Source organism: Nonomuraea sp. NPDC003754 (assembly GCF_053605785.1).
Map to the genome: position 1 here is coordinate 1 of NZ_JBSGJX010000035.1, position 55222 is coordinate 55222.

General features: G+C 69.3%; 55 protein-coding genes, 1 tRNA gene and 2 pseudogenes (1 of these 58 cut by a window edge). 24 read left to right on the top strand and 34 right to left on the bottom strand.

Annotated features, from left to right (window positions below; genetic code table 11):
- Positions 1-92 precede the first annotated feature (92 nt).
- The 4 genes from ACWEVS_RS33470 to ACWEVS_RS33485 form a co-directional block, all read right to left on the bottom strand.
- Complete coding sequence (locus ACWEVS_RS33470) at positions 93-1022, bottom strand: alpha/beta fold hydrolase (RefSeq protein WP_449914307.1); 930 nt, start codon at positions 1020-1022, stop codon at positions 93-95.
- A gap of 187 nt (positions 1023-1209) precedes the next feature.
- Positions 1210-3198, bottom strand: coding sequence for a protein kinase domain-containing protein (locus ACWEVS_RS33475; RefSeq protein WP_452554691.1), 1989 nt, complete (start codon positions 3196-3198; stop codon positions 1210-1212).
- A 248-nt stretch (positions 3199-3446) separates the two neighbouring features.
- Positions 3447-4406 carry a hypothetical protein gene (locus ACWEVS_RS33480; protein WP_452554693.1) on the bottom strand — a complete coding sequence of 320 codons (960 nt, stop codon included), beginning with the start codon at positions 4404-4406 and terminating at the stop codon, positions 3447-3449.
- A complete protein-coding gene (locus ACWEVS_RS33485) occupies positions 4399-4890 on the bottom strand; it encodes a SigE family RNA polymerase sigma factor (RefSeq protein WP_354913955.1) in 492 nt (163 codons plus the stop codon). The genes ACWEVS_RS33480 and ACWEVS_RS33485 overlap by 8 nt, the downstream gene beginning before the upstream one ends.
- 151 nt (positions 4891-5041) lie before the next feature.
- On the opposite strand from ACWEVS_RS33485, the gene ACWEVS_RS33490 reads away from it, so the two are divergent.
- Together ACWEVS_RS33490 and ACWEVS_RS33495 are read left to right on the top strand one after the other, a co-directional pair.
- Entirely contained in the window at positions 5042-5938 is an 897-nt protein-coding gene (locus tag ACWEVS_RS33490) for a Gfo/Idh/MocA family protein (protein WP_452417998.1), read from the top strand.
- 36 nt (positions 5939-5974) lie between these two features.
- On the top strand, positions 5975-7114 hold the full coding sequence (locus ACWEVS_RS33495; RefSeq protein ID WP_452554695.1) for a baeRF10 domain-containing protein: 1140 nt from the start codon (positions 5975-5977) through the stop codon (positions 7112-7114).
- A 34-nt stretch (positions 7115-7148) separates the two neighbouring features.
- Here ACWEVS_RS33495 and ACWEVS_RS33500 read toward each other — a convergent pair whose 3' ends face one another.
- Complete coding sequence (locus ACWEVS_RS33500; RefSeq protein WP_452554697.1) at positions 7149-7802, bottom strand: winged helix-turn-helix transcriptional regulator; 654 nt, start codon at positions 7800-7802, stop codon at positions 7149-7151.
- A gap of 99 nt (positions 7803-7901) precedes the next feature.
- Between ACWEVS_RS33500 and ACWEVS_RS33505 the strand changes: the two genes are divergently transcribed.
- The gene (locus tag ACWEVS_RS33505; protein WP_452554699.1) at positions 7902-8795 is read left to right on the top strand and encodes an alpha/beta fold hydrolase; all 894 of its coding nucleotides are present in this window, start codon (positions 7902-7904) and stop codon (positions 8793-8795) included.
- A 216-nt stretch (positions 8796-9011) separates the two neighbouring features.
- Here the strand turns inward: ACWEVS_RS33505 and ACWEVS_RS33510 are convergent, their stop codons facing one another.
- Positions 9012-9359: a DoxX family protein gene (locus ACWEVS_RS33510; RefSeq protein WP_452418004.1), complete on the bottom strand. Its 348-nt coding sequence runs from the start codon at positions 9357-9359 to the stop codon at positions 9012-9014.
- Positions 9360-9688: 329 nt separating this feature from the next.
- On the opposite strand from ACWEVS_RS33510, the gene ACWEVS_RS33515 reads away from it, so the two are divergent.
- From ACWEVS_RS33515 to ACWEVS_RS33530, 4 genes are all read left to right on the top strand, one after another.
- Positions 9689-10228: a DinB family protein gene (locus ACWEVS_RS33515; protein WP_452554701.1), complete on the top strand. Its 540-nt coding sequence runs from the start codon at positions 9689-9691 to the stop codon at positions 10226-10228.
- A 44-nt stretch (positions 10229-10272) separates the two neighbouring features.
- Positions 10273-10806 (top strand): hypothetical protein, encoded by a 534-nt coding sequence (locus ACWEVS_RS33520; RefSeq protein WP_449914332.1) that lies wholly within the window; start codon positions 10273-10275, stop codon positions 10804-10806.
- A gap of 166 nt (positions 10807-10972) precedes the next feature.
- The gene (locus tag ACWEVS_RS33525) at positions 10973-11443 is read left to right on the top strand and encodes a pyridoxamine 5'-phosphate oxidase family protein (RefSeq protein ID WP_354913969.1); all 471 of its coding nucleotides are present in this window, start codon (positions 10973-10975) and stop codon (positions 11441-11443) included.
- Complete coding sequence (locus ACWEVS_RS33530; protein WP_452554703.1) at positions 11440-12429, top strand: NADPH:quinone reductase; 990 nt, start codon at positions 11440-11442, stop codon at positions 12427-12429. The genes ACWEVS_RS33525 and ACWEVS_RS33530 overlap by 4 nt, the downstream gene beginning before the upstream one ends.
- A gap of 52 nt (positions 12430-12481) precedes the next feature.
- Here the strand turns inward: ACWEVS_RS33530 and ACWEVS_RS33535 are convergent, their stop codons facing one another.
- Positions 12482-13417 (bottom strand): DUF1838 family protein, encoded by a 936-nt coding sequence (locus ACWEVS_RS33535; protein ID WP_452554793.1) that lies wholly within the window; start codon positions 13415-13417, stop codon positions 12482-12484.
- 235 nt (positions 13418-13652) lie between these two features.
- Here ACWEVS_RS33535 and ACWEVS_RS33540 point away from each other — a divergent pair, with 235 nt between their 5' ends.
- A complete protein-coding gene (locus ACWEVS_RS33540; protein ID WP_449914339.1) occupies positions 13653-14102 on the top strand; it encodes an SRPBCC family protein in 450 nt (149 codons plus the stop codon).
- Between the two features lie 42 nt (positions 14103-14144).
- Here ACWEVS_RS33540 and ACWEVS_RS33545 read toward each other — a convergent pair whose 3' ends face one another.
- The 6 genes from ACWEVS_RS33545 to ACWEVS_RS33570 form a co-directional block, all read right to left on the bottom strand.
- Positions 14145-14327: a hypothetical protein gene (locus ACWEVS_RS33545; protein WP_449914340.1), complete on the bottom strand. Its 183-nt coding sequence runs from the start codon at positions 14325-14327 to the stop codon at positions 14145-14147.
- 414 nt (positions 14328-14741) lie between these two features.
- The gene (locus tag ACWEVS_RS33550) at positions 14742-15710 is read right to left on the bottom strand and encodes a TIGR04500 family putative peptide maturation system protein (protein WP_449914342.1); all 969 of its coding nucleotides are present in this window, start codon (positions 15708-15710) and stop codon (positions 14742-14744) included.
- The gene (locus ACWEVS_RS33555) at positions 15707-16681 is read right to left on the bottom strand and encodes an MvdC/MvdD family ATP grasp protein (protein WP_452554705.1); all 975 of its coding nucleotides are present in this window, start codon (positions 16679-16681) and stop codon (positions 15707-15709) included. Before ACWEVS_RS33555 ends, ACWEVS_RS33550 begins: the two co-directional genes overlap by 4 nt.
- 73 nt (positions 16682-16754) lie before the next feature.
- Positions 16755-16916, bottom strand: coding sequence for a hypothetical protein (locus tag ACWEVS_RS33560; protein ID WP_449914347.1), 162 nt, complete (start codon positions 16914-16916; stop codon positions 16755-16757).
- 243 nt (positions 16917-17159) lie between these two features.
- Positions 17160-19295, bottom strand: a complete 2136-nt coding sequence (locus ACWEVS_RS33565; RefSeq protein WP_452554707.1) for a peptidase domain-containing ABC transporter — start codon at positions 19293-19295, stop codon at positions 17160-17162.
- A gap of 13 nt (positions 19296-19308) precedes the next feature.
- A complete protein-coding gene (locus ACWEVS_RS33570; RefSeq protein ID WP_452554709.1) occupies positions 19309-19719 on the bottom strand; it encodes a hypothetical protein in 411 nt (136 codons plus the stop codon).
- A 262-nt stretch (positions 19720-19981) separates the two neighbouring features.
- Here ACWEVS_RS33570 and ACWEVS_RS33575 point away from each other — a divergent pair, with 262 nt between their 5' ends.
- Positions 19982-23476, top strand: a complete 3495-nt coding sequence (locus ACWEVS_RS33575; protein WP_452554711.1) for a protein kinase domain-containing protein — start codon at positions 19982-19984, stop codon at positions 23474-23476.
- Between the two features lie 81 nt (positions 23477-23557).
- Here the strand turns inward: ACWEVS_RS33575 and ACWEVS_RS33580 are convergent, their stop codons facing one another.
- Entirely contained in the window at positions 23558-24172 is a 615-nt protein-coding gene (locus ACWEVS_RS33580; protein WP_452554713.1) for a DUF6461 domain-containing protein, read from the bottom strand.
- A 306-nt stretch (positions 24173-24478) separates the two neighbouring features.
- Between ACWEVS_RS33580 and ACWEVS_RS33585 the strand changes: the two genes are divergently transcribed.
- Positions 24479-26449 carry a hypothetical protein gene (locus ACWEVS_RS33585; protein ID WP_452554715.1) on the top strand — a complete coding sequence of 657 codons (1971 nt, stop codon included), beginning with the start codon at positions 24479-24481 and terminating at the stop codon, positions 26447-26449.
- 94 nt (positions 26450-26543) lie between these two features.
- Positions 26544-26756, top strand: a complete 213-nt coding sequence (locus ACWEVS_RS33590) for a hypothetical protein (RefSeq protein WP_452554717.1) — start codon at positions 26544-26546, stop codon at positions 26754-26756.
- A gap of 359 nt (positions 26757-27115) precedes the next feature.
- Here the strand turns inward: ACWEVS_RS33590 and ACWEVS_RS33595 are convergent, their stop codons facing one another.
- Positions 27116-28006: a hypothetical protein gene (locus tag ACWEVS_RS33595; RefSeq protein WP_452554719.1), complete on the bottom strand. Its 891-nt coding sequence runs from the start codon at positions 28004-28006 to the stop codon at positions 27116-27118.
- Between the two features lie 313 nt (positions 28007-28319).
- Here ACWEVS_RS33595 and ACWEVS_RS33600 point away from each other — a divergent pair, with 313 nt between their 5' ends.
- From ACWEVS_RS33600 to ACWEVS_RS33620, 5 genes and pseudogenes are all read left to right on the top strand, one after another.
- Positions 28320-28973, top strand: a complete 654-nt coding sequence (locus ACWEVS_RS33600) for a hypothetical protein (protein ID WP_452554720.1) — start codon at positions 28320-28322, stop codon at positions 28971-28973.
- 25 nt (positions 28974-28998) lie between these two features.
- Positions 28999-30528, top strand: coding sequence for a hypothetical protein (locus ACWEVS_RS33605; protein ID WP_452554722.1), 1530 nt, complete (start codon positions 28999-29001; stop codon positions 30526-30528).
- A 4-nt stretch (positions 30529-30532) separates the two neighbouring features.
- Positions 30533-30802, top strand: a complete 270-nt coding sequence (locus tag ACWEVS_RS33610; RefSeq protein WP_452554724.1) for a hypothetical protein — start codon at positions 30533-30535, stop codon at positions 30800-30802.
- Positions 30803-31539: 737 nt separating this feature from the next.
- Positions 31540-32112: pseudogene (locus ACWEVS_RS33615) on the top strand (helicase HerA domain-containing protein); the annotation flags it as partial.
- Between the two features lie 313 nt (positions 32113-32425).
- Entirely contained in the window at positions 32426-33274 is an 849-nt protein-coding gene (locus ACWEVS_RS33620) for a hypothetical protein (protein WP_452554797.1), read from the top strand.
- 244 nt (positions 33275-33518) lie between these two features.
- Here the strand turns inward: ACWEVS_RS33620 and ACWEVS_RS33625 are convergent.
- Positions 33519-33969 (bottom strand): annotated as a pseudogene (locus ACWEVS_RS33625) (transposase); the annotation flags it as partial.
- Positions 33970-34466: 497 nt separating this feature from the next.
- Positions 34467-34736, bottom strand: a complete 270-nt coding sequence (locus ACWEVS_RS33630) for a hypothetical protein (RefSeq protein WP_452554726.1) — start codon at positions 34734-34736, stop codon at positions 34467-34469.
- A 215-nt stretch (positions 34737-34951) separates the two neighbouring features.
- Between ACWEVS_RS33630 and ACWEVS_RS33635 the strand changes: the two genes are divergently transcribed.
- Entirely contained in the window at positions 34952-35419 is a 468-nt protein-coding gene (locus ACWEVS_RS33635) for a peroxiredoxin family protein (RefSeq protein WP_452554728.1), read from the top strand.
- A gap of 378 nt (positions 35420-35797) precedes the next feature.
- Here the strand turns inward: ACWEVS_RS33635 and ACWEVS_RS33640 are convergent, their stop codons facing one another.
- Positions 35798-36475 (bottom strand): hypothetical protein, encoded by a 678-nt coding sequence (locus ACWEVS_RS33640; RefSeq protein ID WP_452554730.1) that lies wholly within the window; start codon positions 36473-36475, stop codon positions 35798-35800.
- 16 nt (positions 36476-36491) lie between these two features.
- Positions 36492-36689 (bottom strand): DUF2283 domain-containing protein, encoded by a 198-nt coding sequence (locus ACWEVS_RS33645; protein ID WP_452554732.1) that lies wholly within the window; start codon positions 36687-36689, stop codon positions 36492-36494.
- Between the two features lie 377 nt (positions 36690-37066).
- Between ACWEVS_RS33645 and ACWEVS_RS33650 the strand changes: the two genes are divergently transcribed.
- Complete coding sequence (locus ACWEVS_RS33650) at positions 37067-37396, top strand: hypothetical protein (protein WP_452554734.1); 330 nt, start codon at positions 37067-37069, stop codon at positions 37394-37396.
- A 280-nt stretch (positions 37397-37676) separates the two neighbouring features.
- Positions 37677-38045: a hypothetical protein gene (locus ACWEVS_RS33655; RefSeq protein WP_452554736.1), complete on the top strand. Its 369-nt coding sequence runs from the start codon at positions 37677-37679 to the stop codon at positions 38043-38045.
- 713 nt (positions 38046-38758) lie between these two features.
- Here ACWEVS_RS33655 and ACWEVS_RS33660 read toward each other — a convergent pair.
- The 3 genes from ACWEVS_RS33660 to ACWEVS_RS33670 are packed head-to-tail and all read right to left on the bottom strand — an operon-like array spanning position 38759 to position 40282.
- Positions 38759-39802, bottom strand: coding sequence for an NADP-dependent oxidoreductase (locus ACWEVS_RS33660; protein ID WP_452418033.1), 1044 nt, complete (start codon positions 39800-39802; stop codon positions 38759-38761).
- A gap of 9 nt (positions 39803-39811) precedes the next feature.
- Positions 39812-40057 (bottom strand): hypothetical protein, encoded by a 246-nt coding sequence (locus tag ACWEVS_RS33665; protein WP_452554738.1) that lies wholly within the window; start codon positions 40055-40057, stop codon positions 39812-39814.
- 45 nt (positions 40058-40102) lie between these two features.
- A complete protein-coding gene (locus ACWEVS_RS33670) occupies positions 40103-40282 on the bottom strand; it encodes a hypothetical protein (protein WP_452554740.1) in 180 nt (59 codons plus the stop codon).
- Between the two features lie 206 nt (positions 40283-40488).
- Here ACWEVS_RS33670 and ACWEVS_RS33675 point away from each other — a divergent pair, with 206 nt between their 5' ends.
- Positions 40489-41265, top strand: coding sequence for a class I SAM-dependent methyltransferase (locus ACWEVS_RS33675; RefSeq protein ID WP_452554742.1), 777 nt, complete (start codon positions 40489-40491; stop codon positions 41263-41265).
- 116 nt (positions 41266-41381) lie between these two features.
- On the opposite strand, the gene ACWEVS_RS33680 is transcribed toward ACWEVS_RS33675, so the two are convergent.
- The 4 genes from ACWEVS_RS33680 to ACWEVS_RS33695 form a co-directional block, all read right to left on the bottom strand.
- Positions 41382-41454: transfer RNA gene (locus ACWEVS_RS33680), tRNA-Thr, on the bottom strand.
- A gap of 20 nt (positions 41455-41474) precedes the next feature.
- Positions 41475-42437, bottom strand: coding sequence for a 23S rRNA (guanosine(2251)-2'-O)-methyltransferase RlmB (gene rlmB, locus ACWEVS_RS33685; protein WP_449914384.1), 963 nt, complete (start codon positions 42435-42437; stop codon positions 41475-41477).
- Between the two features lie 12 nt (positions 42438-42449).
- Positions 42450-43841, bottom strand: a complete 1392-nt coding sequence (gene cysS, locus ACWEVS_RS33690; RefSeq protein WP_452554744.1) for a cysteine--tRNA ligase — start codon at positions 43839-43841, stop codon at positions 42450-42452.
- A gap of 82 nt (positions 43842-43923) precedes the next feature.
- Complete coding sequence (locus ACWEVS_RS33695; protein ID WP_449914387.1) at positions 43924-44301, bottom strand: PPOX class F420-dependent oxidoreductase; 378 nt, start codon at positions 44299-44301, stop codon at positions 43924-43926.
- A 32-nt stretch (positions 44302-44333) separates the two neighbouring features.
- On the opposite strand from ACWEVS_RS33695, the gene ACWEVS_RS33700 reads away from it, so the two are divergent.
- Both ACWEVS_RS33700 and ACWEVS_RS33705 read left to right on the top strand, forming a co-directional pair.
- The gene (locus ACWEVS_RS33700; RefSeq protein ID WP_452554746.1) at positions 44334-46001 is read left to right on the top strand and encodes a DUF2637 domain-containing protein; all 1668 of its coding nucleotides are present in this window, start codon (positions 44334-44336) and stop codon (positions 45999-46001) included.
- 269 nt (positions 46002-46270) lie between these two features.
- Positions 46271-47401 (top strand): fumarylacetoacetate hydrolase family protein, encoded by a 1131-nt coding sequence (locus tag ACWEVS_RS33705; RefSeq protein ID WP_452554748.1) that lies wholly within the window; start codon positions 46271-46273, stop codon positions 47399-47401.
- On the opposite strand, the gene ACWEVS_RS33710 is transcribed toward ACWEVS_RS33705, so the two are convergent.
- The 4 genes from ACWEVS_RS33710 to ACWEVS_RS33725 all read right to left on the bottom strand — a co-directional run bounded on the left by ACWEVS_RS33710 (position 47398) and on the right by ACWEVS_RS33725 (position 49178).
- Positions 47398-47667 carry a GlsB/YeaQ/YmgE family stress response membrane protein gene (locus ACWEVS_RS33710; RefSeq protein ID WP_354914018.1) on the bottom strand — a complete coding sequence of 90 codons (270 nt, stop codon included), beginning with the start codon at positions 47665-47667 and terminating at the stop codon, positions 47398-47400. The genes ACWEVS_RS33705 and ACWEVS_RS33710 overlap by 4 nt on opposite strands.
- A gap of 93 nt (positions 47668-47760) precedes the next feature.
- Complete coding sequence (locus tag ACWEVS_RS33715; RefSeq protein WP_354914020.1) at positions 47761-48030, bottom strand: GlsB/YeaQ/YmgE family stress response membrane protein; 270 nt, start codon at positions 48028-48030, stop codon at positions 47761-47763.
- A 171-nt stretch (positions 48031-48201) separates the two neighbouring features.
- The gene (ispF, locus tag ACWEVS_RS33720) at positions 48202-48678 is read right to left on the bottom strand and encodes a 2-C-methyl-D-erythritol 2,4-cyclodiphosphate synthase (protein ID WP_452418038.1); all 477 of its coding nucleotides are present in this window, start codon (positions 48676-48678) and stop codon (positions 48202-48204) included.
- A 17-nt stretch (positions 48679-48695) separates the two neighbouring features.
- Positions 48696-49178, bottom strand: coding sequence for a CarD family transcriptional regulator (locus tag ACWEVS_RS33725; protein ID WP_181615762.1), 483 nt, complete (start codon positions 49176-49178; stop codon positions 48696-48698).
- Positions 49179-49418: 240 nt separating this feature from the next.
- On the opposite strand from ACWEVS_RS33725, the gene ACWEVS_RS33730 reads away from it, so the two are divergent.
- Positions 49419-49997 carry a copper chaperone PCu(A)C gene (locus ACWEVS_RS33730; RefSeq protein WP_354914024.1) on the top strand — a complete coding sequence of 193 codons (579 nt, stop codon included), beginning with the start codon at positions 49419-49421 and terminating at the stop codon, positions 49995-49997.
- A gap of 783 nt (positions 49998-50780) precedes the next feature.
- Here ACWEVS_RS33730 and ACWEVS_RS33735 read toward each other — a convergent pair.
- Both ACWEVS_RS33735 and ACWEVS_RS33740 read right to left on the bottom strand, forming a co-directional pair.
- Entirely contained in the window at positions 50781-51473 is a 693-nt protein-coding gene (locus ACWEVS_RS33735) for a response regulator transcription factor (protein WP_354914026.1), read from the bottom strand.
- 66 nt (positions 51474-51539) lie between these two features.
- A complete protein-coding gene (locus tag ACWEVS_RS33740) occupies positions 51540-52712 on the bottom strand; it encodes a sensor histidine kinase (protein ID WP_449916154.1) in 1173 nt (390 codons plus the stop codon).
- Positions 52713-52869: 157 nt separating this feature from the next.
- Here ACWEVS_RS33740 and phoU point away from each other — a divergent pair, with 157 nt between their 5' ends.
- Positions 52870-53514: a phosphate signaling complex protein PhoU gene (gene phoU, locus ACWEVS_RS33745; RefSeq protein ID WP_449914405.1), complete on the top strand. Its 645-nt coding sequence runs from the start codon at positions 52870-52872 to the stop codon at positions 53512-53514.
- A 136-nt stretch (positions 53515-53650) separates the two neighbouring features.
- On the opposite strand, the gene ACWEVS_RS33750 is transcribed toward phoU, so the two are convergent.
- Positions 53651-54442, bottom strand: coding sequence for an N-acyl homoserine lactonase family protein (locus ACWEVS_RS33750; RefSeq protein WP_452554750.1), 792 nt, complete (start codon positions 54440-54442; stop codon positions 53651-53653).
- Positions 54443-54516: 74 nt separating this feature from the next.
- Positions 54517-55222, bottom strand: the 3' portion of a protein-coding gene (locus ACWEVS_RS33755; RefSeq protein WP_449914408.1) for a phosphoglyceromutase. It continues 38 nt past the right edge of the window; the window shows 706 of its 744 coding nt (coding positions 39-744); its start codon lies off the right edge, out of view — the gene reads right to left on this strand; its stop codon occupies positions 54517-54519.

The window sequence follows — 55222 nt, forward strand, 5'->3', positions numbered from 1 at the left end:
GCACCGGAGTCCCCGGTGCCGCCGCCACCCGGGTTCAGGGGATACGGGGCGCCAGGCCACCGCCGGCTGAGGCCGTCTTCAAGCCGACGAGATCATGGACACCGGGGAGCGTCTCCCGCGCCGCCTGCGCGACCCGCTGAGCTGACGAAGGCCGCCACCTCCTCCAGCAGCTCCGGATCCACCGGGCGGGCGTACTGCTCGCGGTAGGTGCTGCGGGAGGCCGGGCCGGGATCGCGGCGCAGGAGATGCGTGAGGTCGGGGAAGCGGCGCGTCTCCACCGGCCCCGGGACCAGGTCGTCGATCACGTCGAGGTCGTCCACGTCGACGTGGAGGTCCTTGTCCCCGATGATCGCCAGCACCGGCACGTGGATCGCCGCGAGATCCTTCTTCGGGTCGTGGACGAGCCACTCGCGGAAGGCCCGCGACACGGGGACGCCGTAGATCCGCGGCGCGCCCGACTTGACCCTGGCGAACAGCCGCCGCGCCTGGTCCTCCGGCGTACGGCCGAACAGCCGCAGGGCCAGCCTGATCGGCCGCGGCAGGTCGTCCTTGCCCCAGCGCGCCGCGCCCCACAGGTAGACCTCCTCCCCTGTCTGGGCGGTGCAGCCGAGCAGGACGGCGGAAGCGGCCCCCGCGTGGGCCGCCAGCCAGGCGGCCTGCTGCGCGCCCTCGCTGTAGCCGATCGCGCCCACCGTGCTCACCCCCGGCAGGTCCGCCACCGCCCGCAGGACCGTGGCGGCGTCCTGGCGGTAGCGGGCGAGCGGGACCGTACGCCCCCCGCCCGGGGTCCGGCCGGTGCCGCGCGGGTCGAACCGGTAGGAGATGACCCCTTTCGCGGCCAGCGCCTCGGCCATGGGCCGGCCGAGGCCGAGCCGGTTGCCGCCCCTGTCGGCCTCCCTGTCCAGCCCCATGGGCCAGGTGAGCACCATGGCGGGATGCGGCCCGTCGCCATCCGGAACGGCCAGCGTGCCTGAGATGGCCACCCCGTCGTCGGCCGTCACCGCCATCTCGATCTCGCGCACGTGGTCCTCCCGTGGTGCCGCTGACCTGCCCTTCCATTGTTTCACCGAAGAACTGATGGGTGATTTCGCCTGGCTTCAGCCGGTGACGGCCGCCCGAACCCGGCCTCGCCGCCGGCCCTCTACCCGACCAGCCGCGCCGCCGAGCATCAGGCCGAGCCGCGCGAGGCACGGCAGCCCGCCCAGGCGGCTACCAGGTGATCTGGGGACTCTCGCGGCCGCCGCTCCAGACACCTGTTCCCGCGGGCCGCCACCGCTCCCGGACGTTGATCGTGGCCCCGGTCCGCGGCACTCCGCTCATGGTCGTGACACATGCCACGACGCCGCCGCCCGCGGGCACGGAACGGCTCGGGCAGACGAAATGCCGCGAGACGACGCGCTCGGCGACGCTGTCGTACAGCTGGACGTGGATGTCGGAGACGACCGAGGCGGAACCCCGGATCCGGCCCTTGAGCCGAATGCTGTCGCCCGCCACGGCGATGCACGGTGACATCTCCACGTTCGTGCCCGGCCCGGCCGAGATCCAGGGGCGGCACTGCCAGTCGTACTGCTTCGACGGAGCCGACGGGCCGTCCCCCGGGTCACCGCTCACGAGCGTCGTGTCCTTGGGATCCGGCTTGGGATCCGGCTCAGGCTCGGGATCCGGCTCCGGCTCCTTGGCGGGCTGCTTCTTCTCCGCGGTCACCCGCTGCTCGCGTTCCGCCGTCTGCTCGGTACGCTCACGCGGCTGCCGGTCGTGCTGTTCGTCCTGTTCCTGCTCCTGTTGCGACTTCCCCGGCTTCGCCTCCGGCGGGGTCACTCCCGGCGAGGGCGGGGTGGTGACCGGGGCGGCCACCTCGGGGGTGACGACCGGCTTCTTCGCGGTGTCCCCGGCCTGGGCCGCCGCCGTCGCGCCCGGCGATCGCCACGGCGCCACGAAGGTGAGCGCCGTCCCGCTCACCACCAGGGCAGCGGCGACGGCCGCGACCACCGCCAGCCGCCGCCGGGGCGGCCTGCGCCGGGCGGAGGCCAGAGTTCCGTCCTCGACGGCGCCGGGCCGCGACCCCGCACCCCCCGAACCCGGCCCTCCCGGCAAGCCACCCGGAACCGGAGAGCCCGGGGATGCGGGGACACCCGGCACACCCGGGGAACCCGGGGATGCGGGAAAGCCCGGCGCCCCCGGAGTGCCCGGGGATGCTGGGAAGCCCGGCATCCCCGGAGAACCGAGCGCTCCTGGAGAGCCCGGCACTTCCGGTGTCACCGGCAGTCCGGGGTGGAGGTTCGGGGCGGGGAGGGGTTCGGAGGTGACGGACGGCGGCTCCTGCCTGGCGACGGCGGGCAGGGCGGGCAGTCCCGCCAGGGCGGGCACCGCCGACCGCAGCGCCCTGGCCACCTCCGCCGCCGGCGGCCGTACGGCGGGGTCCTTCGCCACGCAGGCCGAGACGATGGCCCACACGGCGTCCGACATCCCCGGCAACCGCCGCGGGGTCGCGCTCGCATGCTGCTTGAGCAGCGCCATCGGATGCTCGCCGACGAACGGCGGGCGTCCGGCGACCAGCTCGTAGAGGATCAGCCCGACGGCGTAGACGTCCACCGCGGGCGTGGGGGTGCCGCCGTCGGCCACCTCCGGCGCGAGGTAGGTGGGCGTGCCGATGACCGACGTCGTCTGGGTCAGCCCGGGGCCGTGGACGATGCGCGCCACGCCGAAGTCCGTCAGCCGCGCCTGCCCGGTGGCGCCGTCGATCAGCACGTTCCCCGGCTTGACGTCACGGTGCACGACGTCGAGGGCGTGGGCGGCCGCCAGAGCGTCGGCGACCTGCGCCATCAGCTCGGCCGCCGCCGACTGGGGCAGCGTGCCCGACCGTTGGAGCACGGAGCGCAGGTCCCCGCCCTCGACGAGGTCCATGACGAGCGCCAGCCGTTCACCCTCGATGACGAAGTCACGCACCGGGACGATGTGGGGGTGGCGCAGCGCCCGCATCACGTTGCGCTCCTGGACGAAGCGCAGGACCAGGTCCTGGTCGGCGGCGTGACCGTCGCGCAGCAGCTTGACCGCCACGATCTGCCCGGTGTCGCGGCTGCGCGCCCGCCAGACCGTCCCCATCCCGCCGGCGCCGATCTCGTCCAGCAGGACGTACTGGCTCCCCAGAGACTCCTCGGACCCGCCCGTCGCCATGTGCTCGCCTTTCCCCTCCAACAAATCCAGATCACCATAGTCACGTACATCCGGGTCAGAAAGATCACCGCATGGCGGGCGATCTCGACCGGAACGGCTACGGCGCCCCGGACCTGCGGGGAGTCCAGGCGGACCGAGCGGAGCGAGCGAGCCGGGCGGGCCGAGCGGGCCGGGCGGGCGCGCACAGGGCAGGCCGAGCGGGCCGGAGCCGAGCGGGCCGAGCAGATCGGGCGGGCGGGGCAGATCGGGCGGGCGGGGGCGGTTTGCCGGTGTCAGGGCCGGGCCATGCCGGGGACCACGATCAGCGAGTCCGGCGGCAGCTCGAAGAGCTCCTTTCCGCCAGCCGACACCTTGCCGGCGGTGGAGACGACGTAGCCGTCCTCGCTCGGGCCGAGCGGTTGGCCGGCGAGCCGGTACCGCGTCAGCTCCTTGCCGTCCAGCCCGAACTCGATCATCGTGTTGGTCGCGAACGCGAGGGCGTAGATCCGGTCCCCGTACACCTCGATCGTGGGCCCGCCGTCCTCGGTGACCAGCTCGGCGTCGCCGGCGTCCAGCGTGACCGGCCGGCCGCCCACCGTGAGCTCCACGCGCGTGGCGCGCTTGCCGTACTGGCTCTCGGCGAAGAGCACCAGCTCGCCCCGAGCCAGCCCGACGGGCTCGAAGCCGCTGGGCACCTCGGGCCGGGTGACCCGGCCGGTGGTCAGGTCGAACAGGAAGTAGGCGCCGACCTTGCCGCTGGCGTGGCCGGCCAGCAGGAGCGTGCGGGAGTCGGCCGACCACGCCCACGGGGTGACGGCCTCCCCCTGACCCGCCTGAGGGCCGTGGTAGACCGTGCTTCCGCTCAGGTCCTTGAGCTGGAAGCCGCTCGGGGTGGGCATGCCCAGCCAGCGGCCGTCGGGCGACAGGGTGAGGTTGCCCGGAGGTGGCGCGGTCTGCTCGCCCAGCAGGACCTGCCGTCCGTCGGTGAGCGTCAGGTACGTCGGGCACCCGTACATGCACGCGGTGTGGATGCTCCGCCCCACGCCGGACGGCTGCGCGGCCACGGACACCTCCGGGGAGGCCGGCCGGACGAACCACAGGCCGCCCACAACGGCGAGGACGGCCGCCACCGCCGCCACCGCGACGGCCGCCCGCCGCCGCCTCATGACGGCCAGGGCCCTGGCCGAGTCGGCGTAGTCACCCGCCTCCTGCTCCAGCGTGCGGTAGGCGGCCCGCAAGGCCTCGTCACTCATGTCCGACCTCCAGCAGTTCGGGCGCGAGTTGCCGCAGCCGCTTGAGCGCGTCGTGGGTGTGGCGCTTGACCGTTCCCACGGAGCAGCCGAGCTGCCTGGCGATCTCCGCCTCCGACAGGTCCTCGTAGAAGCGCAGGTAGAGAACCGCACGTTGCTTCGCTCCCAGCCTGGCCAGCGCGCGCGCCAGCATGACCTTGCTGTCGGTGCCGCCCGACGGGTCGGGCTGGACGGTCTCCGGCACCTCGGAGGTGGAGAAGAAGGCGAGCCTGCGCGGTCGCCGCCAGCTCCTGAGCTGGTTCAGCATGATCGTGCGGATGTAGGCCTCGGGATTGCCGCTCTCGGCGATCCTGCGCCAGCGGGCCGCCGCCTTCACCAGGGTGTCCTGGAGCAGGTCGGCCGCGGCGTGATGGTCGCCGGTGAGCAGAAAGGCGGTCCGCGACAACGACGGGCCGCGGGCGGCCACGAACTCCTGAAAGCCTCTCACATCAGCTACAACCCATCGGGGACGGTTCACGGTTGAGTCATCAGCGGAATCAGTCCGGCTCTGGATCAGCTTCGCGCCTCGGCCACATCTTGTGGGGTACGTTGTCCGGCTTCGCCATGCCTGTTACTCGACGGAACCTAGATTGGCTTCCATGCGCATACGGATAGGCCTGGTCGGGGCAGGCCAACGCGCTGCGGAAGTGCACGCGCCCGCGCTCGCCGCGTGCGCAGGGGTGGAGTTCGCCGGGGTCTGGTCGCCGTCCCCGCTCCCCCGGATCGAACTGGCCGACCGGCACCGGGTGCGGGCGTTCGACAGCTTCCACGACCTGCTGGACAGCTGCGACGCCGTCGCGCTCGCGGTGCCGCCCGCCGTCCAGGTCGAGTTCGCCGCCCACGCCGCGGAGGCGGGCAAGGCGCTGCTCCTGGAGAAGCCGGTCGCCGCGGACATCGCCGGCGCGGAGGACCTGGTCATGGCGGTCGATCGGGCCGGGGTCGTCTCGCAGCTCGCGCTGCCCTGGCGCCACGCGCCCGCGATCCAGCGCTTCCTGGCGGCGGCCGGGCGGACCCGGCCGGTGGGCGGCAGCGGCCGTGCCGTCTCGAGGACGCAGGCCGGCGGGTCACCGGCGAGCCCGTGGCGGCTCGGACGCAGCGTCCTGCGCGAACTCGGCCCTGACCTCGTCGATCTGCTCGACGCCGCGCTGGGGAAGGTGGTCGGCGTGCGCGCGCAGGGCGACCCGTCCGGCTGGCTCGGCGTGCTGATGGAGCACCAGGGCGGGCGGTTCAGCCAGGCATCCCTGTACGGCAAGGCAGCGGTCGACCGGCCGCGCGCCGACATCGAGATCTACGGGCCCGGCGGCACCGCCTCCGTCGACGGCGTGGCCGCGACGGACAGCGAGGCGTACGAGGCCATGTACGGAAGCTTCGCCGCGTGCGTCGAGCGCGGCACGCCGCCTCCCACGGACGTCCGGCACGGCCTGCGCCTGCAGCAGGTGATCGAGTCGGCGGAGGACGACCTGATCCGCGGCGGGCCGTCCGCGACCGCGCAATGAGATTCCAGCATCCGAACGCCATGACGAGGACATCGCATGATCACCAAGGACACCGTCGACCGTCTCATCCGCTTCGACAGCGGCGGCCTGCCGGTTCTCTCGCTGTACGTGACCGTGGGCCTTGACGGCTCCGACATCGTCCGTACCCGGTTGAACAGCCTCATCGCCCAGGTCCGCCCGCTCGCCGACGACCAGACGCTCGATCGGCGGGCTCGCCTCTCGCTCCGGCAGGACATGGAGCGCATCATGGACATCTCAGCGCTCGGGCAGGGCACGACCGGCTCCGTCGCGGTGTTCGCCTGCAGCGACGCGGGACTGCTCGAGACCGTGCCCCTGCCGCGCAAGGTGCGTGACCGGGTCGTGGTGGACCAGACCCCGTACGTCCGTCCCATGCTCGCGGTCCTCGACGAGTACCACCGCTGCTGCGTCCTGATCATCGACAGGGAGGCCGCCCGCGCGTGGGAGCTGTACCAGGAGGAGATCCACGAGATCGGCAAGGTGCGCGGGCGCGTGCTGCGCAAGCCGGACTACGCCGGCTGGGCCGGCTACGCCGAGTACCGGGTCCGCAACAAGGCCGACGACCTCGCCAAACGCCACTACCGCCAGACCGTGAACCTGCTGGACGAGCTGTTCCGCACCGAGAGCTACGACCTGCTGATCGTCGGCGGCCAGAGCGACGACGTCACCGTCTTCCTGGACTTCCTGCCGCATCACCTGCGCTCGAAGGTCGCGGCGGTCTTCACCGTCGACGTGAGCAAGGCGACGGTCGAGGACATCCGCGAGAACGGCGAGCGCATCCTCGCCGACTACGAGCGTGAGGATGAGATCCGCCGGGTGCAGGAGGTGTTCGAGAGGGCCGCCACGGGCGGCAACGCCGCGATCACGATCGACGACTGCCTGTGGGGCGGCACCGTCGCCGCGGTCGACTACCTGCTCGTTCAGGACGGCGCCGAGGTGCCCGGGGTGGTCTGCGAGAAATCCGGCTGGCTGGCCCGCTCCGGCGAGACCTGCCCGCTCTGCGGCGGTCCCACGCGGCGGTCTCCCGACGTCCTCGAAGATCTGGCCGAAACGGTCATCGACGAAGGCGGTTCCGTCGAGCACGTCACCGCCGACACCCGACTCAAGAACCACACCGCGGCCGCCGCCCTCCGCTTCCCCCTCCCGCCGAGGCCATGAGGACGGCCGGCCTGAGTGGCCGGCGCGGGTTGTTTCAGCGTGGTGGGACCGCGCCGATCAGTCGTCTGACCGCCTCGAGGTCGCCGGTCACCGTGAGCCCGCCGTCCTCGAGCGCCGCGGCCAGCGGGCGTTCGTGGCTCAGAACCGACTGCAGCGTGACGTGGTCGCTGTCCAGGCGGACGTCCGCCGGGCCGGAGACCTCGCCGCGCGCGACGGCGACCAGCTCACCGTCGCGGACCTCGACACGGTAGACGTCGCGTTCCAGCGCGATCCGGTACGTCGCGGTCCACGGCGCGTCCGGCTGCGGCACGAAGAAGGCGCGCAGGCCGAGCAGGACGGTGTCCGCGCTGATCTCCCCGCTCAGCGGCACGACCGGGGAGCGCATGCCCCAGGTGCGCAGCGCCGCGAAGACCGGCTCCAGCTCGGCGCCCCATTCGGTGAGTTCGTACGTCCTGCTGGCCGCGGGAGGTGGCAGCGTACGCCGGCGCAGGACGCCGACCGCCTCCAGATCGCGCAGCCGCTGGGCGAGCACGCTGGGGCCGATCCCCGGCAGGGCGGCCTGCAGGTCGGCGTAGCGACGCGGTCCGAGGCGCAGCTCGCGCACCACCAGCAGCGCCCAGCGCTCCCCGATCATGTCGAGCGCGTGGGCGATCGGGCACGCCTGCCCGTACGTCCGCTTCCCCGTCATCGCCACCTCACCACAAATTGACTATGAAAAGAGTAGCAGCAACTACGGTTTTCGAAGTAGCGTGATGGTGATGGATTCGCCCGACGCAGGAGGCCCACCATGCCCGACAGCCGGCCGTCTCAGGCCACACCGGAGAAAACGGTGCACGTCAACGGCGTCGACCTGGCCGTCCAGGCCTTCGGCGACCCGGCCGGTCCCCCGATCCTGCTCATCTCGGGCGCGGAGGCGTCCATGGACTGGTGGGACGACGACTTCACCGCCCGCCTCGCCGCAGCCGGCCGATACGTGATCCGCTACGACACCCGCGACACCGGCCGCTCCACGACGTTCCCCGTCGGGGCGCCGCCGTACACGCAGGCCGACCTCATCACTGACGCGCTCGGCGTGCTCGACGCGTACGGCCTGGCCGCGGCACACATCGTGGGGATCTCGATGGGCGGCGGCATCGCGCAGCGGCTCGGCGTCGAGCACCCCGGACGGGTGCTGTCCCTCACCTTGATGTCCACCAGCCCCGGCGGGCCCGGCGGTCCCGACCGTCCCGACCTGCCGCCGATGAGCGCGGCGCTGGCCGCCATGTTCGAGGAGCCGGCCCCCGGCCCCGACTGGTCCGACCGCGACGCCGTCATCGCCTACTTCCTCGCCGCCGAACACGCCTTCTCCGGCACCATCCCGGTCGACGAGGACCGGATACGGCGCGTCGCCGGGCGCGCGTTCGACCGCAGCCCGGTCCCGGCCGCGGCGTCGAACCACTGGACGATCGAGGGCGGCGAACCGATCCGCCCCCGCCTCGGCGAGATCACCGCGCCCACCCTGGTCCTGCACGGCACCGACGACCCGCTCTTCCCGTACGGCCATGCCGAGGCGCTGGCCCGCGAGATCCCCGGCGCCTCGCTGATCCCGCTGCCCGGCATGGGCCACCAGATGCCGCCCGCCCAGGTGTGGGACACGGTCATCACGGCGATCGTCAAGCACACCGAACCCGCCACGCGCTGACCGGCCCCGGGCGGCCGGGCCGCCCGGGGCCGCCGCGCCGGTCCGGACCGATGGGCCATTCGGGACCGCCGGGCCGTTCCAGACCGCAGTGCCGTTCCGGACCGCCTGGCCGTTCCGGACCGGCGTGCCCCGTGACCGCGGTCGACCGTGCGGCGGCTCCGCGGTGGCGCCGGTGAGCGGAACGGCCGTCCATCGAGGCGATCAGGTCGGGGGTGCTCAGCCGGCGTACGCCAGCGCCAGGGAGGCCACCACCGGCGCCACGTACATCAGCGGGAACGCCACGTGCGAGAACGACCGCGCCCGCACCACGGTCACGACCGCTCCCGTGAAGTACAGCACCAGGCCGATCCCCGCCATGACCCCGATGACCGGCACGAACAGCCCGACCAGCAGGCCCACCGCCCCCGCGGCCTTGGCCGCGCCGAGCCAGGGCCACCACGCGCGCGGAACGCCGTAGTCGGCCAGGGGCTGCACCACCCACGTGGCCCGAAAGAAGATCGACCCGGCCGAGAAGCCGACCATGGCGGCGGCCAGGACGGTGACGACGACGTAGGTGGTGAACATCTGACATGCTCCTCATCGGGGGCCGCCGAAGGCTCGCTCCGGCCGGGGTCTTGCGTCTTCACTGTGTCGACCCGGCCCGGCACGCGAGTGTGACAGGACGCCGGAAAATTTCTTCAGCGGGGCGTGACATTCCCAGGGGCACCACGCCGACCTGCGGTCTCCCGCTCGCCGGCACATGGCGACCGGCCTTCACGGATCGCGCACCACGACCCTCCGGCGCCCCGAAGCGCAGGGACTTCGGGCCGCCCGCTCGCCTCGTGCCCGCCCATCGGGCGGAACCTCGCGTTTCCCCGGATCTGGCGGCAACCGGCGCCGTAGGCTCGCTGACCATGACCACTGTGGACGAACACGGCCGCCCGGAGCCGCTCCTCACCGGCGACGAGACCGCCACACTCCTGGGTTTCCTCGACTACCAGCGCGCCACGCTGGCCTGGAAGTGCTCAGGCCTCGACTCCGCCGGCCTGAGCGCGACGGTCGGCGCCTCCTCGATGACCCTCGGCGGGCTGCTGAAGCACCTGGCCTACGTCGAGGACGACTGGTGTTCCCGATGGCTGCACGGACGCGACCGGCAACCCCCCTGGGACACGGTGGACTGGACGGCCGCCCCCGACTGGGACTGGCATTCGGCCGCCGAGGACACCCCCGAGCAGCTTCACGCGCTCTGGCAGGACGCGGTGGCCCGCTCCCGTGCCCTGGTCGCGCAGGCGCTGGCCGACGGCGGGCTGGAGCAGCCGGCCCGCCGTACCTGGCCGGACGGCCGGGCGCCCAGCCTCCGTTGGATCCTGGTCCACCTGATCGAGGAGTACGCCCGGCACAACGGCCACGCCGACCTCCTCCGCGAGTCAGTGGACGGCCTGACCGGCGAGTAGGTCACGCCTGGATCCCTTGGGCCGGCCCGGTAGCGTCGCGGGCCATGCGCTCGTCCACGGCCGAGATCCGGCGTCTGTTCCTCCACGCCGGCCACTTCCAGTTCTACCTTCAGGACACCGAAACGTACGGCGACGCCATCGAGGACGGTGACGACGACGGAGATCCCTGGACCGAGGAAGCCTCGCAGTCGCTGAGAATCGGGGTGGAGACCGCTTCGATCGCCGTGGGCACGGCCCGCGAGGACTGGGTCCTGATGACGCTCCGCATGCATGGGTCGCCGCCGCCGGCCGGGCCGTTCGACGAAGCCGATCACGTGGTGGAGGCCGACCTCGACCTGCCGACCGGGCGGCTCAGCGTCTTCGGGTGCGACCAGGAAGCGGGGACCGCAGACGTGATCGCCCTCTCGCCGAGCAGGTACCGGGCGCGCATCTCGTACCTGCCGACCGGGATCGTCCACCCGGACACCGACGACGCCGAGCAGGGCGACCACCTCGAGTACCGCGTCGAGATGTGGGCAACCGCGGAAGAACGCGGCATCCACGTCCTGAAGCAGGGGCCTGATCCCTGGTCCGGGTGACCCTCGCAGGGGTACCGGGCCGGTGGTGACCAGGAGCCCGCCCGAGGTCACCGGCCCGTCCGCTCCCCGCCATCGGTGACGGCGAGATCGGCTGGATGCGCGCGGAGAGGGTAGAGACCTTCTCCTCCCTCCAAGGCCGGAGCTCGGCCGTTCCGAAGGAGAGGCGATGAAGACCATCGACGACGACATGCGACTGATCGTGGACAGCGCGCGGTTGTCCTTCGTGGCCACCGTGTGCCCCGACGGCTCGCCCAATCTCTCGCCCAAGGGGTCGATGCGGGTGTACGACGACGAGCACATCGCCTTCATGGACATCGCGTCCCCGAACACGGTCGCCAACCTCGAACGCGACCCCCGTATCGAGATCAACTCGATCGACGTCTTCCGCAGGCGGGGCTACCGGTTCAAGGGCACCGCGGAGTTCCGCGAGCCGGGCGACCCCGTGTACGAGTGGCTGCACACCTGGCTGCTCGACCTGAACGGCCCCGGCTACCCCGCCCATCGCGTGATCCTGGTGCACGTGGAGAGGGCGCTGCCGATCCTGTCCCCCGCTTACACCTTCGGCGGCGCCGACGAGAGCGATCTCCGGCAGGCGTGGGCGCGGACGTACCTCGCCGACCTGGAAGCGGAACGATGAGCGACCAGGAGACCATGACCGCGGCGTACGTCACGCGGCCGGGCCCCGCGGACGAGATACGGGTCGGCCGGCTGCCGGTGCCCGAGCCGGGCTCGTCGGAGGTCCTGGTGAAGGTGCTGGCGCTCGCCGTCAACCACGTCGACACCTTCGTCCGCTCCGGCGCCTACCGGACACGCCTGCCGTACCCGTTCGTCATCGGCCGTGACCTGGTGGGAACCGCGGTCGCGGCGGCGCCGGGGTTCGCCCCCGGCGACCTGGTGTGGTGCAACAGCCTCGGGCTCGACGGTCGCCAGGGATCCTTCTCCGAGTACGCCGTCGTGCCCGCCGACCGGCTCTACCACCTGCCCGGCGGCGTGGATCCGGAGAACGCGGTCGCCTCCCTGCACACCGCGGCCACCGCGTATCTCGGCCTGTTCGAGGAGGCCGGGCTGCGGGTCGGAGAGACGATCGTGGTGACCGGCGCGGGCGGCGGGGTCGGCACGGCCACCGTCCAGCTCGCCGCGGCGGCGGGGGCGCGGGTCATCGCGACCGCGCGCGAGGAGGACTTCGACTGGTGCCGGCGGTGCGGCGCCGACGAGGTCGTCGACTACCACGACCCCAACATGTACCCGGAGATCGCCAAACTCGCCCCCGACGGCGTGGACGTGTTCTGGGACAACGCCGGCCGGCACCACCTGGAGCAGACCGTCCCCCTGCTCGCCCTCGGCGGCCGGATGGTCATCCTGGCCGGTCTTCGCGCCGCCCCCGTGCTCCCCGTGGGGCAGCTCTACACGCGCAACGCCAGCCTGCGCGGCTTCGTCATCAGCAACGCCGGCGTGGCCGAACTCGCCGCGGCGGCCACGGCGATCAACCATCTCCTGGCCCGGGGCACCCTGGTGTCCAGGATCGGAATGCGGCTGCCGCTCACCGAGGCCGCCCGCTCCCACCGCCTCCAGGAGGGCGCCGAGCCGCACCGCCTTCGCGGACGCATCGTCGTCCTCCCATGACGGGGGCCCCGGTGGTGTCTCGCGTGTCAGGACCTCGACCTGATCGTGGTCGTCAGGCCTTCCCGTTGGCGGCGCACCAGCCCGCCCACGTGGTGGCGCCCTTGCCCAGCTGCTTGTTGTAGAAGGAGGTCCACGAGTTCTCGCTCGGGCCGGGCGCGGTGGGAGCGGCCTTGAAGAGCGGGTGGCCGGCGTCGACCTCCGCACGCAGCCACGGCTCGATGTCGAGGTAGGACGGCAGCGACCAGCTGCGGGCATGGTAGGTGAGCTGCCCGCGGACGTCGGTCTCCGGCATGCACATGAACGGCGCCCACGGGCTCGTCCTGGACCAGCTGATCTTGGTCTTCATCGCACCCTTGGGGACGGTGCCCGCAATCGTGCGAGCCGCGACCTCGCGGTCGTCGACGTAGAAGTCGAACATCTCCTGTGCCGCGTAGACGCCGTTCACCAGGCCGAACGGCTCGCCCAACGTGTGCCCGAAGTCCGCGCGCACCGGGATGTCGCTGGTCCACACGGTCTCGTCGTGCACCTGCCGCAGGGGCGGGCCGACGTACGAGGAGGTGACGTTGAACGGGCCGAAGTTCACCGCGTCGTTGTTGATGGGGACGACGGGGTAGGTCCGGAGGTCGACCGGGTTCTTCCACTCCCGCACGATCTTCGTGGGGTCGGCGGGGTCGGTGTAGAAGACGATCTCGCGGGAGAGCTGGTAGAGCTGCGTGGTGCCGGGCACCCGGTACAGCCGCCGGATGTTGTAGCCCTCGATGTTGAACAGTTTCTGGCCGTGGCGCAGCTGCGGGTCGTAGGCGTTGCCCTCGATGTTGGCGTACACGGCTCCCGAGATCCGGAAGACCATGTCCCGCCCGTCCGGCCGCCCGTTGGTCTGCAAGGACAGCAGCCCGCTCTTGTCGGTGACCGTCCGGTAGACCGGCCCCGGCGATGTCGGATCATCCGTCGCCTCGTCCGCCGCCGCGCCCGGAACGGCGACGCACACCAACAACCGGGGAGGGCTGCGGACAAGGTCAAACCACGACGCTTCAACAAGAGTGCTCCTGCGATACAGAGGGGTGACAGGGACGGTTGTGATCATTCCAGCCGACGAGACCCGGCCTCAACCGTCCGCCGCCCTGCTCCATGCTTCCCGGCTTTCCGGCTTCCCCACATGGAGGAATCTTGCGACAATTCCGCGACAGAACGCGCAGGTACGGGAGGCCGGGGTGTCGAACAGCGTGCTGACCCACGCATTCCACGTGGACGTCGCCCCGGAGAAGGTGTTCGAGCACCTCACGACCCCGGAGAGCTACATCGGCCTGTCGCCCCTCGTGGTCGCCGTCAGGGATGTGGACCGGTCGGAGCCCGGCGTGATCCGGTACACGGCCGTCGAGCGCTTCCGGTTCCTCGGGATCTTCACGCACGACAACCCGATCACCGTGGCCCTCCACACCGACGGCCTGTCCGTCCACGGTGAGGTGCGCAGCCCGGGACGCGTTCACCTGGCCTACCGCTTCGACCTCGAGCCGGACGGCACCGGCACCCGGGTGAGCGACCGCCTCGACCTGACGGCCCCGCGGCTCGTGGCCGGGTTCGCCGCCGGGCAGGCGCGCAAGGTCCAACTCGCCCGCGCCCGGATCCTCGCAGAACGGCTGTCCACCCCTCACGAGGGCACCGCTCGCGACTGACCGGGCGCTGCCGCCGGCCCGACGCCTCAGCCGGCGTCCTCGCTAGCCCGCGACCAGGGACTCGCGCCGCCATGGCGCGGAGCGCGCCTGAAGGTACCAGTCGAGAATCCGCTCGCCGGTCTGGAACTCGACGTCCTCGTGGGCGCCGATGTGCTGGAGAGCCTGCTCGAAGTACTTCAGGCGATGCGGCGCACCCATGATGTACGGGTGCACGACCAGCGCCATGACCCTGGCGGACTCCGCGGAGTCCCTGTAGAGCTGGTCGAACTGGTCGGCCGCCCGCTGGAAGTACTCCCGCGCCGGATGATGCTGGATCAGCCCAGCCAGCCGCGGGGGCGCGCACCGGTCACCGACTCGATCGCCCGCGTGGTGGCCCGGATGTCGGCACGCTCGTCCTCGACCTTCTGCATGTTCCGATCATCCGCAGGTGCGTGGCCGTCGAACCGGCCGCGGCGAACCAGGCGTGGGCGGTGGGCAGGGTGTCACGGCCGGCGGCGGGCAGCGCGAGCAGCTTGCCGAGGATCTTGCGGGCCGGGTCGTCGGCGGTGTTGGGACTGCCGGCGATCAGGGGCCTGCTCGCCGAGTTCTGCCTGGCCACGGGACGCCGCAGATGCGCAGATCAGAGGTTGAACGACATGTTCACAGCCAATGCCACGTGATCTGCGCCCCCTGGGCGGCGTCGGCCAGCCACTGATCGAAGGCGGCCTCTCCCGCGGCCTTCAGCGTGTCGGCGTCCTCCACGGCCTCCTGCCGTTCGAGGATCAAGCCGGTGAGGAAGCGTCCTTCGAAGGGAACCGGTCCGACGCCACCTCCGGCCGGTGCCTCTCGCAGAGGTGAGGGGAGATCGCCGGACCAGGTCCGGGCCTTGGTCAGCTGGAGCTCCCATCGGTCGGCGAGGGAGCCGTGGAGTTCGGCGACGTCGACCTCATCGTCTGACACCACCCAGGCCGCCCTTACCCGCGCGAACCGGTCACGATGCCGCGCCAGATATTCGGGGCCCAGTTCATCACGCATCCGGGTGCGGAACGTGTGGTCCCTGGCGATCGCCGCCATGTGGTCGTGGAACGCCTCGGCGCTCAGACCCATCCGGTCCAGCCACTCCTTCATGGCGTCCCGGCTGGTCAGGTCGCGCCGCCTGCGGAAGCTGTCCGCGGCCGCCTGGATGTCGTCCAGAGTGACCTGCTCCTTGGCGGCGGCGTCGCGCAGGAAGCAGAGCCGCACCAGCTCGTCCTGCGGCGACAGGCCGGGGCGGGTGAGCGAACGGAGCATGAGCATCGCCTCGGAAACGGAGACGTGCGTCCCGTTCACGGTCAGCAGCCGGCTGGCGGCCCAGTGCGTCGAATGATCGACGAGCCAGGACGCGCCGTCGTCCGCCTGGACGCCGATCATGATGGTGCCGCCCGACAGGTCGTCGATCAGCAGGTCGTAGTCGACGAGCGGTGACCCGGGACGCGGGCTGGCCACGAGCTGAGCTCCGAGTGAAGGATGCGCCGCGGCCCAGGCGTCAGCGGTGCGGTGTGCCTCCGCGACTGCGGAACGCCGACGGGTCAGCCCGCGGAGCAGGTTCACGGCGCTTTCCAGCGCTGGGCCGAGGGAGGATTGAGTCACCGCGCGTCCGTTTCTCCGGCCGTGAGCCAATCAGCGATGGCGGTGCTGATGGGCAGGCCGGTGAGATCTTCGATCCAGCCCCACTGGCCGTTGGGGTTGATTTCGAGAAACACGTACTCCCCTTCGGGGGTCAGGATGAGGTCGATCGCCCCGAACGACACACCGAGCGCGGCGACCAGGTCCACGCACCGGCGAGCCACGTCATCGGGCAGGTGATGCACGCTGTGCCGCGCGCGGTCGAAGTCGTAATGACGCCAGTCGTCCCGCGTACGCGGCGAGTCCTGCGAGGCGATCTCGGCGGCGAAGACCTGCCGCCCGACCACCGTGACGCGCAACTCCACCGCCTTGCGAACGTACGGCTGCAAGATGGTCGGCTCATGGGCGATCCGGCTCCGGCCCACGAGATCCCTCCGGTTCACCACGGTGGTGTACACGGTGTGCGCCTCGCCGTCGATCTGGAACGAGGTGTGCTCGACCGGTTTCGTGATCAGCCGACCGTCCGCCCGGTCATAGGCAGGCACCAGCTCGGACGGATCGTTGGTGATCACGGTCGGCGGCACGGCGAAGCCCAGTTCCTGGGCCACGGCCAGGTGGACCAGCTTGTTGTGCGCCCTGCGCAGCACTGGCTCCCGGCCCGGCAGCCATCGCGCGTCCAGCAGGTCCCAGAGGCCGTCGAGGAACCACTCCGAGAGTTCCCCGACGCGATCCCGCAGGTCGGCCGCCGTGACCTGCTCCGCGGCACGCGGGGAGCCGGGGCGCCGGTACCACACCGCCGTCGTCGCGGCGAGGTCGACGACATCCCCGCCTCTGGCCAGGACGAGCCGGGTTCCGTCCGCGTCGAACCGGGCGGTCAGCCGGGCCGCCGGATACTCGCCGGGATCCCACCACAGAACGTCCACGCCCCGGGCTTTCAGCTTGGGCAGGACCATGTGAACCGTGGCGTCGCCGGGTTCACTCAGAATCAGCAGCAACCTTCCCCCTCAACCGCGTGGGAGGGACGCGCTGCCCTCCCACGCGGTGCTATGAGTTACGCGCCGGTCAGGACTAGTAGTCCGAGACCCACCCGTCGGACGGCTGGCCGTTCTCGCCGGCCGTGTGGTAGCAGCGCTCCATCCGCCGGCCGCCGGAAACGAGGCCGAGGTCGACCTCGGCGATCGGCGTCAGCTCGGCGCTCAGATCGTCCAGGTTCACGATCTTCTTATCCATGTTCTTTTCTCCTTCGAACGTGAGTTGTGAGCTTCGCGTGGAGACGTGCGAAGACGTCTCCAGCTCACGGATGAAGCACACAGCCCGGCCCTTGGAAACGGCTTGGAGGTGGCTGTGGGCAGGAGATGTCCCGAGTTCCTCTGAGTCGCGTGACCTCAGGACCTGGGCGTTCGTGCCGTCGCGCCGGATTCTTCGGGTGTCGATGAGGCGGATTCCAGCCGGAGCCGGTGCGGGACTTGGAGATCACTGCAGCGGATCCTGGCTGCTCACCAGCGCCGCGTAGTGACCGTCCAGCGCCAGCAGCTCCCCGTGCCGGCCGTACTCGGCGATCTTGCCGTTGTTGACCACCACGATGTGGTCCGCGCCGCGGACCGTGCTCAGTCGGTGAGCGATGACGATGCGGGTCTGGGTCAGCCGGGAGAGATTGGCGTCGATCGCGGCCTCCGTCACCGTGTCCAGGTGGCTGGTGGCCTCGTCCAGGAGCAGCACGCGGGGCCGGTTCAGCAGCGCGCGGGCCAGGGCGATCCGCTGGCGCTGGCCGCCCGAGAGGCCGCCGCCCTCCGACAGCATGGTCTCGTACCCCATGGGCATGGCCGAGATGTCGTCGTGGATGCAGGCCATGCGCGCGGCGAAGACGGCCTCCTCCAGGGTGGCGTCGGGCCGGTTCAGGCAGATGTTCTCGCGGATGCTGCCCGAGAACAGCGCGGGCTCCTGGGTGACGACGCCGAAGTGGTGCCGCAGCGACGCGCGATCCAGGCAGGCCAGTGGCCGACCGTCGTAGCGGATCGTCCCTGTGGACGGCTCGTAGAGCCCCAGCAGGACGCGTGCCAGGGTGCTCTTGCCCGAGCCCGACCTGCCCACGAGCGCGACCTTCTCTCCGGCTCGTACGCGCAGCGAGATCTCGTGCAGCGTCCACGGCGACTGCGCGTCGTAGCGGAAGGAGACCCGGTCCAGCTCGATCTGGCCGTCCAGTTCGGTGACCGTGATCTGGCCGCGCGGTTCCGGCGTGGATTCCATGATGTCCCTCAGCCGCTCGACGTGGGTTCTGACGGTCTGGAGCGTCTGGCCCGCCGACAGCAGCGAGGAGATGGGTGCGAGCGCGGCGCCTGCCAGCCCGACCAGCGCCAGCGTCGCCCCCAGTTCGCCGTCGCCGCCGAGGACCTGCCAGCTTCCCGCCCACAGCAGACCGGCGGGCGCCAGGAAGCGGATGCTCTCGAGGACCGAGTTCACCCCGTTCTCGGTGACGCGCACGCGGGAGTCGGCGTTGAGGTAGGAGACGAACAACCGGGCCCAGGCGTGCGCGGCCTGGCGCTCGGCGCCGGACGCCTTCAGCGTCTCCATGCCGCCGATGGCCTCCATCAACCGCCCCTGGGCATCGGCCTGCGCGGCCAGCTCGCGTTGGGTGAGATCGCCGATGCGGCGCTTGGTAAGCAGCACGACCAGCGCCTGGATCAGGGCGAACGCCACCAGGCAGCCGCCCAGCGCCGGGGCCTGGACGGTCACCAGGACCAGGTATCCGAGTGCCAGCGGCCCATCCAGCAGCGCCGCTGTGACCTGGCCGGTGATCAGCGTACGGAGCACGCTCACGCTCGCGGTGCGCTGGATCAGGTCGCTGGTGCCGCGGTGCACGAAATAGCGGTACGGCAGGCTGAACAACTGCTGTATCACCTGGGTGGTGAGCAGCCCGTCCACGCGTATGCGCAGGTTGAGCAGGACGGTGGAGCGTAAGTAGCCGAGTGTCAGATGGATCAGGCCGAGTATCGCCAGTCCCACCCCGAGCACGACCAGCAGCCGGTCGGCGTGCACAGGGAGCACGGCGTCGATCAGCACCTTGGTGAACCCCTGCACCGCCAGTCCGGCAAGCTGCAGGAGCGCGGAGATGGCCAGGATCTGCACGAGGAGTCCCCGCTGCCTGAGCAGCATGGTCGTGAGGAAGGACGTCAGCCAGGGCGCCGCGCCGGGGTTTCCCGGCCGGAACCGCTCCGTTGGCGCGAAGGTGAGGGCCACGCCGGTGAAGCCGGCGTCGAACTCCTCGTGGGTCAGCCTGCGCCGGCCGGCCGCCGGGTCGGCGATGCTCACCGACGTCGCCGTCCACGCTTCAAGCACCACGAAGTGCCGGAACTCCCAGTGGACGATCGCGGGCAGCGGGATCTTCGCGAGATCCTCCGGCTCGAGGGAGAACGCCTTGGCCTCCAGGCCGTACTGCCGCGCGGTCTTGACGATGGCGAGCGCGGACAGGCCGTCCCTGCCGACTCCCGCGAGATCGCCGATCTCCCGGACCGTGGTCGGCCTGCCGTACCAGCTCAAGATCATGGCCAGGCAGGCGGCGCCGCATTCGGCCAGCCCGCTCTGCAGCCGCAGGGGAACGCGTCTTCTCATCGGAGTCTTCGCATCAGTGATCGACAAGAAGTTGTTCCAGAACAGTGCTGGAGCCTGTCTCCAGGACGAGGTCTCCCACCGCCGGGAACGTGACGGCCGACGGGCAGCTCACGACGATCTTCCGGCTCCGGCCCGGAAGGACCGCGCAGGTGAGATCGGTGTCGGCCACCCTGAGTACGGCACGCGCCCCAGGCGTGACCCGGGGCCGGCCCTCCGGCAGCTCCGCCACGGCTCGGCCGTCGCGGAGCGTGGCGGGGACGCGCAGGTGCCCGGGAACGGGCAGTACGGCCAGCTCTGCCAGCACCACGGCGAGTACGGCCGCGGTCGCCCAGAAGGCGGCGAGCTCCCGGCGCGACGCCATCCAGAGCCGCTCGCGCCTGACGCTCCCCTGCGACAGCCGCCGCAAGGCGCTCTCGCGAAACATCACGGGTGTCCCCCGAGCGCTCAACGTTGACTCCTTCCGCCCGGAAACATCCGCATGGATCATGCCCATCGCGACTTGTGGATGACTTGTACCGAGCCTGGACGGGCGCGTCCCGGCCACCGCATGACCACAGCCAGGACCGAGGCGCAGGGCTCGGGGGCGAACTCCTCGACGTTGGGGCATCTCCACGGTTCCCGCGTCAAGACGGGGCAAGGCGGTCGGATGCGACAACTTTGGGCGAAGAATCTTCATCTAACGCGCCGTGGACGCACTGAGCGCGGGGGATCCGCAGCGCATCGGGGATTACTGGCTGGCTGGACGCCTTGGTTCGGGCGGCCAGGGAGTCGTGTACGAGGCCTACGACCCCGAGGGACACAGGGTCGCCATCAAGGTGCTGCACGCGTCGGACGACGGCGGCAGCCGTGAGCGCTTCGCCAAGGAGGCCACCGCGGCCGGTCGGGTGGCCTCGTTCTGCACGGCCCGGGTGCTCGCCACCGACCTGGAGGGAAGCAAGCCGTACATCGTCTCGGAGTACGTGGCGGGGCCGAGCCTGCGCAAGGCCGTGAGCGAGGGCCGCAGGTTCACCGAGGACGACCTCCACCGGCTGGCAGCGGCGATCGCCACCGCGTTGACCGCGATCCACGACGCGGGCGTCATCCACCGCGACCTGAAGCCGGACAACGTGCTGCTCGGCCCGGACGGCCCGCGCGTGATCGACTTCGGCATCGCCCGCACCCTGGACATGTCGCTGACGAGGACGGGCGAGGTCTCGGGCACGCCCAGCTACATGGCGCCCGAGGTGTTCATGGGGCAGCGCGCGGGGGCGCCCGCCGACGTGTTCGCGTGGGGTGCCGTCATCGTGTTCGCCGCCACGGGGCAGGATCCGTTCAAGGCGGACAACCTGGGCGGCGTGATGCACCAGGTGCTGTCCTCGGCACCGGATCTGCGGGCGTTACCGCCGCGGCTGGCCCAGCTGGTGGCGGCCGCGATGGCGAAGGATCCCGCCGCCAGGCCCACGGCACGCGACCTGCTGCTCGCGCTGGTCAGCGGCAACGCCGCCGACACCAGGGCCCTGCTGGACGCGGGCAGCCGCTCGGCGCAGGGCGTGCACGGGCCCGACCAGGGTGATCCGGCGCTCGGCACGATCGCGGAGGACGCCTACGCGGCACTCGCGCCGGAGGAGCGCGACCTGGCCGCCGAGGTGTTCCTGCGGATGGTGACCGTGGACGAGGACGGGTACGAGAACGGGCGGTGGGCCTCGCGCGAGGAGCTGTACGGCGGGCGCCCAGAGCGTGAGGCGGCGGCGGTCGAGCGGATCCTGCGGGCGTTCTCGTACGTGGTGACCACGAAGGACACCTCGGTCGCCCTGTCCAGGCCCGCGCTGCTGAGGGCCTGGCCGCGGCTGCGCATGTGGGTGGACGCCGACCGCGACGGCCTGGCCGTACTGGGCCAGATCTCCGCGGCGGCACGGCGCTGGTCCGACAACGGCAGGCGGGACGGCGACCTGCTCCAGGGCAGCCGCCTGGAGCAGGCGCTCGGCTGGGCGGCGACCGGTCGCCGTCACGTGACGCTCACCCCCGCCGAGCGGGACTTCCTGCGGGCAGGCACCGAGCTGACCAGGAAGCGGACCCGCCGCAGGACGCTGACCACGATCGCGCTGGCCGGGCTGCTGGTCGTGGCCATGGTCGCCGGAGGGCTGGCCGTCTATCAGCGGCAGCAGGCCGCCGAACAGCGCGACATCCTCACCGCCAAGCAGGTGGCGGCGGAGGCCGACCGGATGCGCACGACCGACCCGGTCAAGGCGATGCTGCTGAGCGTGGCCGCCTGGCGGGTCTCACCGCAGTCGGAGGCCCGATCCAGTCTCATCGCCTCCCTGCAGCAGCAGGAGACGGCGGTCTTCCGCGATCCCCTGGTCAAGGGCATTGCCCACCGTGCCCTCAGTTCGGACGGCCGCACACTCGTCAGCGTCAGCGAGGCCGGCGTGAACGTCTACGACGTCCGCACCGGCAAGCGCACCGGTGGCTGGGCCGGGCTGAGGATGAAGGACGGGACTCCCCAGGAGCCGGCGCTCAACAAGAGCGGTCGCCTGCTCGCCCTGATCATCGGTTCGGAGCTCGGCGTCTGGGACCTCGCCTCGGGCAGGCAACTGGTGCGGCGCTCCCTGTCGGAACGCGGCCAGTTCGGCGTGACGTGGGGTGAGCACGAGTCGATCCTCACCGTGATGTACCAAGGCGACATCGTCTACCTGTTGGACGTGGCGACCGGCAAGCAGTTCGGCAAGGCTCTCTACGCGGAAGGCGGCACGATGCCGTGGCAGGCTCCGCTCGTCGATCCGACAGGCGAACACCTGCTGCTGGCGGGTGGCCGCTTCGACGAGCTGGCGCTGCCGGGCTGGACCCCTGAGCGGCGCCTGGCGCCCTGCCGCATGCACCGGGACGTGGCGGCCTTCACCCCGGACGGCAAGACCGTCGCCTGCGCGGCCGCCACGATCGCGCTCGTCGACGCGGCGACCGGCCGCGAGCACAAACGGGGCGATGACGACTGGGCCTGCGACATCTGCTCGAAGTCCACGGCCCGGCTGCGCTTCAGCCAGGACGGCGACTACCTGGCCGCCTTCGCCGAACGCGAGCTGCGCGTGTGGAAGGTCGCCGACCGGCAGCAGATCCTCACCTACCGGGCCGAGGACGAGCTGACCGACGTTCGCTTCGACGCCGACGGCAGGACCCTGCGCTACCTGTACGACAACATGGTCATCAGCCTCGACCTGGCGCCGAGAGCCGGCGCCACCCATGTCCGGAAGGGAGTGGCGAAACTCAGTCCCGAAGGACGGTGGGCGGCGATGGAGGATCCCGACCAGAACCGCCTCGGGCTCTGGGACCTGCGGGCCAGCAAGGAGGTGGCGACCTTCCCGCTCGGCGAATTCGGGGCATGGGGATTCGACCGGACCGGCACACGCATGCTCGTCGCCGACATCACGAGCGTGCGGCTGATCGACCTCGCGACACGCAAGAAGCTCTGGCAGATCTCCACGCCCCACACCGACACGAACAACCCCGAGCGTGCCGACTTCAGCCAGGACGGCAAGACGATCACACTCACGCTCCAGCCGTCCACCCAGGAGGGCGACTTCCGGCTCCTCGTGCTGGACACCGCCGGCGGGCGCCTCGTGCGCACCTTCAGCTCGCGGATCGACGGCGGGCCGTACACGCCGGACGGGCGCCTCGCCTCGACTTTCGGCAGGTTCATCGACCCCACCGCCGGCAAGCCGGTCGACGCGGCCTTCGATGTCGTACGCGGCGCCTCGGCGGTGGCCGTCAGCGGCCAGGGGCGGCTGGCGTTCAGCGCCGGTCCGGCCGGCCGCATCGCGATGTGGACGGTCAAGGGCCCGGACCTGCTCACGCCGGTCCTGCGCGGGACGACGGGTGAGATCGAGGAACTGGCCTTCTCCCCGAAGGGCGATCTGCTCGCCAGCGTGACCAGGGAGGGCATCCTCCAGATCTGGGACGTCAACACCATGCGGCGGCTCGGCGGCGCGTTCAACCTGCACGGCTCCCAGATCACCTCGCTCGCCTTCAGCCCGGACGACTCCACCGTCTACGCCGCCGACTGGGGTTCCGTCTACAAGATCCCGATCGGTGCCGAGCGGATCGTCCAGGACGTGTGCCGCCGCGCCGGGCACCCGCTCTCCCCGGCCGACTGGGCCGCCTTCCTCAAGGACGTGCCCTACCGCGACATCTGCCCGGCCGGGCAGCCCTAGCGGGGCGGCCTTTCCTGCCCGACTCATGACACCCAGGAGCGGGCCCCTCTTTTCCATGCACGAGGGTCCCGCCTCGTTCCGTCAGCCCGTCAGGAAGAACGGCGCTTCGCCGACCCACTCCTCGCTCAGCCTCACTCCTGTGGCGAGCTCGACAGCCGTCAGAGCGGCAGCCCGCCAGCTTTCCCCCTTCTTCCACTCGAAAAGAGGAAGGACCGCCTGCACCTGCGGCCACCACCCCCAACCAGGCAGCCCCCTCGCCTCTTCGGCGTACATGGCGTTGAAGGAGAGCACCATCTCCCCGTCGGCGGCGAAGCCCACGGAATTGGTGCCGTTGACGTTCCAGTAGGCGCTGTAAGCTCGTCCACCCACGCTCAGGCGGGGAAGCACCGGCGGATAGACGCCCTGAAAACCGTTGTACTCGAAGAGCGCGACATGCCGATCCGAACGATCGACGAGCATCGCCCAGGGCGCGTCATCCGACAGATCCATGAACACCTCCTCATGCTCGAAGGTGTCCGTCTCGTGGACCTCGTAGTGTCCCGTCTCACTCACCCGTTTACCGAGCTCCGCGAGGCTTGACGGAGACCCGTCGTGGGGCACGAGCACCGTCCAGCAGATGGCCTCTCCCATCCAGCTGTCATCGAGCAACCGCCGGTAGTGCAGGTACGCCTCACGCGCCATCCGCTCATCGACCACGCTTGACCTCCATCGACCCAGGGCGAGGAAAGATCATCCCAAGCAGGGCCGACAGAAGCGCAGCCGCTGCTTCTCCTCAGCCCGCCACTCGAGGCTCAACCTCGCTCCCGTGGTCAGCTCGATCGTCGCCGGCGCCGCCGCTCGCCGGCTCTTGCCCGGTACACCTCAGCGCCCACAGGCCGGCCATCGCTCATGTCTGGCCGTTCTCCTTACGTCGAGGTGGGACCAGGGTTCGGCCCGTTGATCATCGGTTCGGGTCCGGCTAAGGTCGAGGGATTTGTCGGCTAGATCTCCCTGGAGTCACGCGTGCGCCGCTATCGTTTCGGCCGGCTCGCCGGGCTGGTCGCCGGCGGCTACGTGGCCACGGTCGTCGTGCTCGGGGTCATCGCGATGGCCGGAGGCGACAGCGGGGTCCTTGTGTGGGCCGCGGCGCTGCGGTGGGTGAGGGGGCCGGTCACCCTCCAATGGTGGGAGGCGCTGTACCTGATCTTCCTCGGCGGGGTACAGGGCTGGATGCTGTGGCAGATTCTCCGCGGACGGGTGTCGGGAGAGAGGTCCCGAAACGAAGAGGCCGTCCGCCGGCTGCGGCTGGCGCTCTATCTCAACGCCGCCTCCTCCCTGATCTTCCGGGTGGTGCCTTCGCCGTGGTGGGTGGATCTCCTCGACGGCATCGCGTGGCTGGCGCTCGTCTTGCTGTTCCCTCGCGTGCTGATCCGTACCTCCCGCGCGCTGCGCGTCACCGCGCTGGTGGTGGGGGCGTTCATCGGTGTGCGCGCGATCGGTGGGACCGTAGCCGACGCGTTCGACCTCCGTCTCGCCGAGAGGATCCTCTCCTTCGGCCTGCTGGGCGGTCTGCCGTGGATCCTGTGGATGGTGCTGATTCTGGCGGCCCAGGCGAAGGACGGCAGGTGGGGAAGGACCACCGTATGGGTGGGAGCCGCCTCCGTGACGCTGCCGCACCTCCTGGTACCCATGCTTGGCAACCCGTTCATGTACCTGGCCGACGGCGGGAACGGCTTCGGGCTGATCTCTGGTCTCTACTCCACCGCGGGCTTGCTCGGGCCGGTCTGGCAGGCTCGTTCCGCCCACGATCTCGCCAGTCCGCCCGCGCGGGCCGTACTCGAAAAGGATGGTCCGGTCCGAGCGCCGTCCCGCTGGTGGCCGCCGGCGGTGGTGGCCGTCGCGCTCCCGGCGGTTCCAGCGGTCGTGAACCTGGCTCGGGGTGTACCGCGCTGGATCGGCCCAAGAGGCGTGATCGCGTCATACTTCGAGACGAACGCGGGCTTCTACGGACCGTCCGTGCTGTGGACGGCCTTCGACGTCCTCATCGGGGTGGGCGGCCTCGCCGCCCTGGTGCTCGTCGCGGTGGTGAGGAGGACCCGCCGCCTGGTGCGAGCCACGGTCTCCGCCCTGTTCCTGGCCGCTGTGGTCGGGGTCGTCAGCAGGTTCACCCCCTCGCGGCCCGCGGAGGACAGCGCCGAATCCTGGTCCATCCACCCCGACGCGCAGCCCGACTTCCTCCGCCTCTTCACCTGGGACGGCGCGACCTTCTCCGGCATCTCGCCGTTGTGGTACAGCATCGCCTTCGTCGCGGCCGCCCTCCTCCTGATGTTCCTCTACGGCGGCAGCCCGGCGGACCGCTCCCCGTTCCAGATCGTCGTGACGGCGGTCGCGTCGGTCGCGGCGCTTTGCTTCGTCCCGGCGGCGGACCAGGCGCCCGGCCAGATCACCACGGAGCGGGAGTGCCAGCGGTCGCGCGACGGCCGCGGGCTGTCCGGCGAACGGAGCTTCGTCTGCGCAGTGCGCGAGTCGACCGTGCTGAAGGTCGCGAAGAACGCTCCCGACCCTTTCGTGGTCGCCTACGGTCACCGGCTGTGCGGCATCTACACCCGCAACGACCCGCAGGAGCTCGCGCAGGTTCGGCGTACGGACGGTGTCGAGGTCCGCTCGCTGACCTACTCTCTGGCCGGGATCTGCCCGAGCGCCGCCGCGGTCGTCAAGGCGGAGGGAGAGCGGGAGGACCGCGAGATGCGGGAGTGGGAGGCGACGCAGCAGCGCATCTGCGACGAGTCGCCCCGCCACCGGCCGCTGACCAAGCCGGTGGCGGCCATCGTCCAGCCGGAGCCCGTGTGGACCGACTACGGCAACCTGGAAGCCTTCGATCCGGAGATCACCGAGGACCCCTACGAGGCCACTGCGACCCATGAGGACGAGCTGGTAAGGGGTAGATATCAACTTCAGTGCGCAATCGTCACAGGTGATTCATACCTGCCGTAGTGGACGCCTCTGCCTTGATCGTCGTCTCTGTTCGTCGGAGAATCGGTGATCGAGGAAAGGGGCGCGGGTGTAGCCGTTGTCCGGCATCCGTTCCGTGCCCACGATCGACACCGCGATGACCCACGCCCGCCGCCGCCTCCGCCGCGAGCAGGTTGCCCGTGGAGGTCTCGAAGAACTTCACCTGACCATGCAGGGCATCGGCTTCACCGACGAGATCGAGGACATCGACACCATCGCCGAAGCCATCCAGGCCCGCCTCATCGAGCCGTACGCCAAGGCTCTCGCTCGGCCGCCGCCTCCGGGGTGACCGTAACCATCCAGCAGGTCCAGCTCGTCACCCTTGGACATGATCACCGGGCCTACAGTGGGACGCGTCGCGCGCTCTCTTCCTGTGACTGTCGCTCACCGGAGCTCTTGGGCTCTGATTCCGTGCGGACTCCGATCCAGATATTAAGATCACCCGAAATTCGCCTACATACAGAATAAGCGACACTCCGGTTGCAGGACCTGAGTGATCGATGTTGAAATACGTTACCGGGATCAGTCAGTGCACTCTGTTCGGATGCGGAGTACCTCACGGTGAGTCAACCAGCGCGATTACCCGCCCCACAGATGCGTCTTTTCACCCCTGGCCGTCGCCTGGGCTGGGTATTTCGTGACCCACGTCTACTCGTGGAGCCGTTCCGGGAACCTGAGCCACGCCCTAATCCGCTTCCGCCGCATGTCCTTCATGAGCGGCATCTCGCAGAGATGGCGTACAAGCAGCAGACAGGCCTGGCCGTCAAGCTCTTTGGGGCAATCTCGCTGGTTCTGTTGTTGATGAGCGGCTGCACCGCCGGAATTCCCCGGGTCGGCCCCCCGACAGCCATCATCTTCCTCGTGCTGGCGCTCTCGGCGATCCTGCCCGGGGTACTCATGTGGTCGTCGGCCGATAAGAAGCGGGACGCGGCTGTACGGCTGATGGAGGAGGCAGAGCGCTTCCATGCTCACGAGCACGCCCGCGTCCATGCGGCTTGGATGCAGCGCAAGGCCGAGCATGACCACGCCCAGGCGGTACGGCTGGCGCGGGCCGACGAGTGGGGCTCGGCCCAGGCACGGGCCACCCAGCGGCTGGATGTGTTCGGCGGTGGCCTGTGGGGTTGGGAGGCGCTGCTCACCGTGCACGGCGCCTCGGTACTGGCCGACCAGCCTCTCCTGGTGGTCGATCTGTCCCGGGAGGTCGTCTGCGGGGAACTGGTCGGCTTGGCTCGCGGGCTGGGGATGCGCGTGCACAGCGAGGCGCTGCCTGCCCAGCTCGCCGAGTCGGCGCTGTGTGAGGGTCTGGACGTCGGCCAGTTGATCGACGTGATCGTGGAGTCGATCCACGGCGGCGGGGAGAACCAGGTTGCCACGTCCCGCTCTGAGCGCAGCATGGACCGTCGTGTCATCACCGCACTGGCCGGAGCCCTGGGCGACACGGTGACCATGGCAAGGCTGACCGAGGGGCTGCGGGTGCTGCTGGATGAGGAACCCGAGTTGCGGGCCTTGACCATGCGAGAGCACGACGAGATCGCCCACCGGCTGTTCTCCGCAGACTACCGGGCTCAGATCCGCCCCGCGCTGACCAGGATCGAGTCCTACCTGCATCCGATCCGCACCCTGGGCGCCAGCCGGTTCTCACCGACTGGCCAGGCTGCGCTGACCTGCATCGCTATCAATGACACCGGGCGAGGGCCGGGCACCGAGTTGCTCACCGATCTGATCGTGCAGTGGCTGACGCACCGGATCGCCACCCCCGCAGGCCCGGCGCCGGCGGTGTTCGTTGTGGGGGCGGACGAACTGGCCAGGCAACCACCTGGAACGCCTGTCCGACACCTGCGAGCGCCGCCATGTGCCGCTGACGCTGCTGTTCCGCCATCTGCGGGAGACCTCGCTGGGCATGATCGGCGGCGGCGCGGTCGCGTTCATGCGGCTGGGCAACCACGAGGAGGCCACCCGCGCGGCCGACTTCATCGGCCGTCAGCACCGGTTTGTGCTGTCCACGCTGACCCACACGCTGGGGGGCAACCAGACCCACACCGAAACCGAGACCACCGGCCAGTCCGACACCGATGGCAGCAGCACGTCCGGCAGCTTCGCCAGCGGCGGGTTCTCCAGCGGGAGCAACCGGTCGGTAAGCCGGAACTGGTCCAGCGCCCGCTCCTTCGCCGACGGCAGCAACTGGTCGGATGCCAGCGCCCAGCAGCGGGTCTACGAGTACGCGGTGGAGCCGACCACGCTGCAGAGCCTGCCGGATTACGCGCTGCTCCTGGCAGAGCCCGGTGTCGGACAGGGTCTGCGGGTCACCTCGGCGGACTGCAATCCCGCGATCGTCACCCTGCCGAAGGTGAGCACCGAGCCGCTGCCCGATCTGCGGGTGCCGCAGCCGGCCCAGCCTCAGCTCCCGCAGTCTGCACCCAGCATGGGTGCAACGCCGTGGGGGTCGGGCTCTCACCTCCCGCAGTCCAGACCGGAGCAGGGCCCAGTTTCCCGGGGCTGGCGATGAGGCGGGCGCGCTGCTCGAGGCGCGCATGAGCGCCGACGACCCCAGCGCAGAGGAGACCGGCACCGCCGTCGAAGTGCCTGATCATGGTTCAGGCCAGCCATCCACGCAGGGGCCAGCCGACTCGGTGGAGGAAAACCAGCCGGACCCGAGCCACGAGGAGCTTCGGGAACTAGCCGATCAGCAGGAAGCCGAGTTGGTCGCGAATGACAACGAGAGCGCCGAGGCTGCGTACCACGCTGCGGACATGCTCCACGCGGAGCCTGACGGATCAGCCCTCAGCGAAGATCGCGATCCCACTCACGCGGAGCTGAAGGAGCTCGCCGAGCAGCAAGACGACGAACTAGCCACTGAGACCGCGACGGATGAGGATGCCGCAGGGCAACCGACCGGCCCGCCCGCAGAGAACTCATGCGTGGAGGATGAGCCACGCCAGGCCGTCACCGACGACCAAGAACCGGCGTATGAGCATCTCGACGCAGGTGGCGACGAGCGAGATGCTGTCCCGGCCGCCGAGGCCGGACCCGACAGCGGCGATCCGGAGAGCCGGGTCGAGGGGAACGGGACGGAGGGCCAACCCTCAGTCGGGGCCATCCACGAAGAGCCTCAGGCGGTCACGGCGCACGAGGAGATCGGCCTCGACGAACAGGCCGAAGGAGATGTGGAGCAGCCCTTCGAGTCCGACCTCCCCTCGGACGGACAAGCGCAGGAGCCAGGCCCTGATGATGATCCGACCTACGAAGAGCTTCGGGCGCTCGCCGAACACCAGGACGCTGAACTGGCCCGCGATGGCGAGGACCTCGCGAGCCCGGATTCGTCTGATTGGGCCGAACGAGTCCCCCGCTTCGAGCAGGCTTGGCGAGAGCATGAGGCACGCTGGCCCCAGAAGTTGCAAGCTGTCGAGGCTGATCGCACGGGCGATGAGCCGGGCTCCTGGCGTGGCGACGGCGGGCAGTATCTGAACGCCGAGGAGAACATCGTCACCGGCCACCACTACGACCGCGTGGCCGACGCCCGGCCCAAGGTGACCGATGCGATCACAGAAATCAGGCCTGACGTCCCAGGTGCTGAGTTGGTCGGACTGGAATACCAACTCAAAGGCGCGGACCGTTACAAGGAGAAGGTGGCGGAAGGCCTGGCGCTCGGAGCCGAACGAACAGTCGAGCAGGTGACGGCGAAGATTCCAGACGCTCTTCGATACACGTACCAGTTCCACCACAACGACTACGTGGACGGGTACCGGGAAGTCTGCCAGCGTCTGGAAGAGCGCGGCTATGAGCTGGAGTTCAGCCGGAACTCATGGAGCAACGCCGAGTACAAAGGGATCAACAGCCGATGGAGAACTCCGGACGGCCAGATGTTTGAGGTCCAGTTCCACGCACCCGAGAGCTTCCAGGCTAAGCAGCTCACGCACGGCGCTTACGAGCGCCAGCGCAATCCACGCACAACCCACGGGGAGACGGAAGAATTGCGCGCCTTCCAGGCTGAGGTCTCCAGCAGAATTCCTGTTCCCGAGCACGTCGACGAGGTTCCGGACTACCGAAAGAAGAGGAGCTAAAGCTATGGTCGGGAAGATCACGTACTACGCGGTGATCGACGACACCATCTCGTCAGAACGACCTGTGGGCTTGGTCCGACGCCGAGCGATCGACGACACCGATGGCGGCGGTTTTCGTGATGAAGGTCTCCACAAGGACATGGAGTGGCATCACACCCCAGTTATTGTCGAATGGGAGCATGCCAATTTTGCTGACGAGCTCGAAGAGGTGAGCGAGGAGGCAGCTCAGCAGATCATTGAGGATCTGCGCGAGCGCTGGAGCGCGCTGAGTTGACCCTGATGGCGGCTGCCTCCGGCTCGTTGTGGGACTCTCTGCAGGCGATCCCCGCGTTTCGGGTGCTGGAGATCCCGAGACCTGAGTCGGATCTTGATTATCAGCGCAACCAGGAGCGTCTCGACGGGCGTCCACTCCGGATGGCCTCGCTCGTGCAATCCTTCCACGCAGCAGACCAACAAGGTGGCGCCCTCGGCATGGGCTGGTTCCGAACGGAGCCATGCGGGCCGGTGGAGATCGTGGTCGGCGGCTCGGGGCTGATCGCCGACGAAGGCTCAGAAGGCTCGGTCTCCTTACGGTTGCCTGTCGGCGCTCGTGGCCACGTCGTTGCCGGCGGATTCCACGCCTCATTAGATCGCTTGCCGTACTGGTGTCGCATCGCAGGAAAACGGGACGCGCTACTCCTGCGTGAGAGCACCGAACGGCAAGTTAGAAGAGCATCGATGGAGGATGGGCTACTGGCAGTGTGGGGCAGGCCTTTCGGCTGGCTGATGCTGGCCGAACCCGTGTCCGATGACGTCCTCGAAGAGATGACCATGAAGGTTGCGCTGGAGCAGCGCAGTGCCCAGGCACGCGGCGAGAAGTCACCATCCTCAGCGGTGGAGACAGAGCGACTCCGCGACCGCTACCGGGAGTTGGCCCAGGCACAGTCGACGGGACTGTGGCGTATTCATCTGCTGGCGGGCGGCACCAGCGCCACTGACGCCCGTCAGGTGGCGGGGCTGGTGTGCGAGTCGATGGATACCGAGGGTCTACCCTATGTGCTCAGGCCCCTGCTACGTCCCGGCACCGCATCCCAAGCAATCAAGAGCGTGGAGGACGGCTCGCCCTTCGCCGCCGGGACCGAACTGGTCGCCGCCCTCACCTGCCCACCCGAGCAGGAGATCCCAGGCATCCGGCACGTCCTTACGCCGATCTTCGATGTCACCAGCGAGAACACGGAGAAAGGCCTCGGACTCGGCGTGGTGCTGGACCGGCAGCGCAACCCGGCTGGCCCCTTGCTCCTGCCCTTCGCCAGTCTGAACCGGCACACCTTCGTCTGCGGCGCCACCGGCGGCGGCAAGTCCAACACCATCCGCGGACTGCTGGAGGCCGCCACGACCCACAACATCCCGTGGCTGGTCATGGAACCCGCCAAGGCCGAGTACACGGCGATGGCCGCCCGGCTCCCCCTCCACGAGGTGATCGTGATCCGCCCCGGCCAGGCAGACGCCGTCGCCGCGGGCCTCAACCCCCTGGAGCCGGCCGCCGGGTTCCCCTTGCAGACCCACGCCGACCTGCTGCGCGCCCTGTTCCTCGCCGCGTTCTCCGCCGAGGAGCCCTTCCCCCAGGTGCTCTCGGCCGCGCTGGCCCGCTGCTACCAAGAGCTCGGCTGGGACCTGGCGCTGGGCGAACCGCGCACGCCGGGCGTGCAGCCCCGCTACCCCAACTTGGAAGACCTTCAACGCACCGCCGAACAGGTCGTCGCCGACATCGGCTATGGACGGGAGATCACCGACAACGTCCGCGGTTTCATCCGGGTCCGCCTGGCCTCCCTGCGGCATCTTACGGTCATCGAAGAGGCCCACCGGGCTCCTGCGCCGCAGCGAAGGCCAGCAGGGCGCGGCGGCCCACGCGGTGGAGATGTTCGCCTCCCTGCTGGCCGAGATCCGCGCCTACGGCGAGGGGCTGGTCATCGCCGAGCAGATCCCCGCCAAGCTCGTCCCGGACGTCATCAAGAACACCGCCATCAAGATCGTCCACCAGCTGCCCGCGGCCGACGACCGCGACGCCGTCGGGGCGACTATGAACCTCACCGACGCCCAGTCGGCCTACATCGTGACCCTCCCGCCCGGCGAGGCCGCCGTGTTTACCACAGGCATGGACTTCCCGCTGCTGGTCCGCATGCCCGACGGCTCGTCGCGAGAGCAGGCCCCTTCCTGTACGGCAAGCGCCGCCGAGATCGTCGCCTCCCGCAGCCGGACCTGCCCGAGCGAGTGCGCCGAGGCTCCCTGCACCCTGCGGCAGACAGCGACCGCCCGGCGCGTCCTGGAGGATGAGCCGAGGCTGGTGGTGTGGGCCGAGCTGTCCGTCCTGGCGCACCTGACCGGCCAGAACATGCCGGTGCCTGCCCGCGAGCTGCTCAAGTTCGTGCGGGCGATGAACAAACGACAGCTCGACTGTGCCCTCGCTCATGCCGTGGACGACGCCGTGGTGGCGCGGTCGGCGGCGATGGCCAGGACCATCAGCCCGGCGGCCCTGGCTGGGCACGTGATCGACGCGATAAGGGCGCGCGTCGCGGGGGAATGGCTGTGCGCGGAGCACGAGCCGGAGTGGCAGGCGCCGGGAGGGAACCCGAGGTGGGACCCCACACCCGCCATGCTGACCGCCTTCGGCGATCCCGCGACCGATGTAGAGCTGGCCGACGCGCTCACGTCCGCCCTGGCTGAGTTCCTCCCCTGCCGCTGGCCACTGCGCCTGATCGCCAAATGATCTTCTTGGTTCTGACGGGGAGATTCGACGAGGGGGACGAGTCCACTCACCGCAGCCCGGTACGGCTTTGGTTGGGGTAGCCGCCGCAGCCACAGTCTGCCCTGACTGTACAACACGCCGATTCGCTTATGTGGTCCTGGTCAGTTCTGAAGCCGGCCAGGACTTTCCGCTTCGTTGGCGCAATAGTCCAACCAGAGCCGGAGCCTGCCGTGCAGGCGCCTTGCGTACCGGGTCCGCCTGGCCGAGCAGGCGTGCCGGTTCGCCGGCCGCGTTGAGCTGGCGAACCGGGTCCGCGCAGGTAGAGCCGGTTGGCGCGGGAGCTGAAGGCCTTGTCGGCCGACACGCTGTCGGGCCGCGTCCGGGGACGTCCCGGCCCGATCCGGGGGATGCGGATCTGCTCCAGGACCGCCCGCATCTGCGGGCCATCGCCGTGCTGGCCGGGCGTCAGCAGCAGCGACAGCGGACGGCACCGGCCGTCGGCCGTAAGGTGGATCTTCGTGGTGAACCCGCCGCGTGAGCGGCCTAAGCATTCCCCAGTCTGACTACCTCCGTCAGCCGGGCCGCCAGACTCGCCAGCGCCGGATTGCCCGTTTTGTCCTTGCGGGTTCCCCCTTTTGCCCGCCGGCCGAGGGCGACGCCGGCGGGGCCTTGTGCGGCGCGCCGGCCGCGTGCTGGTGCGCTCGCGTGGTCGTCGCTGCTGAGGTGCGAGGAGAGCAGCCCCGAGTCCACAGACGCAAGAACTCGTGCCGGTGAACTGCTCCACAGCGGGGGCCAGAACTCGTGCGTGATCAAGCGCCCGGGCTTGACGAGTGAGGCCAAAAGAGCTTACGCGAGTCGGCATGTTCCAAGATCCCCGAATGGCTCCTGGACTCTACCGAGAATGAGTTTGCCTCGCACGCGAGCCGTCACCCTCGGGGCACTGTGGCCCCGGTTACAGCTTTCCTCCTACCGGCCAGTTACTTTGCCCCTCGCCGTAGCTTCGGGAGCGCTGGGCCAACACGAGGTCAGAGGTGGCGGACGGCTGCCGGAGTGCATGGATGGAAGCCGACGTTGTCGTCAGCGATGTCGTCAACAGCACACCCTGCATGGGGGCAGACCTGACAAGAGGTCGCGGCAGCTCGGCATGCTGCTTGGTGTGCGCCCGGCGGGGCTAGCTCTGATTCGGTGAATCCTTTCGCGGTGCGGGGGCCTCCTATGAGGTGATGGCCACACTTAGGAGGGAGATGGCATGGGTGACGTCGTAATGCCGGCGGCGCGGCAGGCGCTCTTCAGCATCTCGTTCCAGCGAGGGCAGGAGGCAGACGCGACTGACCGCTCCTCGGCGAGCGTGCAGCTCATGTTCAAGCGCCATGACGAGGTGGAAGCCGGTCTGGTGACGTCTACCGAGGGCGCGGCCATCCGGCACCTGGAAGCCGAACTGCTCGTGCAGGCAGTCCAGGAGTGGCCAGATGTCATCGATCATGTGACATGTCCTGGGCCACGCGGGGCGGAGAGTCGCAGAGGCGCTCGGCTTGCAACGTCGCGATCAAGTCCCAGCCACACCTGGCCCACATCAGGCTCCGGCTCGACTTGGGCGACATGACGGGCCCGGGGAAAGCTCGCATGGCTCCGGAACAACCAGCGCCTGACTGACCTGTGTCGACCGCTTTTCCACAACCTTTGAAGGGAAGTTTCGCCATGCTCGAAACCGGATCGCCCACTCCTGACGTAGTGCTGGAGGACACCGATGGCAGGGCCATCCGCCTGTCCGACTACCAGGGCAATCATGCTGTGCTGATCTATTTCATGCGGTCGACGTCGTGCCCGGTCTGCAACAGGCACGTCCAAGACCTCATCCGGCGTCGTAACGAGTTTGCAGCTGACGACGTTCACGTGCTTGTCGCGGCTCCTGAGGACCGTCAAGAGGCGGCCGATTGGAAGGCCAAGCGCCAGGTCCCGTTCCCCGTCCTCGTGGGCCGCCAGGGCACCCCGCACGAGATGGTCGGCTTGAGCAGAAAGGTCTTCGGCTCGATGCAGCAGTCAGGCAGCATCCTCATCGATTCCCGCGGCATCATCCGCCATGCTCACGGCTCCACCATGCCCACCAGCGGCTACGACAAGAAAGGGATCGCTGCGGCCATCCAGGGTCTCCGCGCCCACACATGATCTGAAAGGGCACCCGGATCAGCCGCGACCTCGCCTGCGAGTCGCTGATGCTTGCACAGGGCACCCGCTCCACGACGTCTCCGAGGCCCTCGGCAGGACGTCTACGTCACCTTGTGGAGGCCGACAAGCGTGCGGCGACGCGTCCGTCAACGAGCAAGCGGCGACAGCCGCTTGCTCGTTCGCCGACGCCGTCAAAAACGCCGCCTGAAGATCCATGCGAGCGTTGCGACCGAACAGATCACCGGGTTGGTGTTCGAGGGCCGTCTGATCGGTTCGGATACTGGACCCAACTGATGACCATGGTCGGGGCCTGCTTTCAGAGGGTGGTGAAGCAGGCCCATCGACGAGACGAGACAGCGGTCTCCCAGCCGTCGCGGGTCAGTGCACAGAGGGGAGGCCCACTTTGGCCGCGAACTCGGCGGTGAAGACAACCATGACATCATCGGTACCCAGGTAGTAGTCCTCGGCTGGCGGCCATGCCGCTGGTCTCCCGGCGGCTATCCACACGGGCCTCCCCCGCGAGCACAACCTGATCGCCGCCGGCGTCCGGAGGCCCTCCAACTCTTCCCGCCAGGCGATGTCGACGCAGGTCAGTTTCCTGCCAACCAGGCTCGACCAGCGCGGATGGTCGGTCACATCCACCGCCGCCGACCCGCCTGGCTCCCCGATCATCCGCAGGTGAGCGGTCATCGGCTCAGGAAAGACCTCAAGCCCGTAGTGGTCGAAGCTGCTGCCCCACACAGCCGAGAATGAAGCGCCATCGTCGGTGAACAGTTCCACCCCCATGGTGGGCTGATGCCATGTCCCGAAGTCCCACTCCTCGATGTCACAACCGTCCTCCCCGACCATCAACGGGTAGTAGACGACCCTCCGGATACGCCTGCCTCGCAGCATGGCTGCCGTACGTTCATACTTCACCGCAGTCGAAACCGACGACACCAGTACAGCATCACAAGTACCGACAACCTGAGTCATCACATTTCTGTAGTCCCACGACTCGGCCGGCCCGGCGAACCATTCCGGTGACAGCACTCGGCAAGAGGGCTCTACAAGCACGGAAGGGCCCTCCTTCCTATTCGCCTGGCCATGCGGCGAGGATCTCGCTACCGATTACCCGGCCGTTCTCGTCCAGGCCCAGGTTGACCATCGGGCTGTCCACCGTGACCGTCCGCGCCACGCCACCGGGCGCGATCGGACCCCGCAGGTAGACGTATGCGGCCTCCGCCTCAGGGTCGTAGGTCCACGTGCCGGGATGCTCTTCCAGAGGCATGGGGCTCCTGTCAGCAGGGCTGCTAGCAAGCTCTCAAGATTGTCCTGACAAACGAGAAGCCCCTGAACAGATCTTCCCTGTTCAGAGGCCTTCCAGCGCAGAGCCAACGATGGGAATCGAACCCCTGACCTTCTGCTGACAAGGTTCCCAAACGATCTTCGTGGGCGTAGGCGTCCGCCACCTCGTCTACCGGCATCCTCGCCGTGCGTCTCCGTCCGCCGTAGTTCATGATCGTCCGTTCGGGCGGCCCCCAAGGTGGCTCCCAGAAATCGCCCCGCGGCCTTGGCTTACTTGTACGCCCCAGCCCGCCTCGGCAACCAGCCGTGCGTTCCCACCCAGCCGTTGTGATCGTCGACACAGCTGGCAGACTGCGCGATATGAGCGAGGTCCTGCGGCACGTCCCCTTCCCGTTTCCCGATGACACGTTCCCGCCCAGCCTCGGGGCCGTAGTACAGAGAACGGTGATCTCCGGCGAGTTGCCAGCGCTCATCGTGATTCACGACGATGAGAACGACTGGCTCATTGGCGATGACGTCACCGACGCCAGCGACCCGGATGCCTCGGCAATCTGCCACGTTGCTCACGTCGTGGATCTCGACCCGAGCGTGGCCGAAACCGCGTCTCTTCCGTGTGGGTACGCCGCGCGCAGAACCTCGAAAGAAGAGCCATGGGTGATTGAGGAGTGGTACTACGAGGAGGAGGAGTAGGGAGGTCTTGACCTGCGCGTCCAGCGGCTCTCATCCGCCTGATTGAGAGCGGGTGACGGGAATCGACCCCGCGCTGTCAGCTTGGGAACTGCATCGATCACGGCCCGATGAGGCGCTGTGCTGGGCAGAGAGTTGGTCCTGAGTGACCGTGGTTGACCCCTCGTCACCCCTCATAATGGCCTGCTAACGGCCCGACGGCCAGCTTTCGACCTGGCATGACTGAGCACAGACTTCTAGCGTATGCGCCGTGAGAGTCGAACACAGCGCAACGCTTCGGATCATGAGCGATGTGCACAGTCCCACCGACATCTCTGAGGCCTTAGGGGTGCGGCCTTCGAAGACAACCGATACTGGCGATTGGCAACTGGAAGCATCTGCTCACGGCAATGAGGCCTCGCTGGAGGAGCTCATCAGGGCAGTAACTGGTCCCCTCCTTGGGGTTGTGGACAAGCTCGCCTCGCTGGCTGGTCAGGGGGCGACGATCGAACTGCACCTTACGCGTGACCTGCTCGGACCAGGAGTTGGCGCGTTGTGCTTCATGTTGGATGCCCCCGTCATCAAGCTACTGGGGGAGGTCGGCGCCGAAGTGTGGATCGACGAATACGACGAGGTCGACTGGGAGAACAACGCGCATAAGCCGTCCGTCTGATCATCCCGCCTGCCGCCGTCCCGCCCGAAGGGGAAGCGGGCCAGGGCCACGGGGCCAAGGTGGAGCCCCCAACTGGAGGAACGACACGGCCTGGCAGACGGCACAGTGATCATCCCCGGAGCCGGAGCCCCTCGCCGGAGTCCATATCTGTGGTGGGTTGGCTACTCGGGAAGATCGAGTCCGTGTTGCTTGAGCGCCTTACGAGCGCGGCGGAGGCATTCCTCAGCGGAATCTGCATCGATGCGAACCGACCAACTGTCGTTGTGCTGTGGCTTGCTGCTCGCGTGGAAGGTCCACGGGCGTATGCCCTCTCGTCCAGCGTCTACTCGAAGGAGAGCGCCCACGTTGCGCTCCAGAAGCCACTCCAGCATGGCAGTCGCATCCATCCGAGCAGGCTACTTGGGCCTGGCTGGACATCGGGTCGCCGTGGCTGGTATCGCTCGAGGCCCCGGCCGCTGCCGCCCGGGACCGGTCCCCAGGCCGCACTTGGTGTGTCTCACATAGACACCACGCCACTGACCGGCCTCCACCTCACTACGAGGCATTGGATCGCGTAGCGACGTCGTAGGCGCCCTTTACGCACCACGGTGCGGACAGCTGTACGACTCGCTACCGAGGTTGATGTTCTCGATAGCGGACCACGCCTCGACTATCTCCCACCCACCGAAGCGGAGCACTTCATGGCCCTTTGAAGAGGCCTCCCAAGCGACGTCTCAGTCTGCTACCCGCACAAGTAGCTTGCCCAAGTTTTCGCCGCTGAACAGCTGGTGGAGAGCGTGCGGGGCAGCTTCAATGCCGCCGTCGACGATTGTCTCGTCGTAGTGGAGCTTACCTTCGCCGAGCAGCCCAGCGAGGTATGTGATCGCCTCTTCGAAGCGGTGGGCCCAGTCGAGTACAAGGAAGCCCTTGATCGTCGCCCGCTGCATGATCAGCTGGACTATGTTGGTGAGACTTCCCGTGTGTTCGCCGCCCTGGTTATAGCTGTTGTACTCGGAAATCATTCCGCACAGAGAAACCCGGGCACCGATGTTGAGCCGCATCAAAATGTGATCCATGACCGGCCCGCCAACGTTCTCGAAATCGACATCGATCCCATCCGGTGTGGCGGCGTCGAGCTGCGCACGCCAGTCAGCGGCGTGGTGGTCGATGCAGGCGTCATAGCCGAGAACCTTGACGGCGTGCTGGCACTTGCTGGGACTGCCAGCAATGCCAATCACCCGTCCCGCCCCTTTCTGCCTTGCGATCTGACCGGCAATCGAGCCGACCGCACCGCAGGCGGCGGAGATGACGATTGTCTCTCCCTCTTTCAAATCGGCCAAGTCGATCCCGAGATAGGCCGAGATGCCGGTGTGGCCGAGGACGCCGAGAAAGGCCGACTCGGGTGCCGGCAGTGGGGTCGGCAGGACAGTAAGCGGCGCCTCCAGCTGTGAGTCGTCGGCAAGGACCAGTTCCTGCCAACCGGTGAAGCCGCTGACAGTGGCCCCGACCGGCATGTCTTCGCGCCTGGATGCGACTACTTCGCCGACGCCGAAGCCACGCATCACTGCGCCGATCGGGACCGGAGGTTCGTAGCTACGCATATCGCTCATCCAGACGCGAGAGGTCGGGTCGAGCGAGAGAAGCTTGGTGCGGACCAAGGCCTGACCGTCGGCCAGCTCCGGTACCTGCTCTTCAACCAGTTCGAGGTCACCGTCGGCGAGTTGCCCGACGGGTCGGCGTCGTAGGCGGTAGGCCCGGTTGATGCGGTTGCCAGTCATACTGAACTCCTACATTCTCGGCCGTCGGTGCGGCGTTGACGCCAGCCTTTGACGCGGTAATTTCGGATATGTTCGCAGTGCCGCCAGTTCGCTGGGTGCGAGGCAGATGATCGCCTGAGTAGCCTCCAGGTCCGGCATGTCCTCCAGCGGGCCATTCCGCAGCGCGGTCACCCGTTCGACGTCCAACACCTGCCGCGCCAACGGCGTCCCCAGAAAGCCTTGCTGCGCAGAGAGCAGAAAGTCGCTCGGCTTCATGGCGTCAGACTACGACGCCACCCGACATCTCCAAGGCGTTTTCCGTCACATCTCGTGGAGTGACATCGTCACGGTGTTGGCGATCACGGCCTGGGGGTCAAAGCGCGTGGGCGCTGCTGGTCGCGACCGGCCGAAGAGCCGCAGCGCGGCCAGCGACCGCCCGACGCGCGGACCGCCGCAGGCGGGCCGTCTTGATGACGTGTAGATGAGGTTGCTTTCAGGCATGCGTGTTGATCTTGCTCAGATATAAGCGCTCCAGAATACGGCCTGAGGAAACGCGCGAAAAGGACACCTTCCGGAAGGCCCTTTTTCTATTGCCCAGCACTGAACGAAGTGCTCGGAGACTTGATCACAGGCGATCGTTAGCCCAGTCTGGATCTCCTACGGCCAACCACACCGCTGGCGGTCCAGCACGTCTATGGGGTGATCGCGTGACCAATGGTGGACTGTTTGCGGGGACAGGTGCGTTCTATGCACGGTTCCGTCCTGGCTATCCGAAGGTGTTCTTCGACGACGTGATCCGGCGTTTCGGCCTCGACGGTTCTGGACGTCTCCTGGACCTGGGCTGCGGCACTGGCCAGCTCACCATCCCGCTGGCGGGGCATGTCACCGAAGCGGTCGGCATGGATCCCGAGCCCGACATGCTCACCGAGGCCGCCCGACATGCCGCCGCCGACAAGGTCGGCAACGTCACATGGGTTCGCGGGGGCTCAGCAGACCTGTCAGGCCAGCTCGGACGGTTCCGGCTGGTGACCATGGGGCGCTCGTTCCACTGGATGGAGCGCGAGCAGGTGCTGAGGACGCTGGCCGACATGGTGGAGGACGGGGGCGGTCTGGTGATTGCCGATGACGGATGCCTGGCGCGCTCCACCACGCCATGGCAGCACATCATCGAAGAGGTGCAGCACCAGTTCATAGGCCCGATCCCCCATGCTGGTGCCGCGATGCCAGCCGACCCACATGAGGTGGTCCTGACCCGCTCGCCGTTCCAAGACGTCATGCCCGTGGTTCACGAATTCAGCCGGACATGGACGGTGGACCGAATCATCGGCTACCTGTACTCGACGTCATTGCCTCTGCGGAGGCTACTCGGCGCTCGGCAGCCCGCCTTCGAGCGAGAGATCACCGACGCGTTGCTGACAGCTGAACCAAGCGGACAATTCGTCGAACCGGTGGCACTCCACGTCCTGATCGCTCGCATTCCATGATCACCTGGAACCCGGACGACTCCTGCTGGCAAAGCTGTTAGCAAGATCTCAAAATTGTCCTGACAAACAGAAAGCCCCTGAACAGATCTTCCCTGTTCAGGGGCCTTCCAGCGCAGAGCCGACGAGGGGAATCGAACCCCTGACCTTCTGTTTACAAGACAGATGCTCTGCCGATTGAGCTACGTCGGCGCGGCCTCACAGTCTAGACGCTACCGCCTCCGATGACGAGCGACCTCATACAACGTCACCCCCGCAGCCACACCCGCGTTCAGCGACTCCGCCCCCGCGTGCATCGGGATCCTGGCGACCACGTCGCACTGCTCGCGCACCAGCCGGGACAGTCCCTTGCCTTCGGAGCCGACGACCACCACCAGCGGCTCCTCGAACAGGGACACCTCGTCGATGTCGACCTTGCCCGCCCCGTCCAGGCCGACCACGAACAGTCCGGCCTCACGGTACTCGCGCAGCGCCGCCGTCAGGTTGGCGGCGCGGGCGACGCGGAGGGTGGCCAGGGTGCCGGCGGAGGTCTTCCATGCGCCTCCGGTGACCCCGGCGGCCCGGCGAGAGGGGATCAGCAGCCCGTGGGCGCCGAACGCGGTCGCCGAACGGGCGATGGCGCCCAGGTTCCGGGGGTCGGTCACGCCGTCGAGGGCGACGATGAGCGGGATCTCTGCGGCGTCGTGCGCCAGCTCGACCAGCTCGTCGGGGTGCGCGTAGTCGTAGGCGGGGATCTGCAGGGCGATGCCCTGGTGGACGGCGCCCTCGGTGAGGCGGTCGAGCTTGTCGCGGGTGACCTCGAGGAGCGCGATGCCCTTGTCCGCGGCGATCTTGATGGCTTCGCGGACACGGTCGTCGTTGTCGATGCGCTGGGCGACGTAGAGCGCGTTGGCGGGCACTCCCGCCTGCAGCGCCTCGAGGACGGGGTTGCGCCCGCCGATGTACTCGGGCGCGTCCTCCGGCTTCTTCGGGCGTCCGGCGGGACGGGAGGCGCCGCCGCCGCGCTCCTCGCGGGAGATGCGCTCGGCGCGCGCCTTGTCCTTGTACCAGTGCCTCATCTGCGCAGGCGGGGTCGCGCCCTTGCCTTCGAGCGCACGGCGTACCTTGCCACCCGTGCCCTTGGCCGGGCCCTTCTTCTTGGAGGGCCTGCCTGACGCTCTTCCACCTGCTGCCATGCCACAAGGGTACTAGCGGGACAACTCCCATCGGGCCCCATGCGGAGTGTCCTCGACGGTGATGCCCGCCGCGGCCAGGCCGTCCCTGATGGCGTCGGCGGCCGCGTAGTCCTTACGGGCGCGGGCCGCCTGCCGCTGTTCGAGCGCGACCTTGACCAGCGAGTCGACGACGCCGGTGAGGTCGGAGCCCGCCGTACGCCACTGGGGTGAGCGGGGGTCGAGGCCCAGCACGTCGAGCATGTTCTGGGTCTCGGCCAGCAGCCGGGCGACGGCTTCCTTGTCGCCGCGGGCGAGCGCGACGTTGCCCTCGCGGACCACCTCGTGCACCACGGCGAGCGCCTGCGGCGTGCCCAGGTCGTCGTCGAGCGCGTCGGCGAACGCCTCGGGCAGCGGCGCGTCGGCGTCGACGTCGTGGATGACCTCGGCCGCGCGCGTGACGAACCCCTCGATGCGCTGGTAGGCGGCGGCCGCTTCGAGCAGCGCCTCCTCGGAGTACTCGATGGAGGAGCGGTAGTGCGGCGCCGCCAGGTAGTAGCGCAGCTCGACGGCACGTATCCGGGTCAGCAGGTCGGGGATCAGCAGGGAGTTGCCGAGCGACTTGCTCATCTTCTCCGCGCCGATCTTGAGCATGCCGTTGTGCATCCAGTAGCGGGCGAAGCCGTCGCCCGCCGCCTGGGACTGGGCGATCTCGTTCTCGTGGTGCGGGAAGATCAGGTCGAGCCCGCCGCCGTGGATGTCGAACGTCGAGCCGAGGTACTTGGTGGCCATGGCCGAGCACTCCAGGTGCCAGCCGGGACGGCCGGGGCCCCACGGCGTCGGCCAGGTCGGCTCGCCGGGCTTCTCGCCCTTCCACAGCGCGAAGTCGCGCGGGTCGCGCTTGCACGACTCGTCGTCGGTGTCGCCCGCGGCGCGCATGTTCTCGAGCTTCTGGTTGGACAGCTTGCCGTACTCGGAGGCGTAGGACTGGACGTTGAAGTAGACGTCGCCACCCGCGGGGTAGGCGTGGCCGCGCTCGATCAGCCGCTGCATGAGCGTGATCATCTCGGGCACGTGACCCGTGGCGCGCGGCTCGACGGTCGGCGGGAGGCAGCCGAGCGTGTCGTAGGCCCAGGTGAAGGCCCGCTGGTTGCGCTCGGCGATCACGAACCAGGGCACGCCCTCCTCCCCCGCCACCCGGATGATCTTGTCATCGATGTCGGTGACGTTGCGGCAGAAGGTCACGTCGTAGCCGGAGCGGGTCATCCAGCGCCTGAGCACGTCGAAGTTGACGCCGGAGCGGATGTGCCCGATGTGCGGCGGCGCCTGCACGGTGGCCCCACACAGGTAAATCGACGCCCGGCCGGCTTCGACCGGAACGAATTCACGGATGGCGCGCGTGCTGGTGTCGTATAGGTGCAGGCTCACGAAGGAAAGGGTACGGACTGCGAGGGCCTTTGGCTAAGCGATCCCATGCATGGCGCCCAATCCGTGTCAATATGTGGGTGCCTCAACCCCTCAGGATGACCTTGCGGGGGTGGATGCGGACGATCAGCCGCTCGTTGCCGGGCGGCTCCTCCCACGACGTGCCCGTGTACTTCAGCGACAGCTCCTCGATCAGCCGGCCCTCGGGGTCGTCCTCCATGGTGACCGTGCCGCGCACCTCGGCGTACCGGTAGGGGTTCTCCGGGTCGATCACCAGGATGCTGGCGCGCGGGTCGCGCTCGAAGTTGCGCGGCTTGCGCCGGCCCTTCACCGTGGAGACGAGGATGTCGTCCCCGTCGGTCCGCACCCACACCACCGTCGACTGCGGCCCGCCGTCCGGATTGATGCTCGTCAGAGTCGCGTGGTTGGCGCCGTCGAACAGCTTCCTCGCCTCTTCGTTCATGAACACCATTGTTCTGTAGGCTCGAGATCGCCATGGACGTGACTCCCCCCTCCGCGCTGCGCCGCATCGGCATCGCACTCGCGGGGCTCGCCGTCGCGGGCCTCACCGCCACCGCCTGCGTGCTGTCCTTCGACGAACTGCGTGCCCTCGCGGCGTTCGGCAGGGCCCGCGCGGATCTCGCCTACCTCTACCCCGCCGGCTTCGACGCCCTGCTGGCGGTGGCGCTGATCAGCGTGCTGCTGCTGCGTTCGGGACGGCTGCTGGTGCGCGCGCAGGCCGCCCTCGTGCTCGTGCTCATGATCGCCGCCGCCGCGACGGTGAACGTGTTGGTCACCACCAACGGCCTGGCCCGGCTGCCGGTCGAGTCGGTCGCGGTGGGGGTGGCGGTCGCGCCGTGGGTGATGCTGGCGGTCGCGCTCTGGCTCTGGCTGGTGTTGATCAAGCACGTGCAGGCCCGTCGCGAGCCCGCCGGCGTGCCCGACGGTACGGCGGAGCGCGACATCGTGCCGTTCCGCGCCCCCCGTGAGGCGCCTCCGCTGGTCGGTACGGCCGAGCCGGAGCCGGAGTCGACACCGGTCATCGGGCCCACGCCCGCGCCGGAGACGCCGCCCATGCCGTCGATCCCGGTGTCGGAGCGCGTCACCCGATGGCCCGCGGAGCCGACCCGTACGGCGGAGCCGCGTGCCGTACCGAAGCCGAGGACGGAACCCGACCCCACGGCCGAGGCCGCGCTTCCCGGCGCGCCCGCCGACGAGCTGCCGCCGACCACGCCTCCCGCCCGGCCCCACCCCGCGCCCGCGCCCGCGCCCGCGCCCGCGCCCGCGAAGACGATGCCCCTGCCCGCACCGACCGAACCTGCCACGGAACGGGCGGAGCGGCCCGCTGACCCCGAGGAGCGCACCCCGACTCCGCGTGAGCGCACCCCGACTCCGCGGGAGCCCCTCACACGGCCCCAGCACGCCACAGGACCGGCAGAGCCCCGCACGGCACCCCAGGACACCGCAGGACCGGCATCCACCGCCGCCCAGGACACCGCAGGACCGATCGAGGCTTCCGCAGCGTCTGAGGGCACCGCAGGTCCAGGGGAGGCTCCCACAGCGCCTCAGGACAACGCAGGACACGCAGAGGCCCTCACAGCCGCCCAGAACACCTCAGAGTCAGCGGAGACCCGTACAGCGTCTCAGGACACCGCAGGGCCCGCGGAGACGCCCATGCCGTCCCCGCACGCCGCGGAACCGGCGGAGACCGCCGTGGAGCCCGCTGCGGAGCCCGTGCGCACCGCGGCAGCCGACCACGGCGGGCACGACGGGCACGACGGCGATGTGGCCGCTTCCCGCGTGGGCGGGTCCGTGGACGCCGGGGAGAAGCCGGCCGAGAAGCCGGCGCGTCCCCTCCGGTGGGGTGACCTGGGCCGGGCCGAGCCGACCGACGTGCTGGTCCACCCCCGCCCCGACAGCACCCGTGACGCCGATACCCAGCCCGTCAGGATCGTCGCCGAGCACCCCGCACGCCCGCGCACCGCCCGCGACGCGAGCTCGGGCTCGGGCTCCGGCTCGGCCGCGGGCCCGGACCCAGGCCACGGCCCCGAGGCGGCCGACGAGAGCGAGCCCGTATTAGGCCCCGCCGAGCCACCGCAGGCCCCTCACACCGACGCGCCCTCGGGACGCCTGCGCAGCACCCCGCTCCCGCCCGAGGAGTAGGAAACCCCGTGGGGTAGAAGGCCCCGTGGGGTAGGAGACCCCGAGGGGTAGGAGACCCCGAGGGATAGAAGGCCCCGAGGGGTAGGAGACCCCGAGGTCCAGCCACGCCCCAGGACTCAGCGCCCGGGAAAGACGCCCCGAAAGGGCGCACGAGGAGCAACGCCCCAGGACGGGCGCACCGGGAACCGGGTGCGCATCCAGACGAAAGCTTGACCGGACAAGGGTGGCGACCTGACCCGAAAGCGGGCACGAAGGCTCCCGTGGCGATCATGTCGTGGGTACCAGTCCCTGAGGGCAGTGACTTTCCCCTCCACAACCTGCCCTATGGCGTCTTCTCGCGCGAGGGCGAGTTGCCGCGCGTCGGCGTGGCCATCGGTGATCAGGTTCTCGATCTGCACCAGCTCACGGTCACGGGTGCCATGCCCGATGCCTACTGGTTCGCCGCGAGCAAGCTGAACACCTTCATGGGTGCCGGCCCGCGCGCCTGGTTCCACGTGCGCGAACGGGTGACCGAGCTGCTCAGCGACGCGTCGTACAGCGATGTGGTGCTGCCCTGCCTGCGGCGCCAGTCGGAGGTGACGATGCACCTGCCGTTCAACGTGTCCGATCTGGTGCTGTTCCAGACCTCGATCGAGAACGCGACGAACCTCGGCAGGATGTTCCAGCCGCCGGGCCGTGATCCGCTGCCGCCGGCGTGGCGCAGGATGCCGTTCGGCCAGTACGGCAGGGCGTCGTCCGTGTCCGTCTCGGGCACGCGGGTGGTGCGCCCGTCCGGGCAGCGCAAGGACGGCTACCTGAAGCCCGCCGAACGCCTCGACCTGTCGGCCGAGCTCGGCTACGTGATGGGGGTGCCGTCGGCTCCGCCGTACCCGCTGACGACGAGGGACTTCCCGCATCACGTGTTCGGCATGGTGCTGATGAACGTCTGGCGGGCGCTCGACCTGGTCACCATGGAGTCGCGCGCGCTGGGCCCCTTCCTGGGCCAGTCGTTCGCGGTGACGGTCTCGCCGTGGGTGGTGCCGCTGGCGGCGCTGAACGCCGCGCGGGTGGAGCAGCCGAAGCCGGAGTGCGAGCTGTCCCCGTACCTGAGGTCGTACGAGCCGGCGGGCCTGCGCATCACGCTGGGCGTGCGTATCAACGGCAACCTGGTCTCGGAGCCGGACTACACCCGGCAGTACTGGACGGGGCCGCAGCTGCTCGCGCACAGCACGATCGCCGGCGCGCCGCTGCGCACCGGCGATCTGCTCGCCACCGGGCCCGTCGGGGGCAATGGGACGTTGCTGGAGATGACCGGGAACGGGCCGTTCCTTGCGGACGGGGACACCGTCCTGCTGACCGCTCGCACGTCCCACGGTGTGGGGTTCGGCGAGGCGCGGGGTTCGGTGTTCCCGGCCGTCTAGACGCTCGTGCCGCGCCGCAGTCCCGCGACGATTCCTACGCCGACGATCGCGAGGACCACCTGCATGACGAGTTCTATCCAGTCGATGCCGGGGGTCGTCGCGACGCCGAGAACCTGCGCCAGGGCCGTGCCGATGAGAGCCGCCACGATTCCGACCACGATGGTCAGGATCCAGCCGATGGGCTGCCTTCCGGGAAGCAGAAGGCGCCCGATCGCGCCGACGACGGCACCGATGACGATGGCACCGAGGATGGATGCGATTGTCATGAGAACCTCCCCGTGGGGTGAGATTTTCACCGCCCACGGGAAGACGATTACCCGCCTACACGACGATAATCGCGACGATGCCGAAGTCGCAGGTCAATGCGTGCCTCGCGTCGCCTGGGCCCGCGCCACGACGAGGACGCCGACGACGGCGAACAGGATCTGGATGATGTGCTGCCACCAGTTGATGCCAGGGGTCCTGCTGAGCCCGAGGAAGTAGGCGACGAGAGTGCCGAGCAGCGCGGCCACGACGCCGACGATCCACGTCATGGTCAGCGACATGTGCTGCTTGCCGGGAACGATGAGCCTGGCGATCGCGCCGACGACGATACCGAAGACGATCGCGGAAATGATCGAGCCGATCATGTCAAGTCCCCCCGTTGTGATGCATCTCCGGACGGGGACGTACCCGGCATCTTCCCAGGTTACGCATGCAGGGATGGCGGTCCGTACCGCGCCAGTGACGGACCGCCATCCCCGGTGGCTCGGCGGGTTCGACACCACCCGCCGGGATCACCCCTCGCTCAGATAGACGCTCTAGGCGCCCTGAGGGTTGACGTCCGCGACGACGAGCGCGGTGGCGATGGCGGCGATCCCCTCGCCGCGGCCGGTCAGCCCCAGCCCGTCGGTGGTGGTGGCGCTGACGCTCACGGGCGCACCCACGGCGGCGCCCAGCACCTTCTCTGCCTCGGTACGGCGGGGCGCCAGCTTGGGCCGGTTGCCGATCACCTGGATGGCGACGTTGCCGATGGTGAAGCCCGCTTCGCGCACGACTCTCGCGGCCTCCTCGAGCAGCGCGACGCCGGCCGCGCCCGACCAGCGCGGGTCGGCGGTGCCGAAGAGCCCGCCCAGGTCGCCGAGACCCGCCGCGGACAGCAGGGCGTCGCAGGCCGCGTGGGCGGCGGCGTCGCCGTCGGAATGGCCTTCGAGCCCCGTCTCGCCGGGCCAGTGCAGGCCGGCCAGGTTGAGCTCACGCCCAGATGCGAACGGGTGGACGTCGACTCCGACGCCCACCCGTGGGAGGTTCGTGTTCAGGAGTTGAGAACCTCGTCGAGCAGGGCCTCAGCCTTGTCCTCGTTGGTCTTCTCCGCGAGCGCCAGCTCGCTCACCAGGATCTGGCGAGCCTTGGCCAGCATCCGCTTCTCGCCTGCCGACAGGCCGCGCTCGCGGTCACGCCGCCACAGGTCCCGAACGACTTCGGCGACCTTGTTGACATCACCCGACGCGAGCTTCTCAAGATTTGCCTTGTAACGCCGCGACCAGTTGGTCGGCTCCTCGGTGTGAGGCATGCGCAGAACGTCGAAAACGCGCTCAAGGCCCTCCTGGCCGACGACATCGCGCACACCGACGAGTTCCGCGTTCTCCGCAGGCACCTGGACGGTAAGGTCGCCCTTGTCGACCTTGAGCACCAGGTAGGTCTTTTCCACACCCTTGATGGTCCGGGTCGTGATTTCTTCGATCCGAGCAGCCCCATGGTGGGGGTAGACGACAGTGTCGCCGACCTGGAAAGTCATGTGACAAGTACCCCTTCCGCTGTACTCCAGGGTACCACGCGTCCACAGCCTCCCGGAACAGTGAAATCCCCATAACTGCAGGTCAAAGCCGCATATTAGGACTTGACAACCGTTCAACTCTGTGAATCGCAGAACTGACATAGCGAATGACCTGCGGGGGTGCGGATATGACCATGAACCCGGATCGATATGGTGGGCCTGCCCCAACTCGCACACGCGCGCCATAAGGAGAACCCGCTCGTGACCAGCCGTCGCTGGATTATCGCCGCCGCTGCGTTCCTTGCCGCACCGGTACTGGCCGGCTGTGCCGCCGGATTCGACGCCAACACCAACCAGCCGTACGCGCCCAACGAGGCCGCGGCCCTCATCCAGGACGGCTCCTACGGCGCCCGCGGCATCAAGATCCCTCAGGCCTTCGTCCTCGGCCCCGACTCGGGCGCCAAGCTGGCCCAGGGCGGCTCCGCGCCGATCTACCTGCACGTCGTCAACACCAACGGCCAGGCCGACTCGCTGGTGAGCGTCGCCGCCGAGGTCGGCACGGTGAAGCTGGCCGCGCCGATCGCGCTGCCCAGCAACGAGGGCGTCAACACCGGCAAGCCCTCTCCCCAGCTGATGATCGAGGGCCTCAGCAAGCCGCTCAGCGGCGGCGAGAGCGTGCGGCTGGCGCTGCAGTTCGCCAACGCGGGCTCGGTGTCGGTGAACGTGCCCGTGATCACGCGCAGCCGCGAGTTCGCGCAGTACCCGAGCGCGCCGGGCGCCACCCCCGCCCCGCCCACCCCGACGCCGACCGCCTCGCACACCGCCGAATCCGGCCACTGACCGCCCGCACTGGCACCACCCGCTGAGGGCCGCACCGGATCCGACCGCCAGGGGCCGGGCCGCACGCTCGGGGCAGGCCTTACCGGAGCCGCCCGCCGGCGTCCGCGCCGGCCCGCACCCGAGCCGTCCGGTACGGCAAGCCGGTCTGGCGCCCCCGTCCGCGCCGGGCGCCGTCCGTCACGGGCGCGCGCCCAGCAGGACTCCGGTCCCCGCCGTCCCGCCCCGGGCACCCTCAGCAGGCCGTAACGGACGGAGGGACCCGGGAAGGCTCTGACGGACGCGGAGGAACCTGGAAAAGGGCCCCTGGGAACGCCCTGACTTACGCGGAGGAACCCGGGGACGAGACCCGGGAACGCCCTGACGGCCGCGGAGGGACTCGGGAAGGCCCTGGCGGACGCGCAGGGACACAGCAGGAAAGAGACCCGGGAGGGCCGGGCCGGCGCACTGGGAGATCCAGAAGCTCTGAGACGCCCCCACACCCCGCGAGACAGCCCCGGACCCCACGAGGACGGTCTCGACGCCGCGAGGACGGTCTCGATCCCATGGGGCGGCCCCAGACCGTACGAGACGGCCCTCGGGGCACCACAAAGCGGCTCAGAACCCCGCGGCACGGCCGTAGCCGCACCGGCCCGCCGAAGCGGCCCCGCACGACGGCTCGGCCGGCCCGGTGAGGCCGTGGATCGAGACGGCCCGCGAGCTCCCGCCCAGGAGCCGACGCCGCGCGAAACGGCAGAAACCCCGCCGCCCAACCGGGCGAGCGGGGTTTCGCGCGTAAGAGGGGCCTCAGTCGTCGACGGGGTCGAACTTGTAGCCGAGCCCGCGCACCGTCAGGATGCACTTCGGGTTGGAGGGATCGGACTCGACCTTGGCGCGCAGGCGCTTGATGTGGACGTCGAGCGTCTTGGTGTCGCCCACGTAGTCGGCGCCCCACACCCTGTCGATCAGCTGGCCGCGGGTCAGCACCCGGCCGGCGTTGCGCAGCAGTACCTCGAGCAGCTCGAACTCCTTCAGCGGCAGCTGCACCTGCTCGCCACGGACGGCCACGATGTGCCGGTCCACGTCCATCCGCACCGGGCCGGCGGCCAGCACCGCCGACTCCAGCTCCTCCACCGTGTCGCCCTGCCGTCGCAGCACCGCGCGGATGCGGGCGACCAGCTCGCGGGAGGAGAAGGGCTTGGTGACGTAGTCGTCGGCGCCCAGCTCCAGGCCGACGACCTTGTCGATCTCGCTGTCCTTGGCGGTCAGCATGATGACGGGCACCTTGGAGCGCTGGCGCAGCGAGCGGCAGACCTCGGTGCCCGGGAGGCCGGGCAGCATGAGGTCGAGCAGCACCAGGTCGGCGCCGTTGCGGTCGAAGGTGTCGAGGGCCTCGGGCCCCGTCGCCGCGACCGACACCTCGAAGCCCTCCTTGCGGAGCATGTACGACAGGGCGTCGGAGAACGACTCCTCGTCCTCCACGACGAGCACCCGGGTCACGATCCCTCCTTCATCGGGCTCGTGACCCGAGTCGTGCGATGTCTGTTGTTGACGGCTGCGCGACGCTCAGCCATTGGCGGCCTCCAGAGGGCGTTGTACGGGTACGGCGGAGCCGCCGAACGCGGGCAGGCGCATCGTGAACGTGGAGCCGGAACCCTCCTTGCTCCACACGCTCACCTCCCCGGCGTGCGCCACGGCGACGTGCTTGACGATGGCGAGGCCGAGGCCTGTTCCGCCGGTCGCGCGTGACCGGGCGGCGTCGACTCTGAAGAACCTCTCGAAGATGCGCTCCAGCGACTCCTCGGGGATGCCGATCCCCTGGTCGCTGACGCTGATCTCCACGCAGTCGCCCGCGGGGCGGGCGCTGACGACGACCCTGGTGTGCTCGGGGCTGTAGGCGATCGCGTTGGAGATCAGGTTGCGCAGCGCGGTGACGAGCAGTTCGTCGTCGCCCCAGATGCGCAGCCCCTCGGTGCCGCCCGCCACCAGGGTGATGTCCTTGGCGATGGCCTTGGTGTTGCAGTGGTCGATGGCGTCGTGGACGGCGTCGTCGATCGACACCTGGCCGGGCGTCGGGATGGGCTCGGCGCCCTGGATCCTGGACAGCGTGATGAGGTCCTGGACCAGGTAGGTGAGCCTGGCCGCCTCGTGCTGCATGCGCCCGGCGAAGCGGGTCACCGCCTCGGGGTCGTCGGCGGCGTCCTGGATCGTCTCCGCCAGCAGGCTGAGCGCGCCGACGGGGGTCTTGAGCTCGTGGCTGACGTTGGCGACGAAGTCGCGGCGGACCGCCTCGACCCTGCGCCGCTCGGTCTGGTCCTCGGCGAGCACGAGCACCTGCCCGTGGGAGCCGAGGGGCGCCACGCGCACCGCGAAGTTGGTCACTTCCTGGCCGAACTTGTGTCCGGCGACGTCGATCTCGCTCTCGCGGATCTCGCCGTCGCGCCGTACCTGCCGGGCCAGGGCGAGGAGCTCGGCCGCCATCAGCCGATCACCCTTGACTAAACCGAAGGCCCTCGCGGCCGAGCTGGCGCGCAGGACGCGGTCGTGTGCGTCCAGCACCACGGCCGAGGAGGGAAGTACGGCCAGCACCGAGGCCACGCCCTGTGGCAGGGCACCGGAGTCCGCGTCGTCAGAGGAGTCGCGGCCGCTCCTGCCCGCAACCTCGATCTGGTTGCGGTAGAACAGCACGGCGACGGCCCCGACGACGAAGCCGGCCAAAGCCGCGAAGCTCATGGCCATCTCACCCATGCGCATCCTTTCCTGCAGTCCTCCATTTCCGATGGTAGGTGTGCTTTTCCGGGTTACAGACCCCTCACCAGGGGATGAACGCCGCCTTTCCCGGAAAGTTCATCTCGCGGTCGGGGTTCGTTCATCGCGGCCCACGTACGGTAACGGCATGCGTGACGCTTACCACGAAGATCTTGATTCGCTCACCGACAAGCTGGTGGAGATGACCAGGCTTGTCCGTTCGGCCATCTCGCGCGCCACCACCGCGCTCCTGGACGCCGACCTGCCGCTCGCGGAAAGCGTCATCTCGCAGGACGAGGAGATCGACCGGATCTTCGCCGACGTCGAGGAGTCCATCTACGACCTGATGGCCCGCCAGCAGCCGGTCGCCGTCGACCTGCGTATGATCATCACCGCGCTGCGCATGGGCACCGACCTCGAGCGCATGGGCGACCTGGCCGAGCACGTCGCCAAGGTCGCCAGGCTGCGTCACCCCGATTCGGCGATCCCGCCGGAGATCCGCTCCACGATCCTGCAGATGGGCCAGATCGCCGAGAACCTCATCACGAAGGCCGGCTCCTGCGTGGCCTCGCGCGACGTGGAGGCGGCCAAGGAACTGGAGCACGACGACGACGCCATGGACCGCCTGCACCGCAGGCTGTTCAAGGAGATCCTGCACAAGGACTGGAAGTACGGCGTGGAACCGGCGATCGACATCACGCTGATCGGCCGCTACTACGAGCGTTACGCCGACCACGCGGTGCGGGTGGCCCGCGACGTGATCTACCTGGTGACGGGATCGCGCACCGCGTGAGCTGACCTCCCGACGGGCGGACGGCCTCGCCGCGGCCCGCGTGGGCGCCGGTGACGAGGCCGGCCCCGCGCAGGGCCCCGACGTGCTCGGGGCCGGGCCGTCCCCCGGCGCCGTGTTCCCTTCCGCCCCAGGCGTCTCAGTCCCAGGTGTCGCCGTCGTGCGGGAGGGCGGCGTAGTCGGCCGGATCGTGGGAGAGGAAGACCCGCACGCCTGCCCGCGCGAGCGCCCGCACGCGCTGGTAGGTCAGCAGCTTCTGCTCGACGTTCCAGTCGCTGAGCTGTGGCACGTCCTGGTCGAGCGCCTCTTTCAGGTGCGCCGCATCGCCCATGAAGCCGACCCTGCCCTGGTTGGCCAGGTCGAGGATCATCGCCTGGTGGCCGGGGGTGTGGCCGGCCGTGCGCACCAGCCGTACCGTGCCGTCGAGGAAGAGGTCGACGTCGCCGCGCAGCTCGAGGTAGTCGTAGCCGCGGCAGTGCAGGTAGTCGTTGACCGCGTACCCCCTGGCGGTCCAGCGGTCGGGCCACCAGGCGTGGCGCAGTTCGTCGTGCTGGACCACGTGCACGGCGTGCGGGAAGTAGCTCATCCCGCCGGCGTGGTCGAGGTGCAGGTGGGAGTAGAGGACGTGGGTCACGTCCGCCGGGCGGTGGCCGAGGCGCCGCAGTTGCGCGTCGACGGCGTCGTCGCGGGTGAAGCCCTCGGCGCCGTACTTCGCCCGCAGGCCGGGCCCCCAGTACGTCTCGGCGGCCTCGGGATCGGCCACGTGGTGGTTGATGCCGGTGTCGAACAGGATCAGTCCGTGCGTGGGGTGCTCGACGACGACCACGGTCGACGGCACGATGATGGTGCCGCTCGCGCCGTACATGAGGCCTTCCTTCGGCATCGTGAAGGGGCCGGCGTTCACGGTCGTCAGGCGCAGTTTCGGTGCCATGAGGTGCCTCCCCGGGCAGCGCGGTTTCCGGCGGGTCGCCCGCCGGTCGGGCCCGCGCTGCCGGGCCGGCCCGCTCAGCGACCCTGGTTGGCCACGGCCTCGATCGCCGCCTTCGCCGCCTCGGGGTCGAGGTACTCGCCGCCGGGAACCAGCGGCCGGTAGTCGGCGTCGAGCTCGTAACGCAGCGGGATGCCCGTCGGGATGTTCAGGCCGGCGATCTTCTCGTCGGAGATGCCGTCGAGGTGCTTGACCAGCGCGCGCAGCGAGTTGCCGTGGGCGAAGACGATCACCGTGCGCCCCGCCGCGAGGTCGGGCACGATCGAGTCGTACCAGTACGGCAGCATGCGGTCGACGACGTCCTTCAGGCACTCCGTCGCCGGCATCAGCTCGGGGGGCAGCGCCGCGTAGCGGGGGTCGCCCTGCTGGGAGTACTCGTCGTCGGCGGCGATGGGCGGCGGCGGCACGTCGTAGGAGCGGCGCCAGAGCATGAACTGCTCGTCGCCGAACTCCTCGCGCGTCTGCGCCTTGTTCTTGCCCTGCAGCGCGCCGTAGTGGCGCTCGTTGAGCCGCCACGAGCGGATGACGGGCAGCCATGCCAGGTCGGCGGCCTCGAGTGCGAGGTTGGCGGTGCGGATCGCACGGTTGAGCACGCTGGTGTGCACCACGTCGGGCCTGATACCCGCCTCGACCAGCAGTTCGCCGCCCCTGCGGGCCTCCTCCTCACCCTTGGGTGACAGCGGGGCGTCCACCCAGCCGGTGAACAGTCCCTTGACGTTCCAT

What these genes read in the sequence shown, in the direction of transcription:
- ACWEVS_RS33480 (WP_452554693.1), bottom strand. Translation starts at nt 4,406, where the DNA reads ATGAGTGACGAGGCCTTGCGGGCCGCCTACCGCACGCTGGAGCAGGAG.
- ACWEVS_RS33490 (WP_452417998.1), top strand. Translation starts at nt 5,042, where the DNA reads ATGCGCATACGGATAGGCCTGGTCGGGGCAGGCCAACGCGCTGCGGAA.
- ACWEVS_RS33495 (WP_452554695.1), top strand. Translation starts at nt 5,975, where the DNA reads ATGATCACCAAGGACACCGTCGACCGTCTCATCCGCTTCGACAGCGGC.
- ACWEVS_RS33500 (WP_452554697.1), bottom strand. Translation starts at nt 7,802, where the DNA reads ATGACGGGGAAGCGGACGTACGGGCAGGCGTGCCCGATCGCCCACGCG.
- ACWEVS_RS33505 (WP_452554699.1), top strand. Translation starts at nt 7,902, where the DNA reads ATGCCCGACAGCCGGCCGTCTCAGGCCACACCGGAGAAAACGGTGCAC.
- ACWEVS_RS33510 (WP_452418004.1), bottom strand. Translation starts at nt 9,359, where the DNA reads ATGTTCACCACCTACGTCGTCGTCACCGTCCTGGCCGCCGCCATGGTC.
- ACWEVS_RS33515 (WP_452554701.1), top strand. Translation starts at nt 9,689, where the DNA reads ATGACCACTGTGGACGAACACGGCCGCCCGGAGCCGCTCCTCACCGGC.
- ACWEVS_RS33520 (WP_449914332.1), top strand. Translation starts at nt 10,273, where the DNA reads ATGCGCTCGTCCACGGCCGAGATCCGGCGTCTGTTCCTCCACGCCGGC.
- ACWEVS_RS33525 (WP_354913969.1), top strand. Translation starts at nt 10,973, where the DNA reads ATGAAGACCATCGACGACGACATGCGACTGATCGTGGACAGCGCGCGG.
- ACWEVS_RS33530 (WP_452554703.1), top strand. Translation starts at nt 11,440, where the DNA reads ATGAGCGACCAGGAGACCATGACCGCGGCGTACGTCACGCGGCCGGGC.
- ACWEVS_RS33545 (WP_449914340.1), bottom strand. Translation starts at nt 14,327, where the DNA reads ATGGCGCTGGTCGTGCACCCGTACATCATGGGTGCGCCGCATCGCCTG.
- ACWEVS_RS33560 (WP_449914347.1), bottom strand. Translation starts at nt 16,916, where the DNA reads ATGGATAAGAAGATCGTGAACCTGGACGATCTGAGCGCCGAGCTGACG.
- ACWEVS_RS33565 (WP_452554707.1), bottom strand. Translation starts at nt 19,295, where the DNA reads ATGAGAAGACGCGTTCCCCTGCGGCTGCAGAGCGGGCTGGCCGAATGC.
- ACWEVS_RS33570 (WP_452554709.1), bottom strand. Translation starts at nt 19,719, where the DNA reads ATGTTTCGCGAGAGCGCCTTGCGGCGGCTGTCGCAGGGGAGCGTCAGG.
- ACWEVS_RS33605 (WP_452554722.1), top strand. Translation starts at nt 28,999, where the DNA reads ATGAGCGCCGACGACCCCAGCGCAGAGGAGACCGGCACCGCCGTCGAA.
- ACWEVS_RS33610 (WP_452554724.1), top strand. Translation starts at nt 30,533, where the DNA reads ATGGTCGGGAAGATCACGTACTACGCGGTGATCGACGACACCATCTCG.
- ACWEVS_RS33620 (WP_452554797.1), top strand. Translation starts at nt 32,426, where the DNA reads ATGTTCGCCTCCCTGCTGGCCGAGATCCGCGCCTACGGCGAGGGGCTG.
- ACWEVS_RS33630 (WP_452554726.1), bottom strand. Translation starts at nt 34,736, where the DNA reads ATGATCGATGACATCTGGCCACTCCTGGACTGCCTGCACGAGCAGTTC.
- ACWEVS_RS33635 (WP_452554728.1), top strand. Translation starts at nt 34,952, where the DNA reads ATGCTCGAAACCGGATCGCCCACTCCTGACGTAGTGCTGGAGGACACC.
- ACWEVS_RS33645 (WP_452554732.1), bottom strand. Translation starts at nt 36,689, where the DNA reads ATGCCTCTGGAAGAGCATCCCGGCACGTGGACCTACGACCCTGAGGCG.
- ACWEVS_RS33650 (WP_452554734.1), top strand. Translation starts at nt 37,067, where the DNA reads ATGAGCGAGGTCCTGCGGCACGTCCCCTTCCCGTTTCCCGATGACACG.
- ACWEVS_RS33655 (WP_452554736.1), top strand. Translation starts at nt 37,677, where the DNA reads ATGAGCGATGTGCACAGTCCCACCGACATCTCTGAGGCCTTAGGGGTG.
- ACWEVS_RS33660 (WP_452418033.1), bottom strand. Translation starts at nt 39,802, where the DNA reads ATGACTGGCAACCGCATCAACCGGGCCTACCGCCTACGACGCCGACCC.
- ACWEVS_RS33665 (WP_452554738.1), bottom strand. Translation starts at nt 40,057, where the DNA reads ATGAAGCCGAGCGACTTTCTGCTCTCTGCGCAGCAAGGCTTTCTGGGG.
- ACWEVS_RS33670 (WP_452554740.1), bottom strand. Translation starts at nt 40,282, where the DNA reads ATGCCTGAAAGCAACCTCATCTACACGTCATCAAGACGGCCCGCCTGC.
- rlmB (WP_449914384.1), bottom strand. Translation starts at nt 42,437, where the DNA reads ATGGCAGCAGGTGGAAGAGCGTCAGGCAGGCCCTCCAAGAAGAAGGGC.
- ACWEVS_RS33695 (WP_449914387.1), bottom strand. Translation starts at nt 44,301, where the DNA reads ATGAACGAAGAGGCGAGGAAGCTGTTCGACGGCGCCAACCACGCGACT.
- ACWEVS_RS33700 (WP_452554746.1), top strand. Translation starts at nt 44,334, where the DNA reads ATGGACGTGACTCCCCCCTCCGCGCTGCGCCGCATCGGCATCGCACTC.
- ACWEVS_RS33705 (WP_452554748.1), top strand. Translation starts at nt 46,271, where the DNA reads ATGTCGTGGGTACCAGTCCCTGAGGGCAGTGACTTTCCCCTCCACAAC.
- ACWEVS_RS33710 (WP_354914018.1), bottom strand. Translation starts at nt 47,667, where the DNA reads ATGACAATCGCATCCATCCTCGGTGCCATCGTCATCGGTGCCGTCGTC.
- ACWEVS_RS33715 (WP_354914020.1), bottom strand. Translation starts at nt 48,030, where the DNA reads ATGATCGGCTCGATCATTTCCGCGATCGTCTTCGGTATCGTCGTCGGC.
- ACWEVS_RS33725 (WP_181615762.1), bottom strand. Translation starts at nt 49,178, where the DNA reads ATGACTTTCCAGGTCGGCGACACTGTCGTCTACCCCCACCATGGGGCT.
- ACWEVS_RS33740 (WP_449916154.1), bottom strand. Translation starts at nt 52,712, where the DNA reads ATGGCCATGAGCTTCGCGGCTTTGGCCGGCTTCGTCGTCGGGGCCGTC.
- phoU (WP_449914405.1), top strand. Translation starts at nt 52,870, where the DNA reads ATGCGTGACGCTTACCACGAAGATCTTGATTCGCTCACCGACAAGCTG.
- ACWEVS_RS33750 (WP_452554750.1), bottom strand. Translation starts at nt 54,442, where the DNA reads ATGGCACCGAAACTGCGCCTGACGACCGTGAACGCCGGCCCCTTCACG.